The following is a 57,671-nucleotide window of genomic DNA, read 5'->3' on the forward strand; positions in this document are numbered from 1 at the left end:
ATAATGGTCTGGAAAATTTCGATTTTGTCGACAGTACCACTAATGCCACCGGCGTCGATAAAATCGCCCGACTTAAATGGCCGAAACAGAATAATAAGAATGCCCGAGGCGAAGTTTGCCAAAGAACCCTGTAAGGCCAAGCCTACCGCTAAACCGGCAGCACCCAGAATGGCAATAAACGAGGTGGTTTGTACGCCCATTTGTGACAGCGCCATCAGCACAGTGGCGATCATGGTAATCGCGTACACTATACCGGCCACAAAAGACACCACCGCCTTATCGACAGAGCGGCTTAGCAGCGCCTTTTCCAGAAAGCGTTTTACCGCGCCGGCCACCATGCGGCCAAGATAAAAGATAACGATAGCGGCGATAAACTGTAACAAATAGCCGAGTAACACATCATGGTTTTGCTGAAACAACTGTTCAATTTGTTCCATTAAATTCCCCTTAGGTAGTTGCTGAGCAGAAAAACGGCGTCTAGCATAACACAGACACCACCGCGCTGGTATGAAAACGGCTACAACACATTAACCTGGCTAGCGTAGTAGAAAAAGGCTTGGTTGGCGGCAGATTTTTCGGTAAAATGCACGTCCACTATGGTGACTGTAGCTCAGTTGGTAGAGCCCCGGATTGTGATTCCGGTTGTCGTGGGTTCGAGCCCCATCAGTCACCCCAATTTTTTCCTCAGCTGCTAAGCTTTAACCATCTCTAACAACACCTGCCAGTGCACGATGGACCTATCCCGACTGCAACAACAGTTACAACAACCTAATCTGGCCCCGGTAGAACGCTGGAATCCGCCGTTTTGTGGTGACTTGCCCATTGTTATTGATAGCGATGCAAACTGGCATTATCAGGGCAGTATAATTAGCCGCCCAGCACTGGTAAAACTGTTTGCTTCTGTATTACTAAAACAAGGTGAAGACTACTTTTTGCAAACACCGACGGAAAAGGTGCGTATTAAGGTGGCCGATGCCGCGTTTTTGGTAACTGACTACCATTGGCAAGCAACAACTCGGGGCCCGGCGCTGCAGCTAACGACCAATATTGAGCAGACTGTGCTGGTTAGCCCACAGTATCCGCTTTTGCTTAAAGCGTCGCCGCAACAACAGCTGCTGCCTTATTTACAACTCTGGCGCGGCCTTAGCGCAAAGCTTAGCCGCACGGTGTATTACCAGCTAGCGGAGCAGGCAAAGCCGGTGTTTTGTAACGGCAAGCAGCATTATCAGCTAAAAAGTGCCGGTTATCCGTTTACCTTTGCCATAATCTAAACTGGTCGGTGAAAACCGGTTGTTGGTCTCAAGCCAGTTGCCTCTGCCTAAGTAGCGGCTAACACTGCATCATTACCCTTCACCACAAAAGGCACTACAACTATGAATAAAACGTCGCTTGCTGTGTTAATAGGCGGTCTGCTGGTTTCGCTATCTAGCCAGGCTGCTACGCTGATTTACGCAGGTAACCTGATTACTGCAGAAGACAACAAGATGTTGTCGCAGCAAACCATTGTTATTGAGCAGGACAAGATTGTTGCCCTGCAAGCTGGTTTTACCCCGGCGGGCGAAAACGACACCGTGATTGATTTACGCCAGCACACCGTAATGCCCGGGCTGATGGATATGCACACCCACTTTTACACCCAGTTCAGCCCAACGGTATACAGTGAGGGCTTTACTATGAATGAGGCGGACTATGCCCTGCGTGGTGCAGCCTTTGCCGAGAAAACGCTGCAGGCCGGCTTTACCACAGTGCGTGAGCTGGGCGATAACCACCAGATCAGCACAGCACTGAAAAAAGCCATTGCCAAAGGCTATGTTAACGGGCCGCGTATCTACGCTGCCGGTAAATCTATTGCCACCACTGGCGGCCATGCCGACCCTACCAATGGCGTTGCGGCAGCGCTGATGGCCGATCCCGGCCCGAAAGAGGGCGTGATTAACGGTGCCGATGAGGCGCGTAAAGCGGTACGGCAACGTTATAAAGAAGGCTCAGATCTGATTAAAATCACCGCCACAGGCGGCGTGCTCAGTGTAGCGAAAAGTGGTAGCAACCCACAGTTTACTGACGACGAGCTGGCAGCGATTGTCAGTACTGCTAAAGACTACGGCATGAAGGTGGCCGTGCATGCCCATGGCAAAGAAGGCATGGAGCGGGCGATAAAAGCCGGCGTGAACTCGATTGAGCATGGCACCTACATGGACAAAGCCACCATGGCGATGATGCGTAAGCAAGGCACTTACTTTGTGCCGACCATTAGTGCCGGTAAATGGGCAGAAGAAAAATCTCGTATTGCCGGTTTCTTTCCCGAACTGGTCAGGCCCAAAGCCGCCACTATTGGCGGCAAAATTCAGCAAACCTTTGCCGAAGCTTATAAAGCCGGGGTAAAAATTGCCTTTGGTACCGATGCCGGTGTATTTGAACACGGCAATAACTGGCGGGAGTTTGTCTATATGACGGAAGCCGGTATGCCGGCTATGGCAGCAATACAAAGTGCCACTATTGAAGGCGCCCGTTTACTGGGGGTAGAAGACGAGCTGGGCAGTATCAAAGCCGGTAAGCTGGCCGACATTATTGCCGTAGAGGGCAACCCTCTGCAGGACATCAATGCCATGGGCCAAGTACGCTTTGTGATGAAAGGCGGCCAGATCTACAAGCAATAGCCACTGAAGTTGTTTCGACTACGCCTTGCTACTGCGGTTGAAAACGCTGTAGCAAGGCTGCCACGTCGGTCAAAATAGGTTGCTTAAAGTCTTGCTCGGCTTGCAAACGCACCTTGTCCTGCTGCCGGGTCAGGCTTTTGGCCTGATCTTTACGCGCCTGATGCGTCGGCATATCTTTGACGACTTGATACATCTGGAATAAGCCGGGATAGGTGGTTTCCGGGTCTGGTGTCCGCTCTGGCACAAGATGATCTAATAACACCCATAACCTCAGCGCACCTTCTGACAGCTCGCATTGCTCTTCACGCATCGCTTTGCAAATCAAGATAATGCTGTCACGCAGGTATAGCGCTTTTTCTGCTTGTTGCTGTTGCAGCTGAGCAGCTTGTTTAAGCTGCTGCCGGCGCTGTTGCTGCAAGCGCATCAACAAGGTTCCGGCATAAAATGCCAAACCGGCAATAATCAGGGCACCAGCTGCAATAGCCAGCCAAACAGCAGTCGTCACGGTTAATCCTCGTCGCCTAACAGGTCTTTACGCCAATCTTTACTTTCAAACGCCGCCAGTGGATCAGCCTCATCGTCATCATCGTTCAAGCCTAACTCGGCCATCAACTGCTCCATACGGGCAATTTTCGCGTTAAAGTACTTAGCATCTTTGCCAGTAAGAATTTCATCACGCTCAACCCGCTCCAACAGTGTCTGCAGCTGCGTGTCGTTTTCAATCAGCGCCAGCTCCTGCTCCGGGCTGAGTGTTTGCGGCTTGGCCTTGGCCAGGCTGGCCTTAGGTTCAACCACCGGCATCACGCTTTGTACTGCTTCGGCTTGCGGCAGCAAGGCGATCGGCTTTTTACTGCCCAGCCGCTTATCTTTTGGCGCAGATTCACGCTTTGCCTCTGGGGTTTGGGCCAGCATACTATTGCGGCTGCCTGATTTTAAGCCGGCGCCCTTTTTCTTGGTCTCTTCTTTTGGTTGCCGGGTTTTACGAATATCTTCAGCCGACAAATGCCGCTGGCCATTAGTGCCGGCCGAGCGTGTTTTTTTCTTGCGAGTCATGGTTGCTACCTGTAAAAAAGGGCGCACATTTTAACCAGTTTTACCGCTAAACACTAATGCTTTATGCGCTGTAACAATACCACATCATTCGCAGCTACCTCCAAGCGATAGCCATCTCGCCCAGCCAAATAATGAAAGGTGTTCAGGTGGAAAAAGCTGACATGGGTCGGGTCCAGCTTGTAGTGCCAGTTGGCAAAAGCTTCTGCGGTGGTGTAGCGCTTGGTCATAATGGCCAGCGTGCCACCGGGGCTTAACAGCTGTTGCCATAGCGCCCACTCTTGTGCCGGGTTAACAAAATGCTCTATCGCTTCACTGCAGCTGATAAAGTCATACTGCCGCTCCAATGCTGTGCTGTCGGGCGCAAAAAACGGATCCCAGACCGCCATATGCTGGCCAGCCTCAGTCAGCATTTTTGCCAACAGCGGGCCGGGACCACAGCCAAAATCCAGCCCCTGCAGACCGCTACGGCCTAAAGCTGCAAGCAAAGGCGTAGCCAGGCGCTGCAAAAACCTGCGGTAGCCGTTGTCATTAACATCATTATTGTGTAACTGATACTGGGCGTGTTCAGCAGCTGCTGACAGCAAGCTGGCGCGGTCAGCAAACACCAGCTCACACTGTGGGCAGCGCCAGTAGCAGCGCTGCTTATCCTGGTGAAAAAAAACACATGAGGTGGCAAAGCACAGCGGACAGGTTGGTTTGGGCATACTATTTAACTACAACGGCTAAAAAGAAAAAGGCGATAAGATCATCTTATCGCCCTGGATATACTTGTGTCAGGTGGACACTTCTCTCATTCGCTGTCATCTTCCTGATGTTGCTGCAACACCCTGTTTTCTGATTCCTTGTTTTATATCGCCTTCCTGGCTGAATTTTTATTCTTTACGATCTTCCTGATACTTTGGTAACCATCCCTGAGCGTGAATTCACGCGGCACATCATCCTGATGTGTATTAACAAAAGGCACCGCGCACTGTCGTACTGGTACTGACACTTCCCTGCCGCTAGTCCTTGTTATTAGGTGTTACTAAACGTAACAGAAGACAATTTACTCCAATCTGACCAGATGGCAAGCATCTGCATAAAAAAAAAGCGCGAACAACCAGGGTAAATTTAATTTATCCTTTAAAAACAGATAAATATGCAAAAAATGCACTTATAAAAAAGTTCAATAAAAATCGCCATATAGCAGTTTTCTTACAGCAAATGTGAGAGATCTCTTACAAAACTGAACCGGCAGCAATAAAAAAACCGGCGATAAACGCCGGCTTTTTCACGATGAACAGCCCGATTCAGCCTAGTGCAGGCCACCCAGATACTGTGACAGTACTTCAATGTCTTCGTCAGTCAGCTTTTTCGCAATGTCTTGCATCATGCCGTTTAAGTCGTTAGCACGCTGGCCACTGCGGAACTCCTGCAGCGTAGTTTTCAGATAATTCGCATGCTGATAAGAAATTTTCGGGAAGCCACCTAAACTGGTGCCGTTACCACGCGGGCCATGACAAGCGATACAAGCCGCAATACCGCGATCGGCATCACCGCCACGATACAGCTGCTCACCTTTGCTGATAACATTCTCTGGTGTGGTGCCGGCTTTCATTTTCTGTGAGGCAAAGTAGGCAGCCAGGTCTTTCATATCCTGGTCGGATAACGCGGCTACCATACCAAACATAATGCTGTTGTTACGGCCTTGCTTACCGGCAGTTTCCATCCCGGTTTTATAGTCACGCAGTTGCTTGTACAAATACGGCGCATGCTGGCCTGCCAGCTTAGGATACATGTCAACTGCGCTGTTACCGTCAGCACTGTGGCACGCTGCACATACCGCTGACTTTGCTTTACCTGCCTCAGCATCACCGTCAAACGCCTGGGCTGTTCCGATAAGACCGAATAACAGCGTCAGTGGAAATAGCATTTTTTTCATTTTTTATCCGTCTCTGTCCGCATTAAACCGCCAGCATACTGGCAACCAAGTGAAATAACCTTAATTTTTATGCCTATTTTACACGAAACTGCTCAAAGTAAAATCCCATCAATGCGGCAAAAGCTTCTGCCGATCGACCAGATCCGCTACAATAGCGCCAAATTAGTTGCCGGAGAAGGCAGTGTACAAGTCGAAAATCAATTATCAACGTGCTAGTTTTTTAACCAGTGCCCCCGATATCAACGCCTTACCTGCAGATAGTGGTATAGAAGTCGCCTTTGCCGGCCGTTCGAACGCCGGAAAGTCCAGCGCACTTAATACGCTGACCCGACAAAATAGTTTAGCCCGCACCAGTAAAACACCGGGGCGCACTCAGCTGATCAATACCTTTAGCCTTGATAGCCAGCGCCGGCTGATTGATTTACCCGGCTATGGCTTTGCCAAAGTGCCACTGGCCATTAAAGAGAAATGGCAAAAGTCACTGGCCGAATACCTGATGAAACGCGACAGCTTAAAAGGGCTGGTGGTGCTGATGGATATCCGCCATCCACTGAAAGATCTGGATCAGGATTTAGTGCACTGGGCGGTACAAAGTGAGCTACCGGTGCTTATTCTGTTAACCAAGGCCGACAAACTTGGCCCAGGTGCCCGTAAAAAAACCTTGTTAGAAGTGCGCGAAGCCAGCATGGCTTTTATGGGCGATGTTACCGTTCATACCTTCAGCTCATTAAACAAACAAGGTTTAACGGAATTAGAGCAGGTGTTAGACCTATGGTTTGGCGCTGCTGACGATACCGCAATTACCGAATAACAGACATAAAAAAACCGACACCCTTGGGTGTCGGCCATAGCAAACGGGGAGAAGCTATAATTTCAAATCAACAGGGTGTCTTATCGCTAAGACAGCCGCATTATAGCGCAAATTTTCTCAGTTTGAAGTATTTACTCTAAAAAATCTCACAAATTTTCAGTTTTGCTCCGTCGTATTCAACCGGCGCACGTCGTTTTATTCACCCGCTGCAGCGACACTGACAGCGTTTAGCAAAAAGAAATAAAAAAAACGCCCCACTGCAAGCAGTGGGGCGGCTAAATAAGCCTACTTTCGTCTGTGCTGGCTATCGCCTGACACTGAAAGATAGAACATCTTACCTCTGTACCCTACCCGACAAATTTTAATCAGCTGGCAAAAAAACGCAAGCTATTTATGTAATAAAACTACATAAATAGCTTAAAATTGCGACGTGACACTGATTTAAGTAATAAAATTACCAAAAAAAATCCCGCCATTTACGGCGGGATACGAAATGAAACAGGAGAGAGGGATAATGTAACTGCTGAGTCAGACTCACCGTTTACACATAAGTTCAACTTTAATGCGCCTGATCCCAGTTATCACCAAAACCGGCCTCTGCCAGCAGCGGCACATCCAGTATTGCCGCCTGTGCCATCAGTTTTACCAGTTCAGGTATCACCTGCTCAACGGCCGCTTCATCTACCTCGAATACCAATTCATCGTGCACCTGCATGATCATCGCAACGGTGTCGGCGCTATGCCGCTGGATCCAATTGTCCACCACTATCATGGCTTTTTTAATAATATCAGCCGCGGTGCCCTGCATCGGTGCATTAATGGCCGCACGTTCAGCCCCTTTGCGCCGCGCCATATTTTGCGCATTGATCTCTGGTAAATAGAGCCGCCGGCCAAACAGCGTTTCGACATAACCCAGCTCATGTGCTTGCTTGCGGGTGCGCTCCATGTAATCGAGCACACCGGGGAAGCGCTCAAAGTAACGATCGACATACTGCTGCGCATCATTACGGCTTACACCCAACTGCTTGGCCAAACCAAATGCCGACATACCGTAAATCAGGCCAAAGTTAACGGCTTTGGCACTGCGGCGCTGCTCTGAGCTAACCTGTTCCAGACTGACACCAAATACTTCAGCGGCCGTAGCGCGGTGAATATCCAGCCCGTTGGCAAAAGCCTGTAACAAAGCCTTATCCTGCGAAAGGTGCGCCATTATACGCAGCTCAATTTGCGAGTAGTCGACGGCGACGATCTTCTTGCCCGGCGGCGCGATGAAGGCCTGGCGAATACGCCGCCCCTCTTCAGTACGAATAGGAATATTCTGCAGGTTAGGATCGGTAGAACTTAACCGACCGGTCGCCGCCACCGCCTGATGGTAAGAGGTATGCACCCGCCCGGTTGCAGCTTGCCGCATTTTGGGCAGCTTATCGGTGTAGGTCGATTTTAACTTCGATAAGCCGCGGTGTTCAGTGATTAGCTTAGGAAACTCATACTCCAATGCCAACTCAGCTAACACCTCTTCTGCGGTAGACGGCGCACCGGTTGGCGTCTTTTTCAGCACCGGTAACTGCATCTGGTCAAATAAAATTTCCTGCAGCTGTTTCGGTGAGGCTAAATTAAATGGCTTACCCGCCTGCTGATAGGCCAGTTGCTCTAACTCGCTGATCCTGCTCGCTAACTGCTCACTTTGCTGCGCCAGCAGCTTGCAGTCTATCAGCACACCGTGGCGCTCTATGCGCGATAAAATATCCACCAACGGCATTTCAATTTCGGTCAGCACTTTGCTAAGCCCGGCTTGCTGCTGCAGTTGGGGCCACAATGTCTGGTGTAACCTTAGGGTAATATCCGCATCTTCGGCGGCATAATGGGCGGCTTTCTCCAACTCAATCTGGTTAAAAGTCAGCTGCTTAGAACCCTTACCTGCGATCTCTTCAAAACTGACGGTTTTGTGGCCCAGATATTTTAATGCCAGGCTGTCCATGTCGTGCCTTGCCGCAACAGAGTTCAACACATAAGACTCTAGCATAGTGTCAAATTGCACACCGCGCAGCACAATGCCATAACGTGCCAGCACGCTTTGATCGTATTTAAGATTCTGCCCCACTTTGGCTTTGCTGCTATCTTCCAGCCAGGGTTTCAGCTCGGCAAGTACCCAATCACACGTCAGCTGCGCCGGCGCACCAACATAATCGTGCGCCACAGGCACATACCAGGCTCGGCCCGGGCTTACGGCAAAGGATAACCCCACCAGATCGGCTTGCATGTAGTCCAGACTCGTGGTTTCAGTATCCAGCGCTGTTAGCTGAGCGTGTTGTATTTCAGCTAACATTTGCGTAAAAGCGGCCTTATCCAAAACCGTCTGATAGGACGTTGCTGGTAAGGTATTCGCCTGCTCTGGCGGGCTTTCGGCCAGTAAATCGCCTTGCTCGGGTGTGCTGCTTTTTGCGGCGGTTTGCCCGCTTGACAGCACTTCACTTAACCAACGGCGGAATTCACACTCGCGGTATAAGTCGGCCAGAGCAGCATTATCAGGGGTTTTGATGTTTAAGTCGTCAAGCTGATACGGCAGTTCAACATCGGTTTTGATGGTAGCCAGCTGATAAGACAACTGCAGCTGTTGCCGAAATTCAGTAAGTTTTGCCGCCATGGTCTTGGCACCGCGAAAACTCAGTTCAGCGACGTGATCCAGTTGCTGATAGATCTGCTCGATAGAGCCCAGCCCCTGCAGTAAGGCTGCAGCCGTCTTTTCGCCAACGCCTGGCAAGCCCGGAATATTGTCGACTTTGTCACCCATCAGCGCCAGATAATCGATAATGAGTTCCGGGCCTATACCGAACTTATCCCGCACACCCTGCACATCGAGCAAGGTATTGGTCATAGTATTAATTAACGTAACATGCTCATCTACCAGCTGAGCCATGTCCTTGTCGCCGGTAGAGATCAGTGTGTGGCGCCCCTGAGCGCTGGCCTGACGCGCCAAAGTGCCAATCACATCGTCCGCTTCTACACCGGATACGCATAATAGTGGCAACCCCATCGCTTCAATAATGCGATGCAGCGGCGCTATCTGGCTGCGCAAGTCGTCTGGCATGGGTGGGCGATGAGCCTTGTACTCACTGTACATGTCATTACGAAAAGTGGGCCCTTTGGCATCGAATACCACCGCCATTTGTGTTGGCTGGTATTGTTTCAGCAGGCTTTTCAGCATGTTGACCACGCCATAAATGGCACCGGTAGCTTCGCCGCGCGAGTTTGTCAGATGTGGTGGCGCATGATAAGCGCGAAATAAATAAGAAGAGCCGTCCACCAGGATCAGCGGTGTATCACAGACTGTAGCCATCTAAGGTATATCCTGCAGCGATAAAGCTATAGCATGCCACAGCGCCGCCAGAGCCGCTAGTCAACGCTGCGTAACGTTCAGCCTAACAAGCTGTGGATAACTTTGTGTAAAACGCAGCCGAACAACCCGACTTCTCGACGAAAAGTCAGGTGAAAACATTTCATAACAATATGTTTTTAAAGATAAAATATGGGGTGTACCGCAAAACCCATTTTATTATTGTTATACTTCCATTTATGTGGAAAACACTTAGCAGTGCTTTCTTATTTCCGGATCTGAACTATGGTGTTCAGCTCTACCGGCCAAACAGACTACCATATTGGCATCAGATGCAAAGCAAAACCGTTAAATAATTTTGCTTTAAAAAAGCCAGCAAACCTCATCTAAAAGCATATAACAGCTATGGCGCTGCCTTGCGGTGAATTTACCCAATTCAACCACATGCTAGCAGCGATCGGGATGGTCTTTATTCACGTAATAGACCAGCTGGCAGCGCCAAGTCAGGCATGATGCACGGGGCTTCCCCTGAACGCAGCTTGGGGGCTATAATGGCGCAAACTTTGTGCGGAAATGACCACAGGACTACTTACTATGAACAAACTTACTCTTGCATTTGCCTTGCTGTTAACCACTTTTGGCATACATGCCAGTGCCGATGCTGATAAAGAAGCGTTGGCAAAACGGTTAGCACCTATAGGCCAGGTGCATGTTGCTGGAGCGGCGGCTGCAGCGGATGCCGCACCCTCGGGCCCGCGTAGCGGCGAGAAAGTATATCAAACGGCCTGTTTTGCCTGTCATGGCACTGGCGCCCTGGATGCGCCGAAGAAAGGTGACGTAGCGTGGAAGTCCAGAATCGATCAAGGTTTTGATGTTATGTTAAAGCACGCTATCGAAGGTATTCGTAATATGCCTGCCCGTGGTACCTGTGGCGACTGCAGTGACGAAGAAATTGCTGCCGCTATCAAGTTTATGACTGAAGGCGTTTAATCCCTCTGCTTTCGTCCGTTTAAGGCCGCCGCAGTGCGGCCTTAAATTTTTTTATTATGAGACCTTATAAACTGGTTTAAGCCTGCGGCTATCATTTGGCCGCAAGCCTCTTCCAACTGCTTAAACTTTGTGCATAATGGGCACAATTATAAAGTGTCGACCCAGGTGGTACGACCAAAGAATAAAGAGTCAGGGTTGAAGGGATCAACAGAGGCAGGCAAACAGCTTAAGCAGGCACAAACCAAGCTTCGACGGCTGGATATATTAACCCGCCGTTACAAGCAGGCCTATATTACGCAGGGCGCCTTACTAACATTATCTGAGCTTGCCAGCACCATCAGCGATATGCGGGAGTTTTACCCAGCAATCCACAAAATGGTGTCAGAGCTGCTGCATGCCGAAAATTTCTATGTGGTATTTTACGACAGCCAGACTGACCATTACACGCCGCAATATTTTTCCGATGAAAAAGATCAGCAACTGATTGCCGAAGTCTCCTCAAGCGCCTTTTCCAGTGGCCTAACCGGCTATGTCGCCCGCACCGGACAGCCTTTACTTTGCGATAGCGAACAGTTTGAACAGCTTATTAAAAGTGGTGCCATAGAACCACAAGGCTCTCCCTGTGCCCACTGGCTGGGTATACCGCTGTGCCGCGGCGAGCAGGTTATCGGCGTAATGGCCATTCAATCTTATAATTCCAAACAGCTATACACTGAAAGCGACCTGACGCTGTTCAGCAGCATTGGCGGCCATACCATTACCGCGCTGGATCGGGTGAAAAGCCGCGAGCTGCTGGAAGAAACCGTACGGTTACGTACCCGTGAACTGCGTCAGATTAACAGCTCGTTGCAAAAAGAAATTACGGAACGGATCAACGCCGAGAAACTGCAGTCTGCGTTATACCGAATCTCTGAGCTGACGGCCAGCAGCCGCGATATGAACAGTTTTTATCGTGCTGTGCACCAGGTGCTGGGTGAATTAATGGCGGCGGATAACTGTTATATCGCGCTTCTCGACGCCGAACGCAGCAAACTGACGTTTCCGTTTTACCTGGATCAGTTCTCACCACCGGCACGAGAGCGGCCGTTAAGCCGTGGTTTTACCGAATATGTGATCCGCTGTGGTGACGCCAAGCTGATTACCACTGATATTGCCGATCAATTGGTAGAGGCCGGTGAGATCCGCCGCGGTATGGCTGATCCGCTGAAAGCTGCCCGCCATTCAACCAGTTGGTTGGGGGCACCTTTGTTGATTGAGCAGCAGGTGATTGGCGTTATCGCGCTGCAATCTTATGACGAGCGCTATCATTACTCAGAAAACGAGCTGAATATTCTGCGTTTTGTCTCGCAACATATTGCCGTGGCGATTCAACGTAAGCTGGCCACAGAGCAACAAAAACAGCATCAGGAAGAACTGGAACGTAAAGTATTTGAAAGTACCCGTGAGCTACGCCAAACCAACTTGTTTTTGCGCTTGCAGGTAGAAGAGCGGAAAAAGGCCGAGCAGAAGCTGTTTTATGAAGCGAATCATGATGCTCTGACCGGGCTGGCCAACCGTCAAATGTTTTTACAGCAATTAAAACAGCAGTTCGCCCTGAGTAAACGCCAGCCACAACAAGGCTTGGCCCTGCTATTTATTGATTTAGACCGCTTTAAACAAATTAACGACAGCTTAGGCCATCATGTCGGCGATGCCTTTTTAGTGGAAGTCAGTAAACGCTTACTCAGTACCGTACGTGATCATGATATGGTCGCGAGGCTGGGTGGCGATGAGTTTGTTGTGCTGCTGACCAGCCTGCCAGATGCAGAAGATGCTGAGGACATTGCTGAGCGCATTATTGAAAAAATACGCCAGCCTTTTTATCTGCAGGGACAGCAGGTGCATTCCGGCGCCAGCATTGGTATTGCCCATTTTGACGCTGAACACAGCAAGCCGGAGGCCATGCTGCGCGATGCCGATGCCGCTATGTATCAGGCCAAGTCGATGGGACGCAACCGCTTCGTCATCTTCAACCACACCATGCGCGAGCAATTGCTGCAGGCGATGACGCTGGAGCAGGTAATGCAACAGGCACTGGCGCAGCAGCAGTTTACCCCGGTGTACGAGCCGGTATTGTGCGGACCTGGCCGCAGCTTACTGGGCTACGAGGTACACAGTCAGTGGCAGCACCCACTGCTTGGTACGCAGTACGATTTCGGCCAGTTTAGTGCTGATGCGACCATGACGGTACAAATTGAACAGTTGATCCTGCAGCAAGCCTGCCGCCAGCTCGCCGCCAGCTCCGATGATAGCGGCTTAGTTACTCTGCGTTTGAGTGTGGCGCATCTGCAGCAGCATGAATTACTGCAACAATTAAAACAGCAACTTAGCACCTTACCGCAGCCACAGCGCCTATGTTTAGCCTTTACCGAACGCGAATTGCTGCAGGCCGGCAATGGTATTCACGCTTCGTTGCATCAGCTGAAGCAAAATGGTGTCCGCCTGGCGATCCATCAATTTGCAGCCGACAGCGCCCCCATGGGCTTGCTACTGCTGCAACTGTTTGAGTTTGTTAAATTAGACGCCAGCTTCTGCCGTCAGCTGCCACGCCAGACACATAAACGGCAGCTGCTGCAAATGTTACAGCAACTGGCACATAGCTATAAATTCCGCTTACTGGCCGACGGTGTCGACAACGCCGAATTGCTCAACTTGCTATTAGACGAAGGTTGCTGCTTTATGCAGGGTAAATATGTTACCGAGCTATTAGGCGCGCAAGCACTGGCCGATACGCCGTCAGTTATTTTTCAGCAGCTGGCGTAACCGCTCTATGTGTGCCTGACCACTTAGCTGGCGTTGCTCAGCCGTTTTCACCGGCGCGGCTTGCTGCCAGTCTAAGTCGTCTTGTGGTAATTCATACAAAAACCGGCTGGGCTCGGGGCGGATAACCTCGCCAAACTGGCGCCGCTCTTTGGCATAAGTAAAAAACAGCTCGCGCTGGGCACGGGTAATACCCACATAGGCCAACCGGCGCTCTTCCTCGACGTTGTCCTCATCAATACTGCTCTGGTGTGGCAAGATGCCCTCTTCCATGCCCACCATAAACACATAAGGGAACTCCAAGCCCTTGGAAGCATGCAGCGTTAACAGCTGCACCTGATCGGCATTATCTTCCTGCTCCTGGCGCTCCATCATATCGCGGAGTGTCAGCCGGGTGACCACTTCGGGCAGCGTCATTGGCTCTTCGTCATCTTTGCCTGCCAGCATTTCGCTGATCCAGCGATACAGCTCATTGACGTTTTTCAGCGCCATTTCAGCCGCTTTCGGGCTGCTGCTGGTTTCAAACAACCAGGCTTCATAATGACTTTGGCGAATAAGATCACGTATCGCTTCGGCCGGCTCAGCCCGCTGCACATTATCGGCAATGCCCACTATCCAATCGGCAAATTGCTTAACGGCATTGTGCGCACGCGCCGACAAATGCATCGACAACTCACTGTCGCAGCAGGCGGCAAATAAACTGATGTGCTTTTCATTGGCCAGATTGCCAATCTGCTGCAAGGTAGCGGCGCCAATTTCACGCCGTGGCACATTAATAATGCGTAGTAAGGCGTTGTCGTCATCCTGGTTTACCACCAGACGCAGATAGGCCATCACGTCCTTTATTTCAGTACGGGAAAAAAACGAGGTGCCGCCGGAAATTTTGTACGGAATACGGTTGGTCATCAGCGCTTTTTCAAATAAGCGCGACTGATGGTTACCACGATACAGCAGGGCATAATCACGATACTGACTACGGTTAATAAAGCGGTGCGAGATGATCTCGGCCACCACTTTCTCTGCTTCGTCTTCCTCATGTTTACATGGGATCACCTTCAGCGGCACACCATAGCCATTTTCACTAAACAGCTGCTTATCAAACTCGTGCGGGTTGTTGGCAATTAAGATATTTGCTGCTTTTAAAATGCGCTCGGCCGAGCGGTAGTTTTGCTCCAGCTTGATCACATTTAAATTAGGAAAATCGGTCTTCAGCAGCGCCAGGTTCTGTGGCCGAGCCCCCCGCCAAGAGTAAATTGACTGATCATCGTCGCCCACCACAGTAAAGCGCTGGCGCTCACCTACCAGCCACTTTACCAGCTGATACTGGCTGGTGTTGGTATCCTGATATTCGTCGACCAGCAAATATTGAATTTTCTGCTGCCACTTGGCGCGCACCTCAGTGTTGTGTTGAAACAGCAAGGTAGGCAGTAAAATAAGGTCGTCAAAGTCCAGTGCGTTATACGCCGTTAACTGCTGGCTGTACTGCTGGTAATAATTAGCAAAGCTGATGCTTTGTGCATCTTTCGCCTCTTGTATCGCCTTAGCCGGCAGCGTTAATTCGTTTTTCCAGTTGCTGATTTTACTTTGCAGCGCCCGCAGTAAGTCTTTGTCGCCCTGAATATCATTTTCGCTGAGCTCTTTTAGCAGCGCCAGGCTGTCCTGATCGTCAAACAGGGTAAAGTTGGCCTTGTAACCAATATGGCGATATTCCTTTTTCAGGATCTCCAGCCCCAGCGTATGAAAGGTCGAAATGGTCAGGCCACGTGTGGCGGCTTTTGGCAGTTGCTGGTTAATGCGCTCGCGCATTTCGCGCGCCGCTTTGTTGGTAAAGGTTACGGCGGCAATATGCCGCGCCGGCAGCTCGCATTGCTGAATTAAGTAGGCAATTTTATTAATAATCACCCGGGTTTTGCCACTGCCGGCACCGGCCAGCACCAGACAAGGCCCGGAAATATATTTAACTGCAGCGTTTTGTTGCGGATTTAACTTCATTGACGCACCCTTATAACCAGGGCGGCATTGTAACGAAATTTGCCGTTAAATAGCATTCGCTATCCGGCTTTTGCTCTGTAGAATAACGCCAACGCTTGAATACTCGCTGCAAGTACCTGATGCAGCAAAGGAGATAACCATGATCGATGCGAAAAAAATTGAAGATATTGCCAAACAAATCGGCAATGCTATTCCGCCTCAGGTGCGTCAGTTTGCCGACGACGTTGAAGCCAAAGTAAAACAGGTATTGCAAAGTAAGCTGGCTGAGCTGGATTTTGTCAGCCGCGAAGAGTTTGACGTGCAGCGCCAGGTGCTACTGCGCACCCGCGAAAAACTGGAAAAGTTAGAACAGCAACTGGCGGCCTTAATGGCTGAGAAGACTGAGGATTTAAAAAGCCAGCCACTGCCCAGCTCAGATCAGGAGTAACTTATGCGCCGGCTTCTTGCCCTGACACTCACCGCCAGCGTCATGTCGGTTGCTAGTTTTATGCCTGTTACTGCCGTAGCCGCACCAGATAAACTGATCCTGACCGGTCAGCTGTTAGATGTGCAAAGCGGCAAACTGCGCGCCAACCAGGCTATTCTGCTAGAGCAAGACCGCATTCACGACATCGTGCCTATCGCATCACTGACAGCTGAGCAAAAGGCCCTACCAAGCACCGATTTAACCGGCTACACCGTGCTGCCGGGGCTTATCGATATGCATGTGCATTTAACCGCTAACCCGGCGCAGCATGGCTACCGCCGGTTGCAACAAACGCCTGCGCGCCAGGCGCTGTTTGGCGTCACAGCGGCCAAAGCCACTTTAGAGGCTGGTTTTACTACAGTGCGCAATTTAGGCGCGGCCGGCTTTGCCGACGTTGACCTGCGCGATGCGATAAACGCCGGCGAAATGCCCGGCCCGCGTATGCGGGTGTCTGGCCCCAGTTTGTGTATGACCGGCGGCCACTGCGACAATAACCTGTTGCCGCACACTTATCAGGCCAGTGGCGATGGCGTGGCGAACGGCGCCGATGCCATACGGGCTAAGGTGCGTAGCAATATGAAGTACGGCGCTGATGTGATTAAATTTACCGCCACCGGCGGCGTGCTGTCGCGCAACACCGACGTTAACGCCAGCCAGTACAGCCTGGCTGAAATGCAGGCTCTTGTCGCCGAGGCGAAAGATCGCGGCGCTATTGTTGCCGCCCACGCCCACGGTTTGCGCGGTATTAAACGGGCACTGGAAGCCGGCGTAGACTCGATTGAGCATGCCAGCTTTATCGACGATGACGCCATTAAACTGGCCAAACGCAACGGCACCTACCTGGTGATGGATATTTACGTCAGCGACTACATATTGCAAGAAGGCGAAGCCGCCGGCATTTTGCCTGAATCATTAGCCAAAGAGCGTACTGTTGGCCAGCTGCAGCGGCAAAACTTTAGCAAAGCCGTTAAAGCCGGGCTGAATATCGCCTACGGCACCGACGCCGGTGTGTACACCCATGGCTTAAACGCGCGCCAGTTCAATTACATGGTGCAATGGGGCATGACACCGCTGCAGGCGATTCAAAGCGCCACCGTTAACGCAGCGACCTTACTTAACTGGCGAAACGAGCAAGGCCAGCTTAATGTCGGCGTACTGCAAGCCGGCGCCTATGCCGATATGATCGCCCTAAAGGGCAACCCGCTTGAGCACATTACGCTGCTGGAAAATATCTCTGTGGTGGTTAAAGGTGGTGACATAGTAAAACAGCTTGATTGAGGTAGGAACCAAACACTAAGCCAGCACAGGGCCGGCTTAGTGTGAGCAAAAACGATAGTGCTTACTTCGCCTTTGGCTGGGCCACTTTTAGGATTTCGGTTAAACCGGCGACCGCACCGCCGATATTCGCCAGTTCGGCGGGTACTATCATGGTGTTGTTGGTTTTGGCCAGGTTGCCGAATTCTTTTACATATTGCTCGGCTACACGCAGGCTTACCGCTTCTGAGCCACCCGGCTGGTTTATCGCTTCAGCAATTTTACGAATACCTTCGGCCGTGGCCACTGCAATCAGCTCTATTTCACGGGCGCGGCCTTCGGCTTCGTTAATCTGGCGCATCTTATCGCCCTCTGACAGATTAATGACTTCCTGCTTTTGGCCTTCTGACACGTTGATCATCGCCTGGCGCTCACCTTCCGATTTGGCAATAGCGGCGCGGCGCTCACGCTCGGCTCGCATTTGCTGCTCTAAGGCATCTTTAATACTGATCGGTAGCTCAATATCGGCAATTTCGTAGCGCAGCACTTTTACACCCCAGGGCGCAGCCGCTTCGTCCAATGCTTTTACCACCTCTTCGTTAATTTTGGCGCGCTCTTCAAAGGTTTTGTCTAGGTCGGTTTGGCCAATGACCGAGCGCATGGTGGTTTGTGCTAACTGGGCAGACGCGTAGCGGTAATCATTAATACCGTAGCTGGCTTTGTGCGGGTCAATTACCTGCAAGTATAAAATACCGTCAATACCGACCTGAATATTATCGCGGGTAACACAGGTTTGGCGCTGCACATCGATCACTTCTTCTTTTAAGCTATGCACGTAAGCCACTTTATCAATAAAAGGGATCAGAATATGAAACCCCGAGTCCAGCGTGCGCGAGTATTTACCCAACCGCTCAATGACATAGTTGCTCTTTTGCGGCACGACCCGCGCCGTTTTAACAATGGTAATCACCACGGCCAGCGCGAAGCCGGCCATTAAAATGGTATTAATATCTATTGGCACTTGTTGTTACTCCTTAACAAAAAAATCAGCTGTGTGGCTTTGTTGCTGTGACCGTTAATTTAATGCCGTGGTTAGCCACTACCCAAGCGATATCACCGGCTTTTAACCCATCACTTGATTCGGCGTCCCATTGCACGCCATTTAATACAACCCGGCCAGCGCCATGGACAAAATCGCTGTGCACTGTGACCCGACTGCCAATATCTTCGCTAAAACGCGAAGGTTGCTCATTACTGTCGGCGGTGTAGCCAACAAACCAACGCTTAAAATGGCCACGCACACTAAACAGCAGCACCAATGACAACACACCGAACAGTAAGAACTGTATGCTGTAGCTTTCAATCACACCCATATGCAGTAACAAACCAACTACAATGGCAGCGATACCAAAGAACACTGCAACGACACTGGTCGCCAGCAACTCAGATAAAATCAGCACGATGCCGATGACGATCCACAAGGTAGCAATATTCACTTAATTTGCTCCGTAACAATTGTTATGCTGCACATTAACGTAAGGCATACAAAGTGGTCAAATGAAACCCTCTACCACTTTGTAACAACCCTTTGCTGTGTTGAGGCTGATATGCGATTTCTCTGGCGTGCGCTCTGTTATACCCTGTTGTTGTTTGCCGCTTACCATTGGCTGCTGCCACTACTGAGCAAAGACAAACCGGCCGCCCAATTGCTGCAGCACTACGCCGATAAAGCGCTACAACAGTATTTGTGCCAAGCGCCGGTGCTGTGGCGCATCGGCAAACTGGACCCGGCCTTTAACTTAACGCTGGAGCAAGCCGAACAAGCGGCGCACAACGCTGCCAGCCAGTGGAATAAAGCGCTGGGTAAAGCGCTGTTTCGCTATGACAGCCTTGATGGTTTTGCCATTGATTTTGTTTATGACGCCCGCCAGCAGCAACTGTTAGAGCAGGCGCGGCTGACACGAAACCTGGCCCGCTATGATGCCACTATCGACCAACGACTACAGCACCTGCAACAGCAGGCAGCCAGCCTAAAAGCAAGGCAGCAGCAGTTCGAGCAAGCTAATCAGCAGTTCGCGGCCGATGCTGCGGCCTTTGAACAGCAAGCACGCCAGGCCACCAGCAATGAGCGCAGCCGCTTGCTGGCGCAACAACAACAGCTGCAACAACGACAACAGCAATTACAGCAGCAGGCAGAGCAATTAAATGACGAGCAGCAACGCTTGCTGCGCCAGCAACGCTACCTGAATGATACGGTGGCTGACCGTAATGCGCTGCTGCCACAACAGGTAGAGCCGCTGGCGGCGGCCGAAGTCGGCGTAATGCAGATCGCCGGCCGGCAGCGGCAGATGACCATTTTTGCTTACACTTCAATCGAGGCGCTGGAACTCACCTTGTTACACGAGTTTGGCCATGCGCTCGGACTGGGCCACACCGCAGGGCCCACATCGGTGATGTATTATGCGCTAAGTGCCCAGCAGCAGGGCCTTAGTAGCGAAGATATTCAGGCGCTACAGCAGCAATGTGGCTTTTAACGCCAACTCTGTTTGAGCAGTAACGCTACGAAACACTAAATAGCTTTTGCTCCAGCGTCTGGCCTTTAATCAGGTTACGGTAGCGATAACCGTGCGCGGCCAGGCATTGCAGCAATTCAAGATCAAACTGCGGCTGCTGATCGCTGTTATAGCTAAGTAACAGCTGGTTCTTTTGCCCCGGCCGCACACTAATAAGCCCAGGCAGCTGTTGCAACACAGCCAGCAGCGGCTGGTCAGCCGCTTGTTCTAATAACAGCGTTAAATACTGCTCGGCGCTATCACTGCCTTTGTTATCAGCCGGGTTGCTTAACTGGCCGTGCTGTAAATACAGCACCTTGTTACACAACTGCTCCAGCTCAAAAATATTATGCGAGCTAATCATAAAGCTGACCTGGCTGCCTAACTGACCGCTTAGCTGGCTAATCAGCTGACGTATTTGCAGCGCATGCGCCGGATCCAACCCGGCTGTGGGCTCATCCAGTAGCACCAGCTGGGGCGAGCCGATAAAGGCCTGCGCTATGGCAGCTCGTTTACGCATACCGTGACTAAGCGCCGCCGCTTTCTGTTTTCGCTGCGCTGATAGTTCCACCAGTGCCAGTACCCTATCGGTTTCCTGTTTAGCCGCTTTGTGGCTTAAGCCCTGTAAGCGACCATAAAAGTCCAGCTGCTCGCCAACGCTAAAGGCCGGGTCAAACTGGGCATCTTGCGGCAGCGCGGCCAACTGGCCACAGAGTGCCGTGCTGCCGGGTTTATGGCCTAACAGCGTAACACTGCCGCTATCGGCACGCAGGTAGCCACATAAAATACTGAACAAGGTGGTTTTACCGGCGCCATTGGGGCCAATCAGCGCCGCCACATCGCCTTGCTGCAGGCTAAAACTCACATTCGCCAGCGCCGTCTTGTTGCCAAAGCGTTTACTTAGGTTGTCGCAGTGTATCAGGGTGCTCATAGCGCTTTCCTTTTTAACAGCAGGCAGGCCAGGCCGAGTAATAATGCCGTTTGCCAAAGCGGCAACATGGCGAATTTAAAGGTTTGCCAGCCGTGCAGTGGTAATAGCTGTATCACCTGGGCACCTGGGATATAACTGAATAAAAACAAAAAGTCAGGAAAGTAAAAAACAAACCAGCTAAGTAGCGCAAAGCCTAGCCCCAGGCTGACAATGGCCAGGCTCACAGCCAGTTTTGCACTGCGTACCAAGGCGGAAAACACTGCCATAATGGCGGTAAAAGGTGCCACCACCAGCAACAAGTTTAGCAAGATCACCAGCGCGGCACTAAGCATAGCCGGCGAGATGCCACCGGCGCGCCAGCTGGCCAATATCAGGGTCGCCAGCAAGGTGAGTAAAATTAAACAGCCCTGTACTACTAACTGGCCGGCAAAACGGCCCAGCACCAGGCTGCTGCGGCTGCTACGCAGCGTTAAAAACCGCACCGTGCCACGCTCTATGTCCGGGCACAGCTGGTTGGCGGTAAAAAACAGACTAAGCAGCGGCAACAACCACAGGCTGAAAAACCAGTACACGGCCAACTCTGGCGCGGGCCAGCTGCGCAGTTGGCTAATGCCGTTGTTGCCAAACAGGCCGCTGATAAAATCGGTAAAACCGCGCGAGGCAATAAGGTCCGCCGCCGGCACTATGGCATAACGAAACAACAGGCCCCAGATAACCAAGGTCGCGGCCAGTGTCATCAGGCCAGAGCGGGTTTGCCACAAACGGCGTAGTTCAAAACCGGCGTATAAGCCGGTGTGTCTTAATAGGGTGACAAGATGAGGCATAGCAGCGTCCTGTGCGATGTTAACCAGCAATGTTGCTGAAGTGCGAAAGAATAGCAGTTATAGTGCCAAAATTATTTTCAATTAAATCATTAAGATAAAAAAGCAGCCTGAACGGCTGCTTGCTGATTACACGAAAATATCGTCAATTTGGCTATTACCTATGACACCGCAGCAACAATTTTTATCTCAATTCTCCAGTGTGGATCGGCCAGCTTTGCCTGCACCGTGGCGCGGGCAGGTGCTTGCCCGGGCGCAACCCAGTTGTCCCAAGCCAGGTTCATCGCGGCATAGTCGGCCATATCGGCTAAATAGATGGTAGCGTCAACCAGTTTGGTTTTATCACTGCCACAACGCGCCAGCAGGGCATCAATTTGTGCCAATACATCTTCCGTTTGCAAGGTCGCGTCATTGCTGCGGGTGTCGGGCACCATGCCAGCGCAAAAAATCAGACCGTTGACAATAACCGCTTCAGAATAACGTGCCGCCGGCAAAATACGTTGTATGCTCATCAGGTACTCCTTGTTAGTGATTACCTAGCCTACCCTGTGCTGATGCCCTCAGTAGTCTGATCAGTTACACCGCAGTGGCAGTAAACGCCTGCAGCAGCAGGTTTAATTGCGGGTGTAACAGCTGGCGCTGGGTGGTAATTATGTAGAAGTTTTCATAAACCTGCGGCAGGGTAAGGTATTTTTGTAACCGGCCGGCTTTTAACTCGTCCTTTACCACAACCTCGGGCATCACACTTAAGGCGCCGCTATCGCGGGCCAATAAGCGTAACATTGCCATATCGTCGGCTTCCGCCACTATATCAGGTGCCAGTTGATACTGCGCGGCCAGGGCATCAAAGGCAGTACGAATGGGACTTTGCACCGGCGGCAGCACCCAGCGCTGTTGGCGGTAGGCTTTGAGGCTAGCGGCCGGATCACGCCCTGGCGGCCCAATAACTGCCACAGGCTGGCGCGCTAATAAGCGACACTGCCATAACTGGCTGTCATTACCCTGCACGGCCACATTCGTTAAGGCCAAATCTAACTGATGGCTGGCAAGGGCGTTTAATAACGCCGTTTGGTTCATCGATAACAGGCTGTAGCGGGCTTGCGGGGTAGCCAACAGCGGCGCGATAAAACTTTCAACAAAGTTACGTGACATCGTTGCCAGGGCGCCAATGCGGACGGGGCTGCGCTGCGGTTGCATGCCCTGCTGCAGTAACTGTTCAAGCTCAGCGCCCCGGCTAAAAATATCTTCGGCGTATTTTAACGTCTGATAACCGCTGTCCGTCAGCACCAGCTTGCGGCCTTCGCGACGAAATAACTGCACCTGCATGCTTTGCTCTAACTGCTTGATTTGCGCCGACAACGCCGATTGCGACACATGCAGCCGCTGCGCGGTTTCCGTTAGGTTGCCGCCTTTGGCTACCTGCCAGAAATAATATAAATGATGGTAATTTAGCCGGCTCATAGTTCTTTTTTAGTGAACGTTTATAAATTAATTATGTATTTTACTTATGTTAGTCAGCTGAGCACAATACCGCCAGTGTCGAATGACCCAAGGTAGGCGAACCATGTTTTTTAGTCTGAGTCTGTTTAAACTGGTCCTGCTGGCCCTGATTGCCCTGCTCGCGGTGGTGATTTGGCGCTACAGTGCCACCGCGCTGGCCGGAGAAGCCGACAAAGGCCGTTTTATGCGAGCACTGGCGGCAACGCTGGCTGCGGTTGTATTTACCCTTCTAAGTAATCATCTAGTGCTGTTTTGGCTGGGCTGGGTGGCGATAAGCCTGGCGCTGCAGCAATTGCTGCTGTTTTACCCCGAGCGGCCACGCGCTCAGCTGGCTGCGCACAAAAAAGCACTCAGCGCCCGCTTAAGTGAGGCCTTGTTGGCTCTGGCCTTCACCTTACTGTATCTGCAGTTTGATACTGCCAATATCAGCGAAATGACGACTATGGTGTCGACAACTGAAGCCGGAAACTGGCTGCTACATGGCGCTGCGCTGCTGCTGGTGCTGGTGGCGCTGCTCAAATGTGCTCAGCTACCCTTACATGGCTGGTTAATACAAGTGGTTGAAGCGCCAACGCCGGTATCGGCGCTGCTGCATGCCGGCATTATCAACCTGGGCGGTATCTTGCTGCTGTTATTTGCACCTGTGCTGGCGTACAGCAGCCTGGCCAGCAGTTTACTGTTGGCGGCGGCACTTTGCAGCACCTTGCTGGCAGCACTGATTATGACCACCCGCATCAGCATTAAAGTGCGCCTGGCCTGGTCTACGGTAGCGCAGATGGGCCTGATGCTGGTGGAAATCGCGCTGGGGCTCTATACCCTGGCACTACTACACCTGTTAGCCCATTCCTGTTACAAAGCCTATGCTTTTTTACACAGCGGTAATGCGGTTAATCATTATCTGGCCGCGCAGCTGGCCGGCAAAACCAACCCAGCGGCCCGGCATTGGCTGTTGGCACTGCTGCTATCGACCGGCCTGGTCTATCTGGTACAGCTGGTATTACCACTGACGAGCTTAAGCAGCGCTGTGTTACTGGTGCTGGCAATAAGCGTGCTGCTGGTACCATCACTTTGCCGGGCCGACAGCCGCAGGCCAGCGCGGCTTTTATTAGCACTGGCTTATGCCCTGGGTTTACTGGCACTGTACTTCAGCCTGAAGACCCTACTGCGCAATGTCATGCCCACACCGGTCGCTGTTAACAACCTGGCAGATATCATTGCCAGCACCGCCTTTGCCGGCTTATTTGTCCTGGCAATACTACTGCGCTATCAAAGTCACCAAAAGCAACTGAACAAGCTGTTTATCTGGCTCAATGCCGGTGGCTATCTGGACGAATGGGCCACCCGTATTACGCTGCAAATCTGGCCCTATCAGCAAAAGCAAGCCGTCGTATCCGAGCAAGACACGCTGCAGGAGGTAAAATGAGCGCCTTATCTCAACATCACGTACCACAGCACAACCTGAGCGCACTGATTGAACGCGCCGCCAGCCAGATAGCGCCGCAGTGGCCGCTGGATCAGCTGATTGCCGTCAACCCCTGGTGGCCAAAGCGGCAGCAGCCGTTTGCCGCAGTGTGTGCCGAACAGCAACTATTGGCGGGAACCGACTGTTTAATGAGCGCGCAGTGGTACTTAAGCCAATGGCAGCAACAAATTCAACCAACGCACTTACAACAGGCACTGAGCGAGCATGGCCTAACAATGAGTACCGATGAGGCTGTAGCCGCACTGTCGCAACCGGTTACACTAACGCGCTGGCAGCGGCTGGCAGAGCGGATGGCAGCACAGCAAGGTAAAACACGGACCCTACCCTGGCCGCAATTGATCGTGCAGCAGCTAAGCCAGTTTCTGGCGCTGTATCATCAGTACCCGGAACGCTTTAGTGTCGACGCCGACAGTGAACACCATGCTTATCATAGCTGGCTGAGCGTGGTACGGCATGATAAGGGCTTACAGGTACTGACCGGTACCGGCTTAACGCCGCTGTTTGCCACCTTGCCAGAAGACCCGGATGCGTTGTTAGCCGAGTTGTCTCCCTGGCTTAACAGCTGGTGTAGCGATGCGCCAAGCCAACTGGCTTATTTTGAAGCCCTGCTGCAAAGCCTGTCTGGCTGGGCCGGCTGGCAAGCCTGGCTCGACTGGCAGCAACAGTTACAGGGCATAGGCCAGCCACAGCAGGCAGTAAGCCAACTACTTTACATGCTACTGGGCTGGGATTGGGTGTTGTGGCAGCACAGCCTTTCGCACAATAAAAAGCATGACGCCCTGTTACACCAGTTAAAACAGCAAGCGCAGCAGGTCAATGGCCAGCTGACAACACTGCAGCAGCAATTGGCCCTGCGCCAGTGCTGGCAGCGGGCACTGGAGCTGAGTGTGCAGCAGCCACTGCTGGCAAAATTAAGCGCCGCGCAAAAGGCGCAGCAACAAGACGCGCCCAAACGGCCGGCATTGCAAGCGGCGTTTTGTATTGACGTGCGATCAGAGCCGATGCGCCGGGCCCTGGAGCGGCAGCACGACGATATTCAAACGCTCGGGTTTGCCGGTTTCTTTGGTTTACCTATTGCCTATAAAACGGCCGGCAGTAGCTTGCAGCGGCCGCAACTGCCTGGATTATTAGCCCCCAGCCTTACTGTTAGCCAGATTAAACCCGAAGAAGCGCCGCTATCACGCCAGCCAGATCTGGGTTGGAAACAAAGCTTCGATTTAGCCTCGTCCAGCCTGGGCATGGTAGAAGCCGCTGGCCCGACTAAACTGCTTAGCTTGCTTAAACGGGCCTTTTTCCGCCCGCAAGCACCCCATGCGTTAAACAAACATCTGGATAACAGCCAATGGCAAATCAGTAACGGCCAGCAAGTGCTGAGCAGCGCAGAGCAGGCACAGCTAGCCGCCGCCATTTTAACCGCCATGGGGCTCAAAGAGCGGCTGGCACCGGTTGTTATCTTATTTGGCCACGGCAGTGACACCTGCAATAACCCACACGCGGCCGGGCTTGACTGCGGCGCCTGTGGCGGCCAAACCGGCGAGGTCAACGTTAAGGTGCTGGCGCAGCTATTAAATGATGCGGCAGTACGCGCCTCGCTGGCGCAGCAGCACAATATTACTATTAGCGATGACACCCGCTTCTATGCCGGCTTACACCACACCACCACAGACGAGCTGGAGGTGTATCAGGCGCCAACAGATGCGTCCTGGCGAGACTGGTTAACAGCCGCAGCAGCGCAGGCACGTCAGGCCAGAGTAACCCAGTTTGCCGGGCCACAGCCGGCCGCTGGCGCCCTGGAGAAGTTCTTCAATCTGCGCAGTAAAGACTGGGCCCAGCTCAGGCCAGAGTGGGGCTTAACCAATAACGCTGCTTTTATTGTGGCGCCGCGCCAGCTGACGAAAGAGCTCGACCTGCAAGGCCGCTGCTTCTTACATGATTACGATGCCAACCAGGACGCCGGCTTTAGCCTGCTGCACACCATTATGACGGCGCCGATGGTGGTAACCAACTGGATTAACCTGCAGTACTATGCCTCAGTAGTCGCGCCCGAAAAATATGGCAGCGGCAATAAGCTGCTGCACAATGTAGTCGCTGGCCACATTGGCGTGTTTGAAGGCAACGGCGGTGACTTACGTACCGGTTTAGCCTGGCAGTCGGTGCATGATGGCAGTAAATTGATGCATCAACCGGTGCGTTTATCCGTGGTGATTGCGGCGCCCGCTGAGGCCATTGCCGGGGTGATCCAAAGCGCTGCCGATGTTGCTGCTCTGGTGAATAACCAATGGCTGTATCTGTACCAGCTGAATGACGATGGCAGTATGCAGCAGTGGCGTCAGCAGCGTTGGCAGCCGGTGGCGCTATGAGCCAAACTGCAGCCGTACTCAGCCGGCATCAAAAAGCGGCCCTCATAGCCCCGGCGGTTGAGGCGCTGGGCTGGCAGCTGATAGAGCTAGACAGCTTTGACACCGACAGCCTGGGCAGTTTTGCCGGCGAGCGGCCGCGTTTTATGTCGCCCCATGAGTGCGCACTGCGCAAAGCGGCGCTGGCCGCAGAGCTGTCCGGCCTGGATATTGGCATAGGCAGTGAAGGCAGCTTTTCTGCCGGGCCTTATGGCCTTGGCACTTATAATCTGGAGTTAATCTGCTGCGTGCACCTCAGCCAGGGCTGGGCGGTAACCGGTCGCTTTTATGGCCCATCGCAGGCGCAGCAATGGCAGATCCAGACACTTAGCCAGTTAGATACCGCCCTGGCCAGTGTGCCCGCCGGCCAACATTTGCTGCTGCAACAGGGTAAGTACCTGCAAAAAGCCCTTGATGTCAGCACCTGCCGCATTCTTGCCCGCGAACAGCTAGCGCAGGGCGAGCTGCAACTGAGTTACGATTTACGCGCCCATTTAAGCCCAGAGCGGCGACAGCATATAGCTCTGGCGGCGCAAAATTTAGCAGAGCGTCTGCAAAGCTGCTGTCCAGTGTGTACCACGCCTGGCTTCTGGCCCGACACGGCTATTGCCGGTTTACCCTGTGAAGACTGTGGCGCACCCAGCACCCTGACCAAAGCACGGCAGGCATGCTGTCAGCGCTGTGGACATCAACACACCTTTGCAGTAGAACAGCACTTTGCCAAAGCACAATATTGTCAGTGGTGTAATCCATGAAAACCTTAGTACTTAAAGCACAGCAGCAAACCGATATTGCGCTGGCCGCACAGCTCTTGCAGCAGGGGAAATTAGTCGCCGTGCCAACAGAGACGGTATACGGCTTAGCTGCAGATGCCACTAATCCAACCGCCGTTCGGGCAATTTTTACCGCCAAAGGCCGCCCGGCCGATCATCCCCTTATTGTGCATCTACCCAGTGTCGACGCTATCAGCGATTGGGCTTGCGATATACCACAGACCGCCTGGGTGCTGGCCAAGGCGTTCTGGCCAGGCCCATTAACCTTGCTGCTTAAAAAAGCCCCCCATGTTAATGCAGTGGTCACCGGCGGTTTAGATACCATAGGTTTGCGTATGCCGGCCCACCCGGCATTATTAACGCTGCTACAACAACATCAGCTGGCGGTGGCGGCGCCTTCAGCAAACCGTTATAAAAAACTTAGCCCAACCAGTTGTGAGCAGGTACTCAGCGGTTTAACTGGCAAAATCGATGCCGTGCTCGATGGCGGCTTTTGTCAGCATGGGGTGGAATCGACTATTGTCGATTTAACCACTGAACGCATCCAAATTGTTCGCGCAGGGCCCATCACGGCATCAGATCTAGTAAAGGTGTTACACGCACCTGTGTATCAGCCCGAGCAACATCAGGTGAAAGTGGCGGGCAATGTGGACGCCCATTATCAGCCCAACACACCGCTTAAGTGTTTTACCAGCGCCGAGCTGCAACAGTTAGCTGAAACGGCCTCGGCAGATGTCGCCATCTTGCACTACACTGCATTACCCTCCGCATGCACAGCGCTAAGCATTGCGATGCCCGGCGAGGCTGCCGCCTATGCCAGTGTCTTGTATCAGCGGTTATATCAAGCTGATAACGCCGGTGCCGGCAGTATTTGGTGTGAACTGCCCCCTGAGGGTGAAGCCTGGCTTGCTGTGCATGACAGACTGCGCCGGGCCAGCTTTAGTCGGCGCGACTAACATAACCGCCGTCAGCCTATCGAGACTTACACTGTGAAAAAAGCCTATCAAGTGTTATTTGAAGAAGATGACGGCAGGGCCTGTAAAGATATACCCGATGCCGCTTGCAGCGCCTTGCCCGCTAACTTTTTTTTGTTACTGATCGCGCAAAGCCTGACCGCACTGGCTGACCTGATTAGCAATCCCAAAACGGTATTAAGCTGGCTAGGTGCCACTCTGGGCGTGCCCGCTGGTTTTATTGCCTGGTTGGTGCCGCTGCGTGAAGCCGGCTCGATGCTGCCGCAGCTGCTGATTGGCGCCTGGGTCAGGCAATTTGCCATCAGAAAACGTTTTCTGCTTGGCGGCAGTGCGCTGCAGGCTGTCGCATTGGCAGGCATGGCACTCTGTGCGCTGACATTACAGGGTTATATCGCAGGGATCGCAATCCTTAGCCTGCTGTTGTTATTTAGCCTTGCACGCGGTTTTAATTCGGTCGCCATGAAAGACGTCGTGGGCAAAACCATCCCTAAGGGCCGTCGCGGGCGCCTGGGCGGCATTGCAACAGCCATAGCCGGTATCATGACCGCCATCTGTGCACTAACGCTTTACCAGCTAGATACCGCTTCTGTGGTGACCTACAGCGTATTGCTGTTTATAGCGGCAGCCTTATGGTTACTGGCTGCGCTGCTGTTCACAGGTATTCACGAGCATGCCGGTGCGACAGACGGTGGTGTGAATGCCTGGCACCAGACGCTGAGCAACATTGGCTTACTGAAACAGGATAACACTCTGCGTAATTTTGTACTGTGCCGCGCCATGCTCAGTAGCTCGGCACTGGCATTGCCTTTTGTCGTAGTAATGACACAGCAATACAGCGCAGACGGTAAAATGTTGGCCGTGCTGCTGGTGGCGAGTAGTCTGGCGACTGCACTGACCGGCCCCTTGTGGGGTAAGCTCGCCGATCGCAACAGTAAAACCGTGCTGTTTTACGCCGGTCTGCTAAGTGCCGCAGGTTGCGCCGCCACGCTGTTGTTACCCGTACAAAACCTGATTGCGCCACTGTGGGCGTTGCCGGTTTTATTTATTGTGCTTAGCATCGCCCATGGTGGCGTACGCTTAGCCAGAAAAACCTATCTATTGGATATTGCTACTGGTAACACCCGTACAGACTATGTCTCTGTCAGTAATAGTGTTATTGGCTTATTTCTGCTAATCATGGGTGGCGTTGCCGCCCTGTTCGCCAGCTACTCAGTGAACGCCGTGATCGGATTATTTTGTTTGTTTAACGTAATAGGCGCTCTAATTACCTGCAGCATGACGGCCAGTAAATAAGCCTGAAGTAAAAAAAGACGCGCTGTCAGGATGAACACAGCGCGCCAAAGTGAAGCCAGGGAGGCAAAATAAACAAATACATCACGACGTGGCTAAAGCAACATAACGACCCAAGCGGTTAGTCAACCAGGTTGAACGCTGCCGTGTTGTAACTTACGTCAAATAAATCATAATCTTGCATCTGTGGCAGTGCCTGTTGGATTTGCCCTTCCAGCAGATCCAGTTGCTGCAGGTTCGCGCACATACTGTCACCACGTTGCTCCAGTGCCTGCGCCTGAATGTCCATGCGCGCTTCTAAGTCTTCACCAAAGCGCTCCATACGCTCGCCAAAAGCTTCCATCCGCTGTTCGAAGGTGCCCTCGCCGCTGGCCATGGCCTTTCCGATAATCATAAAAACACTGCCCATCGAACTGGTTACTGCCTGTTCAATCGCTTGTTCAAACTCCGGGCCAAACGCCTGGTCGATACTGTCAAAACGGCTACCGTAAACATTAATGGTATCGCCACTGCGCTCCACCACGCCGGCGGTGGTGCTGCGGATCTTATCCAACGCCTGCTGCAATGCCGGGTGGCTATCCAGTGTATCGCCGGTTAATTCCGTCAGTACGGCATTTACGGCATCGGCTGCCAGCACGAGTGCATCCTCTACCAGCGCCACGGTTTCCAGGGTTTGTGCACGGATACCGGCCTGATAATCACGCAGCAAGCCTTGGGTATGGGCATCAGTGTCTACTGCCTTACCTTGCAACCACAGCTGACCATGGTCGCTGATGCGCCACAGCTCAGCGCCCTTGTCCTGCATGACCACCTGATGGCTACTAATGGTTAAGTCTTTATCAAAGTTGATATTACAGCTTTGGTTTTCATGGGCCATCACGGCAGTGCTCAAGCTGGTTAACACAACACCGCTGGCGATCATTAAGCTTTTCATCATCGTTGTCCTTTTAGCATGGGTCTGTTGATTACCGCATTAGCGTTACAAGCTTAATGCCAAAATTTAAGTCGATGTTATTTATGAAAAAGTTTAAACAAACATGAAAAAAATTTTTTTATGCTAGTCGATTTCACTACTTTTTAGTCATTTTAGTGGCTATCACTACAGACAGCGGCAGCGGTTAACTGCCGTTTTTAATTACTTATTGGAATAAAGAAGAGATTTCCATTCTTTTACCGGCATACATATAGATGGCTAAAATGCCCACAATTCCAGTGTGGCAGGATCTATTATGCTTTTATCTTCGTTGGTGGCGCAGGCCAGTCCGTTATCTGAACAGCAGGTGCAGCAGCTGCAAGGCCTCGTTAGCCAGTTAAACCCTATTCAGCAAGCCTGGGTCAGTGGTTATCTGGCCGCCAGCGCCCAGCTGGCCGGCCAGGTTGCAGGCCAGGCGGCACCGGCACAAGCCGCTGCAACTGCCAGCCTGACCATTTTATTTGGTTCGCAAACCGGCAATGCCCGTCATGTTGCCGAAGCGCTGGCCAAGCAAGCGCAGGCCAAGGGTATCGCCGCTAAAGTAATAGATATGGCTGAATACAAAACCACTCAGCTAAAGAGCGAGCAGTATCTGGTGATTGTAACGTCTACCTATGGTGAGGGCGAGCCGCCGGAAAATGCCATTGGTTTGCACAATTTCTTATTCAGTAAAAAAGCGCCCAAACTTAACGGCTTAAAATATGCGGTGCTGGGGCTGGGTGATACCAGCTATGAATTTTTCTGTAAAACGGCGCAGGATTTTGACCAACGCCTAGCCGAGCTGGGTGCTACACCGGTGCACGCACGAGCCGATTTAGATGTGGATTATCAGGCGCAGGCAGACAGCTGGAGTAACGAGGTTATTACTAAACTGGAGCCGGAGCTAAAAGCATCCGCCGCGCCTTCTGCCCAGGTTATTGCGTGGCCAGGTAGTGATACCGCTGTAGGCAGTGTCAGCCAGTACAATAAGCAAAACCCGTTTGCGGCAGAGCTGTACACTAACCAGAAAATCACCGGCCGTGATTCAACCAAAGATGTACGCCATATTGAAATTTCACTGGCCGGCTCTGGCTTAAGCTATCAGCCGGGTGATGCATTGGGCGTGTATTTTAGCAATGACGAAGCGCTGGTGCGTGAGCTACTGCTGTTAACGGCAATAGCACGTGATACGCCCGTGCAGCTGGCCGGCGACACGCTCACCATTGAACAGGCACTCACTGACCAGCTGGAACTGACACAGTCGTACCCGGCCTTTGTCGAAAAATATGCCGCGGCAACCCATAATGCCGCTTTAACCGAGCTGGCGGCAGACAAAGCCGCACTGCGAGCGTATTTAAGCGAACGGCAGATTATCGATATCGTGCGCGAGCACCCTGGTTTGTTAAGCGCGCAGCAGTTGGCTGACGCCCTGCGTAAACAGCAGCCAAGGCTGTATTCTATCGCCTCATCACAAGCCGAAGTGGAAGACGAGGTTCACTTAACCGTCGGTGTAGTGCGTTACGATGCTTACGGCCAGCCGCATTTGGGTGGCGCGTCCGGCTTTTTGGCCGAGCGGTTAGCCGAGGGCGATAAGGTAAAAGTCTTTGTTGAGCACAATAACAACTTCCGCCTGCCGCAAAGTGATGACACACCGGTGATTATGATTGGCCCCGGCACGGGTATAGCGCCGTTTCGCGCCTTTTTGCAGGAACGAGACGCCCGTGGCGCCAGCGGTAAAAACTGGCTGTTTTTCGGCAACCCGCACTTTACCCAGGATTTCCTCTACCAGCTGGAGCTGCAAAATTACTTAAAGCGCGGTGTATTAACTAAGCTTAATGTGGCCTTTAGCCGCGATCAGGCGCAAAAAGTCTATGTGCAGGACAAACTACGCGCGCACGGCAGCGAGCTGTGGCAATGGCTTGAGGACGGGGCCCATCTGTATATTTGTGGTGACGCCAACCGTATGGCCAAGGACGTACAACAGGCGCTTATCGACATCGTGCAACAACACGGCGGCAAAACAGCTGACCAAGCGCAAACCTATTTAGATGAATTACGTGTCGCCAAACGTTATCAGAAGGATGTGTATTAATGAGCCAGTATCCAATTAAGCCAGAGCTAGTCGCACCGGGCGCACTGTCTGATAACGAGCGGTTAAAGGCTGAAAGTGAGCATTTACGCGGCACTATCACGACCGATTTACAAGATGAAATCACCGGCGGCTTTAACGGTGATAATTTTATGCTGATCCGCTTTCACGGTATGTATCAACAGGACGACCGCGATATCCGCGCCGAGCGTACCGCGCAAAAACTGGAGCCGCTGCATAATGTGATGCTGCGCGCCCGGATGCCGGGCGGCATTATTACGCCGAAGCAATGGCTGGCAATTGATAAGTTTGCTGCCGACAGCACACTGTACGGCAGCATCCGCTTAACCACGCGCCAGACTTTTCAGTTTCACGGTGTGCTAAAGCCGAACATTAAACCGATGCACCAGTTTCTGCATCAAATTGGTATCGACTCTATCGCCACCGCCGGTGATGTAAACCGCAACGTGCTGTGTACCTCGAACCCTGTAGAGTCTGAGCTGCACCAACAGGCCTATCAGTGGGCGGCGAAAATCAGTGAGCATTTACTACCAAAAACCCGCGCCTATGCCGAAATCTGGCTGGATGAAGAAAAAATTGAGACCACCGAAGTGGAACCCATTTTAGGTGACACCTATCTGCCGCGTAAGTTTAAAACGGCCGTGGTGATACCGCCGCACAATGACATTGATGTGCATGCCAATGATTTAAGCTTTGTCGCGGTGGCCGAAAAGGGCCAGCTGGTTGGCTTTAACGTATTAGTGGGCGCCGGCCTGGCCATGACCTGGGGTGATACCGCCACTTACCCGCGCATGGCAGACGACTTAGGCTATATTCCGCTGGAACATGTGCTGAAAGTGGCCGAGCATGTGGTCACCGTGCAGCGTGATTACGGCAACCGCGCTAACCGGAAAAACGCCAAAACCAAATATACTATCGACCGTATCGGCCTTGATGCGTTTCGCGCTGAAGTGGAAGCACGCACCGGCGTGGCCTTTGAACCGGTGCGGCCTTACGGCTTTACCAGCCGCGGCGATCGTATCGGCTGGGTTGAGGGTATTGACGGTAAACAGCATTTAACGCTGTTTATTGAAAACGGCCGTATTCTGGATTTCCCCGGCAAGCCGTTAAAAACCGGTCTGGCGAAAATTGCCGCCATCCATCAGGGCGATTTGCGCATGACAGCCAATCAGAACCTGATCATTGCCGGCGTGCCGGCAGCACAAAAAGCCGAGATTGAAGCTATCGCCCGCGCCCATGGTTTAATTGATGATAGCCACAGTGAGCAGCGCAAAAACTCGATGGCCTGCGTGTCGTTCCCGACCTGCCCACTGGCGATGGCCGAAGCCGAGCGTTACCTGCCAGAGCTGGTAACCAAAACCGAAGCCCTGTTGGCTAAACATCAGCTACCCGACGAGCATATCGTATTGCGGGTTACCGGCTGCCCGAATGGTTGTGGCCGTGCCATGCTGGCCGAAGTAGGCTTAGTCGGCCGTGGGCCGGGTAAATACAACCTGTATTTAGGCGGTAATCGTGAGGGCACGCGTATTCCACGCCTGCTGCTGGATAACGTCGGTGAAGCCGACATTTTAGCTACCCTGGATGGCTTAATTGGCCGCTGGGCCACAGAGCGTAATGCCGATGAAGGTTTTGGTGATTTTGTTATAAGGGCCGGTGTGGTAAAACCGGTAGTGGTGCCAAAAGATGACTTCCACAGCTAAAATCGCCCACACCGATTATCGCAACATTCTGCAGCAGGATGCCGCCACCCAGCAGCGCTGGCTGGCTGAGATTAACCATATGCTGACACCGCTCAGCGCGGCTGAGCGCGTGCACTGGGCACTTAATAACCTGCCACAAAGCCCGATGCTAAGCTCCAGCTTTGGTATTCAGGCGGCGGTGATGCTGCATCTGGTGACACAGCAACAACCGGATATCCCGGTAGTGTTAACCGATACCGGTTATTTGTTCCCGGAAACCTATCAGTTTATTGATCAGTTAACCGAGCAGCTCAAGTTAAACCTGAAAGTGTACCGCGCAGCGGTTAGCCCGGCCTGGCAGGAAGCGCGTTTCGGTAAATTGTGGCAAAGCGCTGAGGGCATTAAACAATATAACCAGCTGAATAAAGTTGAGCCCATGCAGCGCGCTTTGCAGGAACTGAACGTCGGCAGCTGGTTTACCGGCCTGCGCCGCAGCCAAAGCAGTACCCGCGCCGATAAAGATATTGTCGAAATTAGCCGTGGCGTGGTGAAAATTCAGCCGATAATCGACTGGAGCAATAAGGACGTGTTTTATTACTTAAAAGAGCACGGCTTAAGTTACCACCCGCTGTGGGAGCAGGGCTATGTGTCGGTCGGTGATACGCATTCCACCCGCAAATTAGAGCTGGGCATGAGCGAAGAAGACACCCGCTTTAACGGCTTTGGCCGCGAATGCGGCCTGCATATGGACGGTGATGGTATTTAGCCCACTTTAATCGGTTAAAACCCTTGTCACTTTTGCTACGCCTCTGCCATAGTCTTTGTGAGTAGTGTGGCAGCAGGTGATGGCATGGTAAAAACTCTTTGCAGCTTAGTGTTGGCTAATTGCTGGCTGGTCTCGGCAGCGCTGGCGCAGCAGCTGAATCTGTATACCGAGCATTTTCCGCCCTACAGTTATGTGCAGGACGATACCATTACCGGCCTTAACACTGAGTTGGTGCGGTTAAGCTGCCAGCAAGCCGGGCTTAGCTGTGACTTTGCGCTGATGCCCTGGCTGCGCGCTTATGAAACCACGTTAAAGGACGCTAGCGGCGCGCTGTATTCTACTTCGCGCAATCCGCTGCGCGAGCCGCAGTTTAAGTGGGTTGGCCCGCTGGCACACTCCAAAGCCAATATGTATCGCTTAAAACGCCGGCCCGAGGTGAACCCCACCACCTTAGCAGAGGCCAAACGCTATGTGATTGCCGTCGCCCGGGGAGATGTGTACGAGCTATACCTACAAAGTCAGGGCTTTGAACATGGCGTGAACCTGCTGGGGCTGTCTGCAAAAGCCGACGCCGTTGGCCTGTTTTTGCAAGGCAAAGTCGACTTGCTGATAGGCTCAGAGCTGATTTTGCCCAGCTGGCTGGCGCAATACGACGAAACTATTGACAGCGTTGAGCCGGTATTGGATTTATCGGTTGTGGGCGCCAACTATCTGGCACTGAACCCAAGTGTACCGGACGATGTGGTAAACCGGCTGCAACAGGCGCTGGATACCTTATACGCCGATGGCACCTATCAGCAGTTGGCTGAGCGCTACCTGAGTAGCGCGAAAACCGATTAAGGCTGCGCGACGAAACGGTACTCAGTGTCATCTTTGCGCAATACCAACACCTTATCTTCCATGCTCAGCACCGGTTTACTTTGTAAAAACTGCATAAAGGCCTGCTCGCGCGCCATCGCCTGCTCGCTGCACGCCATCATGGTGCCGGCCAGTTGAGAAACCACTAACTCGCCCTTATCTACACTGAAGCCGCCCATAGCGCGGTTGCAGCCGGTAAAGCCGCTCAGCCTGTCTTGCTCGAAGTTCAGACTAAGGGCCTTGTCGCCTTCGGCCGGGTTAAGTTGTAAGTACTGGCCACTGGGCAGTGCTGCCGGCTGACAGGCCGCAAGGCTAAGGGTTGCGCCTAATAAGGTCGCGCGGCGGATTGAGGTGATCATAGACACTCCTGCTACGTAAAAAGGATGGATGATGATGCCAGAGTATAGTTAAGTACCGGCTGAACAACTGTGATAAAGTTTTAATCACAAAAATTGATTAAAGTAATTTGTTTTATTCGTTTTGACAAAGCATGCTGACGCGTTACACTGCTCAGCGTTGAAACATGAACTGTTAACTCACACAAAGGAGCAAGACTATGTCTTCTATTATCAATACTAAAGTTAAGCCATTTAAAGCTACTGCGTTCCATCAGGGTAAGTTTGTTCCTGTTTCAGATCAGGATTTACTGGGCAAATGGTCTGTCGTGTGTTTCTACCCAGCGGACTTCACTTTCGTATGTCCTACTGAACTGGGCGACCTGGCTGATTTCTACGCTAAGTTCCAGGAAATCGGTGTAGAAGTATACTCGGTATCGACTGACACCCACTTCACTCACAAAGCGTGGCACGATGCGTCAGACACTATCAAGAAAATCAACTACCCAATGATTGGCGACCCAACTGGCGCTATCACCCGTAACTTCGGTGTGATGATTGAAGAAGAAGGTTTAGCACTGCGTGGTACTTTCGTGATTAACCCAGAGGGTGAAATCAAAGTCGCTGAAATTCATGACCTGGGTATCGGCCGCAGCGCAGCTGAACTGTTCCGTAAAGTACAGGCAGCGCAATATGTTGCAAACCACGACGGCGAAGTATGCCCAGCTAAGTGGACACCAGGTGAGAAGACCCTAGCACCTTCACTGGACCTTGTAGGTAAGATCTAACTTTAATGCAAACTGCAGGCAACTGCAGTGCCGGAAGCGGCAAACAGCTCCTGTCTTAAGAAGCTGTTTCCAGCTTCCCCACTGCCATACATTGTGTTTGCACGGGCTGGCGTTACGCCAGCCCGCTCCCCTGCGCCTGATATTTTTTGCACTATCTGAATAACGTATTACGGAGTGATTATGTTAGATACTAACCTGAAGCAACAATTACACACTTATCTGCAGAACCTGAAAACGCAGGTTGAGCTGGTGGTATCTTTAGACGATAGCGCCAAGGCAGCAGAAGTAGACGCACTGGCTAACGATATTGCCAGCCTGTCAGATTTAGTTAGCGTACGCCGCGACGACAGCGCAGCCAAGCGTACCCCGGCGATGCTGGTTCGCTCGGTAGCGAAAGACACCCAAATTACCTTTGCTGGTGTACCGCTGGGGCATGAATTCACCTCGCTGGTACTGGCATTATTACACTCTGGTGGCCACCCGATTAAAGTGGATGCCGATATTATCGAGCAAATTCGCCAGTTACCCGGCAGCTTCGCCTTTGAGACCTATGTGTCATTAAGCTGCCAAACCTGCCCGGAAGTGGTGCAGGCGCTGAATATTATGTCAGCAATAAACCCAAACATTACTAACGTGATGATTGACGGTGCCATGTTCCAGGACGAAGTGGCGGCGAAAAACATCATGGCAGTACCATCGGTGTATTTAAACGGCGAGTTGTTCTCACAAGGCGCCATTACGCTAGAAAAAATCATCCAGAAAATCGACGTTAACGCCGAAAAACGCCAGGCCGAGGCACTGAAAAACAAAGCGGATTTCGACGTGCTGGTTGTTGGTGGTGGCCCGGCCGGTGCAGCTGCCTCTATTTACGCCGCCCGTAAAGGCTTAAACACCGGTATTGTCGCTGAACGCTTTGGCGGCCAGGTTGCCGACACCGTGGGTATTGAAAACTTTATTTCGGTGAAGTACACCGAAGGCCCAAAACTCGTAAACAGTTTAGAAGCCCATGTGCGTGAATACGACGTCGATATTATGAACAACCAGCGCGCCGTTAAACTAAGCAAAGGTGACAAAGTTGAGCTTGAACTGCAAAACGGTGCCGTGTTGAAAAGTAAAACGCTGATTTTAAGCCCGGGTGCCCGCTGGCGCGAAATGAACGTACCAGGCGAGCAGCAATACCGTGGTAAAGGTGTGGCCTACTGCCCGCACTGTGACGGCCCGCTGTTTAAAGGCAAAAAAGTGGCCGTTATCGGTGGTGGTAACTCAGGTATTGAAGCCGCGATTGACTTAGCCGGTATTGTTGAACACGTTACCGTGCTGGAGTTTGCTGCCGAGCTGCGCGCCGATGCCGTGCTGGTGAAAAAGGCCAACTCTATGGGCAATATCACCATCATCACTGAAGCGCAGACCACCGAAGTGACCGGCGATGGCAACAAAGTAACCGGCCTTAACTACACCGACCGAAAAACCGGTGAGGCCAAACATGTCGAACTGGCCGGTATCTTTGTACAGATTGGTTTGGTGCCCAACACTGAATGGTTGCGTGGCGCAGTAGAGCTGTCACCCCGCGGCGAGATCATCGTCGACGAGCGCGGCCAAACCTCAGTGCCCGGCGTATTTGCTGCCGGCGATGCCACCACAGCACCGTACAAGCAAATTATCATTGCCATGGGCTCTGGTGCTAACGCCGCTTTAGGTGCCTTTGACTATATGATCCGTAACTAACCGTCAGTTAAACAACGCTCGCGCAGTGATCGTTAACAGCGCGAGCTACGTTAACCCCTTTAGCTTCACTCTCTCTGTAGCTTTGACGGCAACTTCGGTTGCCGTTTTTTTATCTCTGATCTGTAGCCTCTTATTCCAAACTCGTCATTAATTCCTTTTAGTTATATCTGAGCGTAATTAACTATTTTATTAAAGCCATGCAGACGGCTATTCTGCCCGACATAAGCTAGAGTTAAGTCCCAGTATCTGTGGTGCCGGAGCCGTTGTGCAGTATTTACCCTTATTTGTAAAGTTAACCGATAAACCGGTGCTGATTGTTGGCGGCGGCTCGGTAGCGCTGCGTAAAGCGGGTACGCTGTTAAGTGCCGGCGCCAGGCTAACCGTGGTAGCACCGGATTTTGCCGAAGAGTTTATTCAATGGCAGCACGAAGGCAAAGCGCAGCTGATTAACGGCTATTTTGCGCCAGAGCTGCTGGATGGCAAATTGTTAGTGATTGCCGCTACCGATAACGATGCAGTTAACGCGGCTGTATATGACGCCGCCACAGCGCGTAATATGCTGGTGAACACGGTGGACGACCAGCCCAAGTGTGGCTTTATCTTCCCGTCGATTATCGATCGCAGCCCGATATTAATTGCCATTTCCAGCTTTGGCACTGCACCGGTATTAGCCCGCAGGTTGCGTGAAAAGCTCGAAGCCTTACTGCCACAGCATTTAGGCCCGCTGGCGCAATTGGTCGGCCGCTTTCGTGACCAGGTTAAGGCCAAAATACGCGGCTTTGCTGCCCGCCGGCAGTTTTGGGAGCAGGTATTCGACTCTGACGTAGTGCGCGATGTGCAGGCCAATCAGCTGCAAAGCGCCGAGCAGCGCCTGCACGCTATGTTAGAGCAGCCACAAAGCCAGGCTGGCGAAGTGTATGTAGTCGGTGCCGGCCCCGGCGATCCGGAGCTGTTAACACTAAAAGCACTGCAGCTGATGCAGCAAGCCGATGTGGTGGTATACGACTACTTAGTATCGCCGCAAATTATGGACTTGGTGCGCCGCGATGCCGAGCGTATTTGCGTCGGCAAAAAAGCCGGCGCGCACTCAGTGCCACAGCAGGATACGAACCAGCTATTAATTGACTTAGCCCTGGCCGGTAAAAAAGTTTGCCGCTTAAAGGGCGGTGACCCCTTTATTTTTGGCCGCGGCGGTGAAGAAATTCAGGCTCTGTTGCCGCATAACATTGCCTTTCAGGTAGTACCGGGTGTTACCGCGGCGGCTGGCTGTGCCGCCTATGCCGGTATACCACTGACGCACCGCGATTATGCACAGAGCGTGCAGTTTGTTACCGGCCATTGCCGGCCGGATGGCAGCGAACCCGACTGGCACAGCATGAGCAAAGCCAACCAAACGCTGGTGATTTATATGGGCCTGATGAAAGCGGCACATATTCAGCAGCAGTTGATTAACGCCGGGCGCAGCGCCAGCACGCCGGTAGCCATTATTGAAAACGGCAGCCGGCCCGAGCAGCGAATTGTGACCGGCACCTTGGCACAACTGGCCGGCTTAATTAATCAGCACCAGCTGGGCTCACCCGCTTTGCTCGTTATAGGCGAAGTGGTAAGCTTGCAGCAGGACTTACATTGGTTTGGCCAAAGGCCGCAAACAGCGGTATTTAGCCAGGCCATTACTCAGATGGAATGAGGATCACACTATGTCTGCATTAACAGGCACCTTGTCACACCTGCAGCAACTAGAAGCGGAAAGCATTCACATCTTCCGTGAAGTGGCGGCTGAATTTAAAAAGCCGGTCATGCTGTATTCAATCGGTAAAGACTCATCAGTACTGCTGCATTTGGCCCGTAAAGCCTTTGCACCGGGCAAAATTCCGTTCCCATTACTGCATGTCGATACCAACTGGAAGTTTCGCGAAATGATTCAATTTCGCGACCGCTTAGCCAAAGAGTACAACTTTGAACTGCTGGTGCACAAAAACCCGGAAGGGTTAGCGATGAACATTAACCCCTTTGTGCATGGCAGCGCCAAACACACCGATATCATGAAAACGCAAAGTTTAAAGCAGGCGCTGAATAAGTACGGCTTTGATGCGGCTTTTGGCGGTGCTCGCCGCGACGAGGAAAAGTCGCGCGCGAAAGAGCGGGTGTATTCGTTTCGTGATAAACACCACCGCTGGGATCCAAAAAACCAGCGGCCTGAGCTGTGGAATTTATACAACGGTGCCATTAACGAAGGCGAAAGTATCCGTGTGTTTCCGCTGTCGAATTGGACAGAGCTCGACATCTGGCTTTATATCCTGCAGGAAAACATCGATATAGTGCCACTTTATTTGGCCAAACCCCGGCCAGTGGTAGAGCGTAGCGGCACCCTGATCATGGTAGATGACGAGCGCATGCCGTTGGAGCCGGGCGAAGTGCCACAAATGAAATCGGTGCGCTTCAGAACGCTGGGTTGTTACCCACTGACCGGCGCTATTGAGTCGACCGCCGATACGCTGGAGGGCATCGTTGAAGAAATGCTGCGCGCCCGCACATCGGAGCGCCAGGGCCGGGTGATCGATCAGGATCAATCAGGTATGGAACTGAAGAAACGCGAGGGCTATTTCTAATGTCAGCAACTGTTACCTCGTTAAACGAGCAGCTAAACAACTTAGGTATCCGCGGCTATCTGCAGCAGCATCAGGATAAAGGCCTGCTGCGGGTACTAACCTGTGGCAGTGTCGACGACGGCAAAAGCACCCTAATTGGCCGCCTGCTGCACGACAGCCAACAGTTATACGACGATCAGCTGGATGCGCTTAAGCGCGACCATAAAGGCCGCAACAGCGATGGCGAGTTGGAACTGGCGATGCTGGTAGACGGCCTGCAGGCCGAACGCGAACAAGGTATTACCATAGATGTGGCTTACCGCTATTTTTCTACCACAGAGCGCAAATTTATTCTGGCCGACACACCGGGCCATGAGCAATACACGCGCAATATGGCCACTGGCGCTTCTACCGCCGATGTGGCGATATTGCTGATTGACGCCCGATATGGCGTACAAACACAAACCCGCCGCCACAGCTTTATTTGTTCCTTGCTGGGCATTAAGCATTTAGTTGTGGCGGTGAACAAAATGGATATCGTTGGCTACAGCGAAGCGACCTACAACACCATTAAGCAGGATGTGCAGGCGTTAATGGCCCAGCTGCAGGTATCCACTGTTGACGTGGTGCCGATTAGCGCCCTGAAAGGCGAGAACATTCTGAGTTTGTCGGCTAATATGCCCTGGTACAGCGGCACTGCCCTGCTACCGCTGCTGGAAACCTTACCGATACCGCAGCGTGGCGGCGCAGCGACCCGCTTTCCGGTGCAGTATGTTAACCGGCCAGATCTGAACTTCCGTGGTTTTGCCGGTAACTTAGTCAGCGGCCGCTTAGCGGTAGGCCAGACAGTCACCGCCTATCCATCAGGCAAAAAAAGCAGCATTAAACACATTGTCACTTTCGAGGGTGAGCAGCCCTCTGCCATTGCCGGCCAGGCCATCACAGTCACGCTGAATGATGAAATTGATGTCAGCCGTGGCGACTGGCTGGTGCCGTCAGATGAAAGCGTTAACCTGACTAACCGCGCACTGGCGTATCTGGTGTGGTTTAACGATCAACCGCTGCAAACCGGCCGGCTGTATGACTTAAAACTGGCGACACGCAAAAGCAGTGTCAGCATTAACCGACTAAACCACAAGGTAAACGTGAATACGCTGGCACAGGAGGCCGCTGAGCAGGTAGCAATGAATGACATTGCGCTGGTTGAGCTGGAACTGACTGAAACCCAGCCGCTGGACACCTTTAAAAACCAGCCCGGTACCGGTAATTTTATTCTGATTGACCGTCTGACCAATGCCACTGTAGCGGCCGGTATTATCCAGAACGTGCTGGCAGAAGAAAAACCGGTCGCGGCCGACATCAGCGCTTTTGAGCTGGAGTTAAATGCACTGATCCGCAAACACTTCCCGCACTGGGGAGCGCAGGATGTGCGTGAGCTACTGAAGGGCAAAGCCTGATGGCATATCAGCAGTATGGCGTGATCCTGCTGCTGCTGGCGCTGGTAGCGGCACTGATCTTCAGTAAACGCTCACCGGCGCTATGGTTTGGCGGCGCCCTGTTGCTTAGCTATTTGGTCGGCTGGTTACCACTGAACAAAGCACTGGAAAATTTCGCCAACCCATCACTAATTACGCTACTTTTGCTGCTATTAGTGTCTATTGGCATTGAAAAGTCGCAATTAGTCAGCTGGTTAAGTCGCGGTTTTGCCGGCAAGCGCCTGGCCAGTGTTATCGCCCGGCTTAGCTTATCCAGCGCCTTTATGTCGGCCTTTATTAACAACACCGCGGTGGTGTCTACCTTAATGTCGTCGCTTAGGCATCATAACCACTTTGCGGCGTCGAAGTTGCTGTTGCCGTTATCTTACAGCGCCATTTTAGGCGGCATGTTAACGCTAATCGGCACCTCCACTAACTTAATCGTTAACGGTTTTGTTGAACAAAGCGGCCAGCCTGCCCTGGGCTTTTTCGACTTTACCCTGCTCGGTGCCCTGGTGCTCGCCGCCGGTATTATTGTACTGGTGATAGGCAGTCACTGGCTGCCAGATAACAGTAAAAACGTTGAGCAAACCACACCCTACTACTTAACCGCGCATGTACGAGCCGACAGCCAATTAATTGGTAAAACCGTAGAGCAAAACCAGCTACGTGAGCTGCAAGCGTTGTTTTTGGCTGAAATTCAGCGCGGCCCGGAACGCCTGTGCCCCGTAACACCCGATACGATTATCGCTGCCGGCGATGAACTGCGCTTTGTCGGTGATTTAGACGCCGTATCACGTTTGCAACAATTTCCCGGCCTTGAGCTGCTGCGCCGCGACGAGCACCAGGGCGAGCTGCTCGAAGCCGTGCTGAGTTATAGCTCGCGCTTAGTCGGGAAAAGTTTAAAGCAAATTCGTTTTCGCCATGAATATGATGCCGTGGTGATAGCAGTGCGCCGCGGCCATGAGCGCTTACAGGGTGGGCTGGGCGATTTGGTGCTGCACGCCGGCGATGTACTTATTTTATCTGTCGGAAAACACTTCCCCGGCCAACATCAGTTAAATCAGGAATTTATCTACGTTAACGGACTATCTATTGCCACACCCTTACCGAAAAAGCGCAGCCATTGGGTGCTGGCCAGTTTTGCGCTGGCACTGACCCTGTCGGTGCTGGAGCTGGTACCATTAATTAAAAGCCTGCCGGTAATACTCATGCTTTATGTCGCTGGTGGCGCGGTTAGCATTAACGAGATAAAAAACCGTTTTCCGCTTGAGCTATGGGTGATTGTCGGCTCGGCTATCGGTTTGGCGCAGCTGATGATAGCTACTGGCGTGGCGGGCAGTGTTGCTAATGGTTTAATTAGCTTGGTACAGGGTTATGGCGCCTATGGTGCCCTGGTGGCGGTGTTTGTTGCCACCTGGATGTTTACCGAGCTGGTGACTAACAACGCCGCGGCCGCACTGACCTTCCCGATTGCCTATGCCATAGCACAGAACTTAGGCGTTGATCCGGTGCCGTTTTTTATGGCAGTGGCCTTTGGCGCCTCAGCCAGTTTTATCTCGCCTTTTGGCTATCAGACTAACCTGATGGTGTATTCGGCCGGTAACTATCAGCTAAAAGACTATATTCGTCTGGGCGTGCCGATGGCCCTGGCATACTCGTCGGTAGTGCTGATTTTTCTGCCGCTGATTTATCCGTTTTAAGTGAAGCAATTGCATGAACGCAAACAATATTAAATGGCAACAACACGACATTAATGCGCAAAGCCGCGAGGCGCTATTTGGCCATAAAAGCGCAGTGATCTGGTTTACCGGCCTATCCGGCTCGGGCAAATCGACTGTCGCCAATGCGCTGGAGCAGGCGTTAGCCGCACAAGGCAAGCACACCTATTTGCTCGATGGCGACAACGTGCGCCATGGCTTGTGTGCTGATTTAGGCTTTAGCGCACAGGACAGAACCGAAAACCTGCGCCGTGTCGGTGCTGTCGCCGGCTTAATGGTCGACGCTGGCTTACTGGTATTAAGTGCCTTTATATCGCCCTACCGTAATCAGCGCGCGCTGGTAAAAAGCTTTATTCCAGCGGGAAAGTTTATTGAAGTGCATATCGCCACGCCGCTGGAAGTGTGCGAGCAGCGCGATGTAAAAGGCCTGTATAAAAAAGCCCGTGCCGGTGAAATTAGCCACTTTACCGGCATTTCCGACCCGTACGAGGCGCCGGAAGTAGCCGATTTGGTGCTGGATACCTCAGTGACCTCGCTGCAAGATAGTGTGCAGCAATTGCTGGCATTGCTGAAAGAAAGGAACATTATCTGATGAATTATTTACCCGCCATTATCGATATCGCCGAACAAGCCGGTCAGGCGATCCTGGCGGTATATCAGCAAGATAACGCCGCCTTTAATATCACCGGCAAGGCTGATGACTCACCACTGACCGCAGCCGATTTAGCCGCACATCAGCTGATTGTTAAAGCGTTAACAGTACTAACGCCTGAGCTGCCGATATTGTCAGAAGAAGCAGCCGATATCAGCTGGGATATCCGAAAGACCTGGCAGCGCTACTGGCTGGTAGACCCGCTGGATGGCACCAAAGAGTTTATTAAACGCAACGGTGAGTTCACGGTAAATATTGCACTGATCGAAAACGGCGAGCCGGTACTGGGCGTTATTCATGCGCCGGTGCTGAATAAAACCTACTACGCCGCTAAAGGCCAGGGCGCGTTTTTAAAACAAGGCGCCACTAGCAAGGCCATTTCGGTAGCCACACCCGGCGATACCGTGCGGGTTGTGGGCAGCCGCAGCCACCCCAGCCCCGACTTAGCCGGTTATCTGCAGCAATTTGCCAAGCACGATATGGTGCCGGTGGGCAGTTCGTTAAAGTTTTGCCTGGTTGCTGAAGGCGCTGCCGATGTTTATCCGCGCTTTGGGCCAACCATGCAATGGGACACCGGCGCCGGCCATATTATTGCACGGGAGGCCGGCGCCAGCGTAACGTTTGACGGCATTGCAAGCCAGGTGTATCAACGGGAAAACCTGCGCAACCCGAACTTTATTGTCTCGGCGCTAACGCAGTAAAATAGCGACTGCTCGCCTTAAAATGGTTACACTACGCGCAACATAAATAGGTGATGTATGCGTTTAGACAAATTTATATGCGACTGCACCGGCCTGACCCGCAGCCAGGCCGGTAAAGTGATTAAGCAACAGCGAGTCAGCGTAAACCAGCAAATCGTAAAACAGCCGGCGCTGCAGTTAAAAGACACTGATGAAGTGTGCCTGGATGACGAACCACTAAAACTGCTGGGCCTGCGCTATTTTATGCTGCACAAGCCCGAGGGTTATGTCTGCTCGACTGACGATCCGGACCATAACACCGTATTCACCCTGCTCGACGAACCCTTAGTCGAGCGGCTGCACACCGTTGGCCGGCTTGATTTAGATACCACCGGCTTAGTGCTGATCACCGATGATGGCCAGTGGTCGCATCGTATCAGCAGCCCTAAGCATCATGTGGCGAAAACCTACCGCGTCTGGACGGCAGACCCTATCCCGGCAGAGGCGGTGCAGCAATTTGCTGCAGGCGTAATGCTACGCAACGAAAAAACCGCCACCCTACCCGCTGAACTTGAGATCGTTGCCGAAAATGAGGCGCTGCTGACTATTCATGAAGGCCGCTACCATCAGGTAAAACGTATGTTCGCTGCTATCGGTAATAAAGTGATGCGGCTACACCGCGAGAAAATTGGCGGCCTGCAGTTGCCGGATGATTTGGCCGAGGGGGAGTATCGCGCACTGAACGAGCAGGAACTAGAGCTGTTGCGTAGCTAAAAAGGCGGGGCTTAAGCCCCGCTATTTCAGTCTACCCGATGTTACTACTTTTTCTTTTCGCTAGGCACTGGCTGACCATATTTTGGCGACCTCGGGCCGTACAGTAAGCCGTTATGATCTTCGACATAAAGTAAACGGTTAGCGCTGATAGCCGCGATATCAAAACCGCGATCAGTAACGGTTTCAATAATCTGATTTAGTGCCGCTTCTACCAACATCCCTACTAAACCACCACCGCTGTTACCGCGCTGTTCCGCTGAAGAAGCGCGTGCTGTGTCTTGCCACAGCACCACACCAGAGCGCAAATCAACCAGAGTGGCAGAGACTTTCACCACCGTTTCACTCGACAGTACAACATAGCTGGTGCCATATTCCTCAATAGTCATGTACAGGCCAGTATCGGCGCCAAAAATCTCATGCACTTTTTGAAACGGCACTGCATGAATGTCTGAGGCTTCCGTCAGGCCATTACTGCGAAACGTCTGATTAACCAACGCGACAGGAAACACATAATAGCCCGACTCAGCGATCGGCTGATGCACCTGAGACATCAGGCTATACGGCGCAATCACCTCCACCGTATTGTTGATAGGCGGTAATATCAGCACAGAATGCGGATCAGCATTTCGAAATGCGGTGTAATCATGTGCTGGTGGCGCACTGACGCAGCCCGCCAGAACAACAACAGCCCCTGTCAGGCAAAATTTTAACCAGTTCATATCAGGCTCCTTGCCGCGACGTTAATAAAAAGTCTAGGTACTTAACTGATTCCGGGAACAGCACCTTTTCTTGCTCGAAATGCTGTTTACCTAAATCGGCATTACCAGTATCGAAATACAACAGCCCAAGATGAGCATGCACACCCGGTGCAACCGGTTTACCTGCGTTAGCAGCCGCCTGTATTGTTTGTTGCAGGATATTGATTTGCTCTTCCAGCGTGGTGTCTTCTGCTTTGAAATAAGCATACACCGCCTGGTTGTAAGCGCCGTGGTAGTACAACGGCTCTGTGGTTTTACACGCTGATACGGACAACGCCAGTATCGCTATACAAAATAGTTTTTTCATTTTTGTTCTCTATTCTGCTTGCCATTGACCAGATTCGAGGCCAGTCACCAGTTTATTCACAACTTCACGGATAGCTAAGTCTAATACTTTGCCGTTTAACGTGGCATCATAGCCTGCGGTACTGCCAAAACCGATTACTTCACGCTCTGACAAACTGTACTCGCCAGCACCTTGCACTGAATACACGACTTCAGACGTGGTGACGTCAACCACATTTAACGTCACTTTCGAGTAGGCAATTTGCGATTTACCTTTACCCAGTAAACCAAACAGCTGTTTGTCACCGATTGATTTGCGGCCAAATTCGGTGACATCACCAGTAACCACATAACGCGCACCTTTGATTGACTGTTGTACGCCAGACAAGCCAGCCTCACCAGACAACAACTGCATGTTATCGCGGTCCATCACACTAAAGCGATTGGTTTGCTGTAAGTGACTAATCAAGGTCGTTTTGGCCTGATTGCCCAGCATATCCACGCCATTTGAGAAAATACCGTTTTGAAAGTTAGAGCGGTTAACAAACTGGCCAATTACCAACTTACTTTTTGCACCACTGTAGCTGGTGCCATAGCTGGCAACAGTGGGCGTTTCAACCACTTTAGATGACGTTGTTGCACACCCGGTAATTAGAGACGCCGCAACACCAGCCATCAGAAAAGTTAAAGCTTTTTTGTCTAAATTCCAATTCATTTCAATTCCTTAGCATAAATAGTAGTTGTAACAGCTTCTGCTGAGTTTTCATATAACAACTCATTAGTACCCATTACCTTGTGCATCATATCTGCAAGGAAACAAACTTGAAATAAAATTTAATGGCAAAGCTGCTTTTTAAAATAGTGTTATTAAAAATAATATTAGGGTGTTGCAGACTACCTCACAGCGAAGTTATTGTGCTGGCAATTCTGCACATTATCGCTAGGCTTTAGCTAACCCGCTGTCTTGGGTTAACCAATAACAAAAGGGGAATGGCGATGAACTTTATTATGTTTTTAATTATCGGCGCTATCGCAGGCTGGCTGGCCGGCACCATTATGAAGGGCCGCGGTTTTGGCTTGCTGGGCAATATGGTGGTGGGTATTGTTGGCGCCTTTATTGGCGGCTTTTTATTTAGTGCGGTGGGGCTGGCCTCTTATGGTTTAGTCGGTTCGCTGATTACGGCAACCGTTGGCGCTGTGGTGCTGCTGTTTTTGATCGGTTTAATTAAAAAAGCCTAGCTTGGTTAAAACAGATCCAGTGACTCACCGCTTTGCGGTGCGTCATGCTCTTTTTTCGCTTTAGCATTAAGCCGCGCCCGGCGCTGTGCCAGCAGCTTTAGAATGTGGGCACGCTCTTCCACCGGTTTTTGGTGCCAGTTAAAGCGTTCATCGCGCGAGCGCAGGCAGCCAATGCAGTAACCTCGGCTGTTGCTTTGGCAGACACCGACACAAGGGTTGGGCAGGTCAAACAGCTCTAACTGATCCACAGGCCACCACGCAGGGTAACGAATAGCTTAAGTGTACGTTGCCTATCGTATCGGGTGCAAATTGACTATTTTTTAGCTAATGACAAAAATCTGTTGACTTCAGACTGATAGACGGCTATTTCTAATAGCAATTCGATCTGCATGACAGATCAACATAACTAAAACGATTTTTAACCAAGTAAATAAGTAAGAATCATAAAATGCGTTTAGCTGCTGTTCTGAACATTATTGTCCTCGTGGTCGTGGTGATTATTAATCTCCGCGGGGGCGGTGTTTTGGAACAAAAGTAGCGTAAAAAGCGAATTCCAACAAAACCCCCGCTCCGCAAGGACCGGGGGTTTTGTCGTTTCCGGGCCTTGAAAAAAGCGGTTTAGCATAACAAGGATACACAAAATGAAAGGCGCAGAATTGGTACTTAAGGTGCTGCAACAACACGGGGTCGATACCATTTTCGGCTACCCCGGCGGTGCCATTATGCCTATCTACGATGCCTTATACCAAAGCACGGTAAAACATTACCTGTGCCGGCATGAGCAAGGCGGCGCCTTTTCGGCTATCGGCTATGCCCGCGCATCCGGCAAGGTAGGCGTGTGCATGGCTACCTCTGGCCCGGGTGCCACTAATTTAATCACCTCGCTGGCTGATGCTATGCTGGACTCGGTGCCGGTAGTGGCCATTACCGGTCAGGTGTCACAGGCGGTGATGGGCACTGACGCCTTTCAGGAAATTGATGTATTAGGTTTAAGCCTGGCAGTTACCAAACACAGCTTTATGGTGCGCAGTGTGCAAGAGCTGGCCGCTACGCTAAACGAAGCCTTTGCCATCGCGCAAAGTGGCCGCCCTGGCCCGGTACTGGTGGATATTCCTAAAGATGTGCAGCTGGCTGACATCGAATATCAGCCTGAAGCTGTCATCAACACTAAGGCTTTGCCTGTCGCTACGTCGCTGGCGAATGCGGCCAAAGCCCGTGCGTTAATCGCTGCAGCAAAAAAGCCCATCGCTTATATCGGCGGCGGCGTGCATATGGCCGGCGCTATGCCCCAGCTGCAGCAATTTTTAGCCGCCAACCCGATGCCGTCTGTCACCACCTTAAAAGCCATGGGCTCGGTAGCAAAAGATAACCCGCATTATTTAGGTATGCTGGGCATGCACGGCACCCAAGCGGCCAATTTAGCCGTGCAACAGTGCGATTTATTAATCTGTTTAGGTGCCCGTTTTGATGACCGGGTAACCGGCAACCTGCAAAAGTTCGCCCCGCTGGCCAAAGTGATCCACGTTGATATCGACCCGGCCGAAATCAACAAAGTGCGCTTTGCCGATGCCGCCTTGCTGGGCGATATGCAGCAAATTTTGCCGGCTATCTCCGCTGCTACTGACTGCGCCGACTGGCTTAGCCATTGTGCGCAGTTAAAACAGCAATACGGCTGGCGCTATGACCACCCGGGCGAGCGCATTTACGCGCCTTTAATGCTTAAGCAATTAAGTGAACGCATGCCGGATAACAGCGTAGTGGCCTGCGATGTAGGCCAGCACCAGATGTGGGTGGCACAGCATATGCGCTTTAACAGCCCGCTTAATCATTTATCCAGCGGCGGTTTGGGCACCATGGGCTTTGGCCTGCCGGCCGCTATCGGCGCCAAATTAGCCCGGCCGCAAGATACTGTTATCACTGTTACCGGTGACGGCTCTTTTATGATGAATGTGCAGGAGCTGGCCACGATAAAACGCTTTCGGCTGCCAGTAAAAATTGTCGTAATCGACAACCAGCGCCTGGGCATGGTGAAACAGTGGCAACAGCTGTTTTTTAACGAGCGCTACAGCGAAACCGACTTGTCCGACAACCCGGACTTTGTCGCCCTGGCCGCCGCCTTTGCTATACCCGGCCACTGCATAACACGCAAAGATGAGGTAGAGAGCGCACTGGAGGCCATGTTTACCTGGCCAGGGCCTTATTTACTGCATGTTTGTATTGATGATAAAGACAACGTTTGGCCATTAGTACCGCCGGGCGCCGCTAATGAAGAGATGATCACGGAGGCAAAAGCATGAACCATACCCTGAATATCACCGCCAGCAATACCCCGGCCGTCGTTGAGCGCCTGTTACAGGTGACCCGCTATCGCGGTTATCAGCTGACCGGCCTGCAAATGACGCCACGTGCCGATAGCCGCAGTGTGACGATCAAATTAAGCGTCAGCGGTGACAAGCCGATCCAGTTGTTAACTAATCAGCTGAATAAGTTGTACGACATACAGCAACTGGAGCTGGCCGGCAGTGAGCTGGCAGTGCTAAGCGCATAACACCCAATATTGATACCAGCTAAACCTATACTTTTTATTTACCGACTACACGGAGTACCGCAATGCCAAAGTTAAGATCTGCCACCGTTACCGAAGGCCGCAATATGGCGGGCGCCCGCGCACTGTGGCGAGCCACCGGTGTTAAAGATACCGATTTTGGCAAGCCAATAGTGGCTGTTGTTAACTCTTTTGTTGAGTTTGTGCCCGGCCATGTGCACCTGCGCGATTTAGGCAAACTGGTAGCCAACAGCATTAATGAGGCTGGCGGTATAGCCAAAGAATTTAACACTATAGCGGTAGATGATGGCATTGCCATGGGCCACGGCGGTATGTTGTACAGCCTGCCATCACGCGAGTTAATTGCCGATTCGGTCGAATATATGATTAACGCCCACTGCGCCGATGCCATGGTGTGCATTTCTAACTGCGACAAGATCACACCGGGCATGTTAATGGCCGCCATGCGGTTAAATATTCCGGTGATCTTTGTCTCCGGCGGGCCAATGGAAGCGGGCAAAACCAAATTATCTGATCAAATTATCAAGCTGGATCTGGTCGATGCGATGGTGTCAGCCGCTGATCCCAAAGTCACCGACGCGCAAAGCGAACAAATTGAGCGCAGCGCCTGCCCCACCTGTGGTAGCTGCTCGGGCATGTTTACCGCCAACTCAATGAACTGCTTGGTTGAAGCTTTAGGTTTAGGCCAGCCTGGTAACGGCTCGCTATTGGCCACCCATGCCGATCGTAAACAGCTGTTTGTGCAGGCCGGTTTCAGAATTATGGAACTGTGCAACCGCTGGTATAAACAGGATGACGCCACAGCGTTGCCACGCAATATCGCCAACAAAACCGCGTTCGAAAACGCCATGATGCTGGACATCGCCATGGGTGGCTCAACCAATACGGTACTGCACTTATTGGCGGCAGCCATAGAAGCCGGCGTCGATTTTGGCATGGCCGATATCGACCGTTTATCGCGTATCGTGCCGCACCTGTGCAAGGTGGCGCCGTCGACGCAGAAATACCATATGGAAGATGTGCACCGCGCCGGTGGTGTTATCGGTATTCTGGCCGAATTAAACCGTGCCGGTTTATTAAACCCTAACGTGCCACATGTGGCCGGCCCCAGCTTAGCCGCTGTGCTGGAGCAGTGGGATATTAAAACCACCAGCAATGAAGACGCCAAACAAATGTATCTGGCCGGCCCAGCCGGTATCCGCACCACCCAGGCATTTTCACAAAATTGCCGTTACCCCACACTGGATGATGACCGAGAGCAGGGCTGTATCCGCAGTAAAGAACATGCCTATTCACAGGATGGTGGCTTAGCCGTGCTGTTTGGCAACCTGGCACCTAACGGCTGTATCGTAAAAACCGCCGGTGTTGATGAAGAGTGTTTAGTCTTTACCGGCCGCGCGCGCATTTTTGAAAGCCAGGACGACGCGGTAGAGGCCATCTTAAAAGGTAAAGTGGTGGCCGGCGATGCCGTCATTATCCGCTACGAGGGTCCTAAAGGCGGCCCGGGTATGCAAGAAATGTTGTATCCAACCAGTTATTTAAAATCGATGGGCTTGGGTAAAAGCTGCGCCCTAATCACCGACGGCCGTTTCTCTGGCGGTACTTCGGGGTTATCTATCGGCCATGTGTCGCCGGAAGCTGCCAGCGGCGGTGCTATCGCCTTGGTACAGGAAGGTGACACCATAGAAATTGATATCCCCCAGCGCAAAATTGGCATTGCTATCAGCGATGACGAATTGGCGGCACGGCGCGCCGCGATGGATGCCAAAGGCAAGCAAGGCTGGAAACCGCAGAATCGAGAGCGCGTTGTTAGCGCCGCATTAAAAGCCTACGCCCTGCTGGCCAGCAGTGCGGATAAAGGTGCGGTGCGCGATTTAAGTAAGCTGGAGGACTAATGAATAACCTGGCAACAGTACAAAGAGCACAGACAGATACCGAGTTAATGCAGCAGTATCTGCGTGAAATTCTGCTGTCGCCGGTATATCAGGCCGCGGTAGAGACCCCGCTGGATGCCATGGCAAAACTGAGCCAGCGGCTGGGCCATAATGTGTTGCTTAAACGCGAAGATAAGCAACCAGTGTACTCATTTAAACTGCGCGGCGCCTTTCACAAACTGCACAAAGTACAGCAGCAAAATCCCGACGCCAGCGTGGTGTGCGCCTCGGCCGGCAACCATGCCCAGGGTGTAGCCTTATCGGCCAGCAAGTTGGGCCTAAAGGCCACTATCGTGATGCCCATCACCACGCCAGAGATCAAAGTTGCGGCAGTAAAAGCGCTGGGTGGCAATGTAGTACTGCACGGCACCGCCTTCGATGAAGCCAACAGCTACGCGATTAACCTGGCCAATACCGAGGGCGCGGTGTATATCCCGCCGTTTGATGATAGCGACGTGATTGCAGGGCAAGGTACTGTAGCCAAAGAGCTGCTAAGCCAGCATAACCAGCTAAACGCCGTATTTATTCCGGTTGGCGGTGGCGGCTTAATGGCTGGTATGGCGGTATATATCAAAGCCATACAGCCGAACGTAAAGGTGATAGGCGTAGAGCCGGAAGACGCCGCCTGCTTAAAAGCCGCGCTGGAGGCCGGGCAGCCGGTTACGCTGGAACGGGTAGGTTTATTTGCCGATGGCGTGGCGGTAAAACGTATTGGTACAGAAAACTTTAACCTGGCCAAGCGCTTTTGCGATGAAGTGGTAACCGTTTCCAGCGATGAAATCTGCGCGGCAATTAAAGATATCTTTGATGACTTGCGCGCCGTAGCCGAGCCGGCCGGCGCGCTGGCATTGGCGGGCCTGAAAAAATACAGCCAGCAGCTGAAAAACAGTACCTTAGCTAAGCCGCAGCAACTGGCGGCCGTGTTAAGCGGCGCCAATTTAAACTTTGATACGCTGCGTTATGTGTCAGAGCGCTGTGAGCTGGGCGAGAAAAAAGAAGCGGTATTTGCGGTGACCATACCGGAAGAAAAAGGCAGCTTCCGCCGTTTTTGCCAAACCTTAGGCGGCCGGGCAATAACTGAATTTAACTACCGCTATGCCAGCGATAACAAAGCGCATATCTTTGTTGGCATTAAGCTGCGCCACGGCCAGCAGGAACTGAATACCGTAAAAGAATTGCTCAGCAACGCCGGTTATGCATTTCAGGATCTATCGGATGACGAGCTGGCCAAACTGCATGTGCGGCATATGGTCGGCGGTATGCCGCCACGGCAACTCCAGGAGCAGGTGTATCAGTTTAACTTTCCGGAATACCCCGGCGCGCTGATGAATTTCTTAAACACCCTCGGGGAACACTGCAATATCACGCTGTTTCACTACCGCAACCACGGTGCTGCCACCGGCGATGTACTGGCCGGCTTTGAAGTGGCTAACCATAGCGATATTGCTGCTTATCTGGATAAGTTGGGTTATCAGTATCAGCAAGTCAGTAACAACCGTAGTTACCAAACCTTTCTCACGGCTGGGTAACCCCAACAGATGACAGTCATAGTAGTGCGATAGGTGAATTAAATTCACTTATCGCATTTTTTTTTATCGTTTGTCAGTTCTAGTGCTTTTGCTCAAACTTACACCTGCAGACCGACAACGGCTGCCTGGATGGGAAATTGGGAGCGACACACTATGAAAGCGAGATCAGTTAAATTAGGCAGTACTTTGGCGTTGATGCTAATGGCCTCAGGTTCATTTCTCGCATCAGCCAACACCAACGGCTATAAAATGGTCCTTATTGAAGATACCCCTGGCGTTACCGCGCTACAGGCCGGTCAGTTTGATCAGGGTATCAGCGAAACACTCAACAGCAGCGTTGAAGTAGATAACTTCTCACGCCAAATGAGCCTGTGCGTGGGCTTTACGAAAAGCGCCCAGCTGGATAAAGCCGCCACCGCCTGCGACAACGCAGTATCAGCCGCCCAGCAGCTGCACCTGGTTAGCAGCAGCGACAAGCGCGAAATGCGCGCTTATGCCTTAACTAACCGCGGCGTACTGCGCCTGTTACAAAACAACAACCTGGCAGCGCTGGCCGATTTTAGCCGCGCAGCGGAACTAAGTCGCAGCGACGTTAGCCTGCATAACCTGCAGCGACTGGAGCTGGCGTTAAACAAAGCCAACAACGGCTTAGACCTTGCCATGGTATCGGCTGACTAGCCAACCCAATTCTGCTACCTGCAGATAGTGGCCCGGAGTAAGCGCCCGTGCCACGCTTCAGCTAACAGAGTAAGCGCCTGTTAACTGTTGTTTTAACTACACTCCCCCGTGTGTATGCAGCGTTATCTCCCCGGATAACGCTGTTTTTTTATGTCGCTATACATCAACCAAACTGCTGCAATGCACCGGCGGCGATATCGGCCTGGTTATACACGCCTGTGTCCAACACCCAGCCGGTGACCAGTGCTGCCGGAGTGACATCAAAGGCCGGGTTAAATACCGGTGCCTCTTGCGGTGCCCAAATGGCTTGGCCAAAGCCGCCGCTGACACCGCGCACTTCATCACCGTGACGCTGTTCAATCGGAATCGCGCTGCCATCGGCGCAGGCTAAATCGACCGTAGTGTGCGGCGCCACCACATAAAACGGCACTTTGTGATAGTGCGCCAGCACCGCTAAGGAGTAAGTGCCGACTTTATTGGCAAAATCGCCGTTGGCGGCAATGCGATCTGAGCCGACAAAGATACGGTCTACCTGGCCGCGTGCCATTAACATGGCGGCCATATTGTCGCAAATCAGCTGATACGGAATGCCCAGCTGCTGGCACTCCCAGGCCGTTAAACGCCCGCCTTGTAACAGTGGCCGGGTTTCATCTACCCAAAGGCGGATATTTTTGCCCTGCTGATGCGCCAGGTTAATTACCCCCAGCGCGGTGCCGACGCCGGCGGTGGCCAAACCGCCGGTATTACAATGGGTAAGTAATTGCTCACCCTGTTGCACCAGGGCTGCGCCGTGTTCGGCCATGCGCTGGCACAGCGCGACATCTTCAGCAAACAGCTGCTCGGCGCAGGCAATGGCCGCGGCTTTATAATCCGGCTGTTGCAGCGCGACCAGCATGCTATCAAGGTTATTCATCAGGTTTACAGCGGTAGGGCGGGCGGCGCGCAGCACTTCAGCATCCAGCAATAGCTGCTCGCGGCTGTCGCCGACACTGGCACGATATGCCAGCAATAAACAGGCGCCAATGCCAATGGCCGGCGCACCGCGCAGTTGCAGTGCTTTAATCATAACCACCATCTCGGCCACCGTACGGCACGCCAGCCAGCGCTGCTGCTGGGGCAGTAAGGTTTGGTCCAGCACATAAAGCAGGCCTTGTTCGGTTTTCAGGCTAAGGGCGGTCAGGTTTTTCATAGCTTATTCCTGTTTGGCGTTGCAGACGTCTATCAGGTTTGCGATTATGCAGGCCGGCGTTTATCAACACAAGTAAGAGACTGTAATGGCTGAGTACCATACTTTTAGCACTGAAGATGCTATGCGTTTTGCCGATGAACACAGTGGTTTATTCGGCGATCACAGCAAATTAAGCTGTGAGGAATTTGGCGACGGCAACCTGAACCTGGTGTTTCGGGTAAGCAATGACAAGGGCACCAGCCTGATTGTGAAACAAGCGCTGCCTTACGCCCGTTGTGTTGGCGAAAGCTGGCCATTGACGATTGACCGAGCCCGTATTGAAGCACAAGTGCTGCTAAAACACCGCAAACTCTGCCCCGAGCACACAGTAGAAGTGCTGCACTATGATGCAGA

General features: G+C 52.2%; 53 protein-coding genes and 1 tRNA gene (2 of these 54 running past the window's edge). 34 read left to right on the forward strand and 20 right to left on the reverse strand.

Annotation, left to right across the window (positions count from 1 at the left end; translation table 11 throughout):
• A protein-coding gene (locus tag ABGI61_RS13550; RefSeq protein ID WP_347601951.1) for a mechanosensitive ion channel domain-containing protein crosses the window boundary here: on the reverse strand, positions 1-437 show its 5' portion. The gene continues 388 nt to the left of window position 1, outside the view; the window shows 437 of its 825 coding nt (coding positions 1-437); it begins with the start codon at positions 435-437; its stop codon lies beyond the left edge, outside the window.
• Positions 438-599: 162 nt separating this feature from the next.
• Here ABGI61_RS13550 and ABGI61_RS13555 point away from each other — a divergent pair.
• The 3 genes from ABGI61_RS13555 (at position 600) to ABGI61_RS13565 (ending at position 2,657) form a co-directional block, all read left to right on the forward strand.
• Positions 600-675, forward strand: a tRNA-His gene (locus ABGI61_RS13555).
• A 56-nt stretch (positions 676-731) separates the two neighbouring features.
• The gene (locus ABGI61_RS13560; protein WP_347601953.1) at positions 732-1,271 is read left to right on the forward strand and encodes a DUF1285 domain-containing protein; all 540 of its coding nucleotides are present in this window, start codon (positions 732-734) and stop codon (positions 1,269-1,271) included.
• Between the two features lie 102 nt (positions 1,272-1,373).
• Positions 1,374-2,657: a metal-dependent hydrolase family protein gene (locus tag ABGI61_RS13565; protein WP_347601955.1), complete on the forward strand. Its 1,284-nt coding sequence runs from the start codon at positions 1,374-1,376 to the stop codon at positions 2,655-2,657.
• A 28-nt stretch (positions 2,658-2,685) separates the two neighbouring features.
• On the opposite strand, the gene ABGI61_RS13570 is transcribed toward ABGI61_RS13565, so the two are convergent.
• The 4 genes from ABGI61_RS13570 to ABGI61_RS13585 all read right to left on the reverse strand — a co-directional run bounded on the left by ABGI61_RS13570 (position 2,686) and on the right by ABGI61_RS13585 (position 5,631).
• Entirely contained in the window at positions 2,686-3,162 is a 477-nt protein-coding gene (locus tag ABGI61_RS13570) for a DUF2489 domain-containing protein (protein ID WP_347601957.1), read from the reverse strand.
• A 2-nt stretch (positions 3,163-3,164) separates the two neighbouring features.
• Entirely contained in the window at positions 3,165-3,710 is a 546-nt protein-coding gene (gene yihI / locus ABGI61_RS13575) for a Der GTPase-activating protein YihI (RefSeq protein ID WP_347601959.1), read from the reverse strand.
• 53 nt (positions 3,711-3,763) lie between these two features.
• The gene (locus ABGI61_RS13580) at positions 3,764-4,414 is read right to left on the reverse strand and encodes a class I SAM-dependent methyltransferase (protein WP_347601961.1); all 651 of its coding nucleotides are present in this window, start codon (positions 4,412-4,414) and stop codon (positions 3,764-3,766) included.
• Positions 4,415-5,004: 590 nt separating this feature from the next.
• The gene (locus ABGI61_RS13585) at positions 5,005-5,631 is read right to left on the reverse strand and encodes a c-type cytochrome (protein WP_347601963.1); all 627 of its coding nucleotides are present in this window, start codon (positions 5,629-5,631) and stop codon (positions 5,005-5,007) included.
• Between the two features lie 181 nt (positions 5,632-5,812).
• Here ABGI61_RS13585 and yihA point away from each other — a divergent pair, with 181 nt between their 5' ends.
• Complete coding sequence (gene yihA / locus ABGI61_RS13590; RefSeq protein WP_347601965.1) at positions 5,813-6,442, forward strand: ribosome biogenesis GTP-binding protein YihA/YsxC; 630 nt, start codon at positions 5,813-5,815, stop codon at positions 6,440-6,442.
• Positions 6,443-7,001: 559 nt separating this feature from the next.
• On the opposite strand, the gene polA is transcribed toward yihA, so the two are convergent.
• Entirely contained in the window at positions 7,002-9,779 is a 2,778-nt protein-coding gene (gene polA, locus ABGI61_RS13595; RefSeq protein ID WP_347601967.1) for a DNA polymerase I, read from the reverse strand.
• A gap of 591 nt (positions 9,780-10,370) precedes the next feature.
• On the opposite strand from polA, the gene ABGI61_RS13600 reads away from it, so the two are divergent.
• Positions 10,371-10,766, forward strand: a complete 396-nt coding sequence (locus ABGI61_RS13600) for a c-type cytochrome (RefSeq protein ID WP_347601969.1) — start codon at positions 10,371-10,373, stop codon at positions 10,764-10,766.
• Between the two features lie 195 nt (positions 10,767-10,961).
• Positions 10,962-13,568: a sensor domain-containing phosphodiesterase gene (locus ABGI61_RS13605; protein WP_347601971.1), complete on the forward strand. Its 2,607-nt coding sequence runs from the start codon at positions 10,962-10,964 to the stop codon at positions 13,566-13,568.
• On the opposite strand, the gene rep is transcribed toward ABGI61_RS13605, so the two are convergent.
• On the reverse strand, positions 13,542-15,557 hold the full coding sequence (gene rep, locus ABGI61_RS13610) for a DNA helicase Rep (RefSeq protein ID WP_347601973.1): 2,016 nt from the start codon (positions 15,555-15,557) through the stop codon (positions 13,542-13,544). The genes ABGI61_RS13605 and rep overlap by 27 nt on opposite strands.
• A 139-nt stretch (positions 15,558-15,696) precedes the next feature.
• On the opposite strand from rep, the gene ubiK reads away from it, so the two are divergent.
• Together ubiK and ABGI61_RS13620 are read left to right on the forward strand one after the other, a co-directional pair.
• On the forward strand, positions 15,697-15,984 hold the full coding sequence (gene ubiK, locus ABGI61_RS13615; RefSeq protein WP_347601975.1) for a ubiquinone biosynthesis accessory factor UbiK: 288 nt from the start codon (positions 15,697-15,699) through the stop codon (positions 15,982-15,984).
• 3 nt (positions 15,985-15,987) lie between these two features.
• On the forward strand, positions 15,988-17,301 hold the full coding sequence (locus ABGI61_RS13620) for a Xaa-Pro dipeptidase (protein WP_347601977.1): 1,314 nt from the start codon (positions 15,988-15,990) through the stop codon (positions 17,299-17,301).
• Positions 17,302-17,362: 61 nt separating this feature from the next.
• Here the strand turns inward: ABGI61_RS13620 and ABGI61_RS13625 are convergent, their stop codons facing one another.
• Complete coding sequence (locus ABGI61_RS13625; RefSeq protein WP_440590610.1) at positions 17,363-18,298, reverse strand: SPFH domain-containing protein; 936 nt, start codon at positions 18,296-18,298, stop codon at positions 17,363-17,365.
• A gap of 25 nt (positions 18,299-18,323) precedes the next feature.
• The gene (locus ABGI61_RS13630; protein ID WP_347601979.1) at positions 18,324-18,773 is read right to left on the reverse strand and encodes an NfeD family protein; all 450 of its coding nucleotides are present in this window, start codon (positions 18,771-18,773) and stop codon (positions 18,324-18,326) included.
• 111 nt (positions 18,774-18,884) lie between these two features.
• Here ABGI61_RS13630 and ABGI61_RS13635 point away from each other — a divergent pair, with 111 nt between their 5' ends.
• Positions 18,885-19,811 (forward strand): matrixin family metalloprotease, encoded by a 927-nt coding sequence (locus tag ABGI61_RS13635; protein ID WP_347601981.1) that lies wholly within the window; start codon positions 18,885-18,887, stop codon positions 19,809-19,811.
• Positions 19,812-19,836: 25 nt separating this feature from the next.
• Here the strand turns inward: ABGI61_RS13635 and ABGI61_RS13640 are convergent, their stop codons facing one another.
• From ABGI61_RS13640 to ABGI61_RS13655, 4 genes are all read right to left on the reverse strand, one after another.
• The gene (locus ABGI61_RS13640) at positions 19,837-20,760 is read right to left on the reverse strand and encodes an ABC transporter ATP-binding protein (RefSeq protein ID WP_347601983.1); all 924 of its coding nucleotides are present in this window, start codon (positions 20,758-20,760) and stop codon (positions 19,837-19,839) included.
• Positions 20,757-21,584, reverse strand: coding sequence for an ABC transporter permease subunit (locus tag ABGI61_RS13645; RefSeq protein ID WP_347601985.1), 828 nt, complete (start codon positions 21,582-21,584; stop codon positions 20,757-20,759). Before ABGI61_RS13645 ends, ABGI61_RS13640 begins: the two co-directional genes overlap by 4 nt.
• 158 nt (positions 21,585-21,742) lie before the next feature.
• Positions 21,743-22,093, reverse strand: coding sequence for a RidA family protein (locus ABGI61_RS13650; RefSeq protein WP_347601987.1), 351 nt, complete (start codon positions 22,091-22,093; stop codon positions 21,743-21,745).
• A gap of 64 nt (positions 22,094-22,157) precedes the next feature.
• The gene (locus tag ABGI61_RS13655) at positions 22,158-23,042 is read right to left on the reverse strand and encodes a LysR family transcriptional regulator (protein WP_347601989.1); all 885 of its coding nucleotides are present in this window, start codon (positions 23,040-23,042) and stop codon (positions 22,158-22,160) included.
• Positions 23,043-23,145: 103 nt separating this feature from the next.
• Here ABGI61_RS13655 and ABGI61_RS13660 point away from each other — a divergent pair, with 103 nt between their 5' ends.
• From ABGI61_RS13660 to ABGI61_RS13680, 5 genes are read left to right on the forward strand one after another with little or no spacing between them, the layout of a single operon-like run.
• Complete coding sequence (locus ABGI61_RS13660; protein WP_347601991.1) at positions 23,146-24,504, forward strand: NADH-quinone oxidoreductase subunit L; 1,359 nt, start codon at positions 23,146-23,148, stop codon at positions 24,502-24,504.
• The gene (locus tag ABGI61_RS13665; protein WP_347601993.1) at positions 24,501-26,924 is read left to right on the forward strand and encodes a putative inorganic carbon transporter subunit DabA; all 2,424 of its coding nucleotides are present in this window, start codon (positions 24,501-24,503) and stop codon (positions 26,922-26,924) included. Before ABGI61_RS13660 ends, ABGI61_RS13665 begins: the two co-directional genes overlap by 4 nt.
• Positions 26,921-27,715, forward strand: a complete 795-nt coding sequence (locus ABGI61_RS13670; RefSeq protein WP_347601994.1) for a DUF6671 family protein — start codon at positions 26,921-26,923, stop codon at positions 27,713-27,715. The genes ABGI61_RS13665 and ABGI61_RS13670 overlap by 4 nt, the downstream gene beginning before the upstream one ends.
• A complete protein-coding gene (locus ABGI61_RS13675) occupies positions 27,712-28,689 on the forward strand; it encodes an L-threonylcarbamoyladenylate synthase (RefSeq protein WP_347601996.1) in 978 nt (325 codons plus the stop codon). Before ABGI61_RS13670 ends, ABGI61_RS13675 begins: the two co-directional genes overlap by 4 nt.
• A gap of 33 nt (positions 28,690-28,722) precedes the next feature.
• Positions 28,723-30,000 (forward strand): MFS transporter, encoded by a 1,278-nt coding sequence (locus ABGI61_RS13680; protein WP_347601997.1) that lies wholly within the window; start codon positions 28,723-28,725, stop codon positions 29,998-30,000.
• Between the two features lie 118 nt (positions 30,001-30,118).
• On the opposite strand, the gene ABGI61_RS13685 is transcribed toward ABGI61_RS13680, so the two are convergent.
• Positions 30,119-30,934: a DUF2884 family protein gene (locus ABGI61_RS13685; RefSeq protein WP_347601999.1), complete on the reverse strand. Its 816-nt coding sequence runs from the start codon at positions 30,932-30,934 to the stop codon at positions 30,119-30,121.
• A 292-nt stretch (positions 30,935-31,226) separates the two neighbouring features.
• On the opposite strand from ABGI61_RS13685, the gene ABGI61_RS13690 reads away from it, so the two are divergent.
• From ABGI61_RS13690 to ABGI61_RS13705, 4 genes are all read left to right on the forward strand, one after another.
• Positions 31,227-33,041, forward strand: a complete 1,815-nt coding sequence (locus ABGI61_RS13690; RefSeq protein ID WP_347602001.1) for an assimilatory sulfite reductase (NADPH) flavoprotein subunit — start codon at positions 31,227-31,229, stop codon at positions 33,039-33,041.
• Complete coding sequence (gene cysI / locus ABGI61_RS13695; protein ID WP_347602003.1) at positions 33,041-34,759, forward strand: assimilatory sulfite reductase (NADPH) hemoprotein subunit; 1,719 nt, start codon at positions 33,041-33,043, stop codon at positions 34,757-34,759. The genes ABGI61_RS13690 and cysI overlap by 1 nt, the downstream gene beginning before the upstream one ends.
• On the forward strand, positions 34,743-35,504 hold the full coding sequence (locus ABGI61_RS13700; protein ID WP_347602005.1) for a phosphoadenylyl-sulfate reductase: 762 nt from the start codon (positions 34,743-34,745) through the stop codon (positions 35,502-35,504). The genes cysI and ABGI61_RS13700 overlap by 17 nt, the downstream gene beginning before the upstream one ends.
• 84 nt (positions 35,505-35,588) lie before the next feature.
• The gene (locus ABGI61_RS13705; protein WP_347602007.1) at positions 35,589-36,344 is read left to right on the forward strand and encodes a substrate-binding periplasmic protein; all 756 of its coding nucleotides are present in this window, start codon (positions 35,589-35,591) and stop codon (positions 36,342-36,344) included.
• Here the strand turns inward: ABGI61_RS13705 and ABGI61_RS13710 are convergent.
• Positions 36,341-36,721, reverse strand: a complete 381-nt coding sequence (locus tag ABGI61_RS13710) for an META domain-containing protein (protein WP_347602009.1) — start codon at positions 36,719-36,721, stop codon at positions 36,341-36,343. The genes ABGI61_RS13705 and ABGI61_RS13710 overlap by 4 nt on opposite strands.
• Before the next feature lie 197 nt (positions 36,722-36,918).
• On the opposite strand from ABGI61_RS13710, the gene ahpC reads away from it, so the two are divergent.
• The 9 genes from ahpC to rsuA all read left to right on the forward strand — a co-directional run bounded on the left by ahpC (position 36,919) and on the right by rsuA (position 47,100).
• Positions 36,919-37,485, forward strand: coding sequence for an alkyl hydroperoxide reductase subunit C (gene ahpC / locus ABGI61_RS13715; RefSeq protein ID WP_347602011.1), 567 nt, complete (start codon positions 36,919-36,921; stop codon positions 37,483-37,485).
• A gap of 180 nt (positions 37,486-37,665) precedes the next feature.
• Complete coding sequence (gene ahpF / locus ABGI61_RS13720) at positions 37,666-39,210, forward strand: alkyl hydroperoxide reductase subunit F (RefSeq protein ID WP_347602013.1); 1,545 nt, start codon at positions 37,666-37,668, stop codon at positions 39,208-39,210.
• Between the two features lie 265 nt (positions 39,211-39,475).
• Positions 39,476-40,897 (forward strand): siroheme synthase CysG, encoded by a 1,422-nt coding sequence (gene cysG, locus ABGI61_RS13725; RefSeq protein WP_347602015.1) that lies wholly within the window; start codon positions 39,476-39,478, stop codon positions 40,895-40,897.
• Positions 40,898-40,907: 10 nt separating this feature from the next.
• Entirely contained in the window at positions 40,908-41,819 is a 912-nt protein-coding gene (gene cysD, locus ABGI61_RS13730) for a sulfate adenylyltransferase subunit CysD (RefSeq protein ID WP_347602017.1), read from the forward strand.
• Positions 41,819-43,255, forward strand: coding sequence for a sulfate adenylyltransferase subunit CysN (cysN, locus tag ABGI61_RS13735; protein WP_347602019.1), 1,437 nt, complete (start codon positions 41,819-41,821; stop codon positions 43,253-43,255). The genes cysD and cysN overlap by 1 nt, the downstream gene beginning before the upstream one ends.
• On the forward strand, positions 43,255-44,976 hold the full coding sequence (locus ABGI61_RS13740) for an SLC13 family permease (protein ID WP_347602021.1): 1,722 nt from the start codon (positions 43,255-43,257) through the stop codon (positions 44,974-44,976). Before cysN ends, ABGI61_RS13740 begins: the two co-directional genes overlap by 1 nt.
• A 13-nt stretch (positions 44,977-44,989) precedes the next feature.
• Positions 44,990-45,586, forward strand: a complete 597-nt coding sequence (cysC, locus tag ABGI61_RS13745) for an adenylyl-sulfate kinase (RefSeq protein WP_347602023.1) — start codon at positions 44,990-44,992, stop codon at positions 45,584-45,586.
• The gene (cysQ, locus tag ABGI61_RS13750) at positions 45,586-46,347 is read left to right on the forward strand and encodes a 3'(2'),5'-bisphosphate nucleotidase CysQ (protein WP_347602025.1); all 762 of its coding nucleotides are present in this window, start codon (positions 45,586-45,588) and stop codon (positions 46,345-46,347) included. Before cysC ends, cysQ begins: the two co-directional genes overlap by 1 nt.
• Positions 46,348-46,404: 57 nt before the next feature.
• Positions 46,405-47,100, forward strand: coding sequence for a 16S rRNA pseudouridine(516) synthase RsuA (gene rsuA, locus ABGI61_RS13755; protein ID WP_347602026.1), 696 nt, complete (start codon positions 46,405-46,407; stop codon positions 47,098-47,100).
• 44 nt (positions 47,101-47,144) lie between these two features.
• Here the strand turns inward: rsuA and ABGI61_RS13760 are convergent, their stop codons facing one another.
• Genes ABGI61_RS13760 through ABGI61_RS13770 form a run of 3 tightly spaced genes read right to left on the reverse strand, consistent with a single transcriptional unit; the run spans position 47,145 to position 48,858 of the window.
• Positions 47,145-47,819, reverse strand: coding sequence for a DUF799 domain-containing protein (locus ABGI61_RS13760; RefSeq protein WP_347602028.1), 675 nt, complete (start codon positions 47,817-47,819; stop codon positions 47,145-47,147).
• Between the two features lies 1 nt (position 47,820).
• Entirely contained in the window at positions 47,821-48,165 is a 345-nt protein-coding gene (locus ABGI61_RS13765) for a DUF4810 domain-containing protein (RefSeq protein WP_347602030.1), read from the reverse strand.
• Between the two features lie 9 nt (positions 48,166-48,174).
• On the reverse strand, positions 48,175-48,858 hold the full coding sequence (locus ABGI61_RS13770) for a CsgG/HfaB family protein (RefSeq protein WP_347602032.1): 684 nt from the start codon (positions 48,856-48,858) through the stop codon (positions 48,175-48,177).
• 281 nt (positions 48,859-49,139) lie between these two features.
• On the opposite strand from ABGI61_RS13770, the gene ABGI61_RS13775 reads away from it, so the two are divergent.
• Positions 49,140-49,382 carry a GlsB/YeaQ/YmgE family stress response membrane protein gene (locus ABGI61_RS13775; protein ID WP_347602033.1) on the forward strand — a complete coding sequence of 81 codons (243 nt, stop codon included), beginning with the start codon at positions 49,140-49,142 and terminating at the stop codon, positions 49,380-49,382.
• A 5-nt stretch (positions 49,383-49,387) separates the two neighbouring features.
• Here ABGI61_RS13775 and ABGI61_RS13780 read toward each other — a convergent pair whose 3' ends face one another.
• Positions 49,388-49,630 carry a DUF1289 domain-containing protein gene (locus ABGI61_RS13780; RefSeq protein ID WP_347602035.1) on the reverse strand — a complete coding sequence of 81 codons (243 nt, stop codon included), beginning with the start codon at positions 49,628-49,630 and terminating at the stop codon, positions 49,388-49,390.
• A gap of 393 nt (positions 49,631-50,023) precedes the next feature.
• On the opposite strand from ABGI61_RS13780, the gene ilvG reads away from it, so the two are divergent.
• The 5 genes from ilvG to ABGI61_RS13805 all read left to right on the forward strand — a co-directional run bounded on the left by ilvG (position 50,024) and on the right by ABGI61_RS13805 (position 56,089).
• Positions 50,024-51,679, forward strand: a complete 1,656-nt coding sequence (ilvG, locus tag ABGI61_RS13785) for an acetolactate synthase 2 catalytic subunit (RefSeq protein WP_347602037.1) — start codon at positions 50,024-50,026, stop codon at positions 51,677-51,679.
• Positions 51,676-51,930 (forward strand): acetolactate synthase 2 small subunit, encoded by a 255-nt coding sequence (gene ilvM, locus ABGI61_RS13790; RefSeq protein WP_347602039.1) that lies wholly within the window; start codon positions 51,676-51,678, stop codon positions 51,928-51,930. Before ilvG ends, ilvM begins: the two co-directional genes overlap by 4 nt.
• Before the next feature lie 62 nt (positions 51,931-51,992).
• On the forward strand, positions 51,993-53,843 hold the full coding sequence (gene ilvD, locus ABGI61_RS13795; RefSeq protein WP_347602040.1) for a dihydroxy-acid dehydratase: 1,851 nt from the start codon (positions 51,993-51,995) through the stop codon (positions 53,841-53,843).
• Positions 53,843-55,411, forward strand: coding sequence for a threonine ammonia-lyase, biosynthetic (gene ilvA, locus ABGI61_RS13800; RefSeq protein WP_347602042.1), 1,569 nt, complete (start codon positions 53,843-53,845; stop codon positions 55,409-55,411). The genes ilvD and ilvA overlap by 1 nt, the downstream gene beginning before the upstream one ends.
• 153 nt (positions 55,412-55,564) lie before the next feature.
• Positions 55,565-56,089, forward strand: a complete 525-nt coding sequence (locus ABGI61_RS13805) for a tetratricopeptide repeat protein (protein ID WP_347602044.1) — start codon at positions 55,565-55,567, stop codon at positions 56,087-56,089.
• Positions 56,090-56,252: 163 nt separating this feature from the next.
• Here the strand turns inward: ABGI61_RS13805 and mtnA are convergent, their stop codons facing one another.
• On the reverse strand, positions 56,253-57,278 hold the full coding sequence (mtnA, locus tag ABGI61_RS13810) for an S-methyl-5-thioribose-1-phosphate isomerase (RefSeq protein ID WP_347602046.1): 1,026 nt from the start codon (positions 57,276-57,278) through the stop codon (positions 56,253-56,255).
• Between the two features lie 85 nt (positions 57,279-57,363).
• Between mtnA and mtnK the strand changes: the two genes are divergently transcribed.
• Positions 57,364-57,671, forward strand: partial view of an S-methyl-5-thioribose kinase gene (mtnK, locus tag ABGI61_RS13815; RefSeq protein WP_347602048.1) — the start only. It continues 898 nt past the right edge of the window; only the first 308 of its 1,206 coding nucleotides appear in the window; the start codon lies at positions 57,364-57,366; its stop codon lies beyond the right edge, outside the window.

It is taken from the genome of Rheinheimera fenheensis, assembly GCF_039871805.1.
In the GTDB taxonomy this organism is placed as follows: Bacteria; Pseudomonadota; Gammaproteobacteria; order Enterobacterales; family Alteromonadaceae; genus Alishewanella; species Alishewanella fenheensis.

Bases quoted from the DNA above. Each gene is read 5' to 3' on its own strand.
- ABGI61_RS13710 (WP_347602009.1), bottom strand. From the start codon at position 36,721: ATGATCACCTCAATCCGCCGCGCGACCTTATTAGGCGCAACCCTTAGC.
- ABGI61_RS13580 (WP_347601961.1), bottom strand. From the start codon at position 4,414: ATGCCCAAACCAACCTGTCCGCTGTGCTTTGCCACCTCATGTGTTTTT.
- ABGI61_RS13765 (WP_347602030.1), bottom strand. From the start codon at position 48,165: ATGAAAAAACTATTTTGTATAGCGATACTGGCGTTGTCCGTATCAGCG.
- ABGI61_RS13805 (WP_347602044.1), top strand. From the start codon at position 55,565: ATGAAAGCGAGATCAGTTAAATTAGGCAGTACTTTGGCGTTGATGCTA.
- ABGI61_RS13600 (WP_347601969.1), top strand. From the start codon at position 10,371: ATGAACAAACTTACTCTTGCATTTGCCTTGCTGTTAACCACTTTTGGC.
- cysN (WP_347602019.1), top strand. From the start codon at position 41,819: ATGTCAGCAACTGTTACCTCGTTAAACGAGCAGCTAAACAACTTAGGT.
- ABGI61_RS13770 (WP_347602032.1), bottom strand. From the start codon at position 48,858: ATGAATTGGAATTTAGACAAAAAAGCTTTAACTTTTCTGATGGCTGGT.
- ABGI61_RS13760 (WP_347602028.1), bottom strand. From the start codon at position 47,819: ATGAACTGGTTAAAATTTTGCCTGACAGGGGCTGTTGTTGTTCTGGCG.
- ABGI61_RS13585 (WP_347601963.1), bottom strand. From the start codon at position 5,631: ATGAAAAAAATGCTATTTCCACTGACGCTGTTATTCGGTCTTATCGGA.
- ahpF (WP_347602013.1), top strand. From the start codon at position 37,666: ATGTTAGATACTAACCTGAAGCAACAATTACACACTTATCTGCAGAAC.
- polA (WP_347601967.1), bottom strand. From the start codon at position 9,779: ATGGCTACAGTCTGTGATACACCGCTGATCCTGGTGGACGGCTCTTCT.
- ilvA (WP_347602042.1), top strand. From the start codon at position 53,843: ATGAATAACCTGGCAACAGTACAAAGAGCACAGACAGATACCGAGTTA.
- ABGI61_RS13740 (WP_347602021.1), top strand. From the start codon at position 43,255: ATGGCATATCAGCAGTATGGCGTGATCCTGCTGCTGCTGGCGCTGGTA.
- ABGI61_RS13705 (WP_347602007.1), top strand. From the start codon at position 35,589: ATGGTAAAAACTCTTTGCAGCTTAGTGTTGGCTAATTGCTGGCTGGTC.
- ahpC (WP_347602011.1), top strand. From the start codon at position 36,919: ATGTCTTCTATTATCAATACTAAAGTTAAGCCATTTAAAGCTACTGCG.
- ilvM (WP_347602039.1), top strand. From the start codon at position 51,676: ATGAACCATACCCTGAATATCACCGCCAGCAATACCCCGGCCGTCGTT.
- ABGI61_RS13645 (WP_347601985.1), bottom strand. From the start codon at position 21,584: ATGCCTCATCTTGTCACCCTATTAAGACACACCGGCTTATACGCCGGT.
- ABGI61_RS13775 (WP_347602033.1), top strand. From the start codon at position 49,140: ATGAACTTTATTATGTTTTTAATTATCGGCGCTATCGCAGGCTGGCTG.
- ABGI61_RS13700 (WP_347602005.1), top strand. From the start codon at position 34,743: ATGACTTCCACAGCTAAAATCGCCCACACCGATTATCGCAACATTCTG.
- ABGI61_RS13620 (WP_347601977.1), top strand. From the start codon at position 15,988: ATGCGCCGGCTTCTTGCCCTGACACTCACCGCCAGCGTCATGTCGGTT.
- ilvG (WP_347602037.1), top strand. From the start codon at position 50,024: ATGAAAGGCGCAGAATTGGTACTTAAGGTGCTGCAACAACACGGGGTC.
- ubiK (WP_347601975.1), top strand. From the start codon at position 15,697: ATGATCGATGCGAAAAAAATTGAAGATATTGCCAAACAAATCGGCAAT.
- ABGI61_RS13675 (WP_347601996.1), top strand. From the start codon at position 27,712: ATGAAAACCTTAGTACTTAAAGCACAGCAGCAAACCGATATTGCGCTG.
- ABGI61_RS13660 (WP_347601991.1), top strand. From the start codon at position 23,146: ATGTTTTTTAGTCTGAGTCTGTTTAAACTGGTCCTGCTGGCCCTGATT.
- ABGI61_RS13565 (WP_347601955.1), top strand. From the start codon at position 1,374: ATGAATAAAACGTCGCTTGCTGTGTTAATAGGCGGTCTGCTGGTTTCG.
- ABGI61_RS13640 (WP_347601983.1), bottom strand. From the start codon at position 20,760: ATGAGCACCCTGATACACTGCGACAACCTAAGTAAACGCTTTGGCAAC.
- rsuA (WP_347602026.1), top strand. From the start codon at position 46,405: ATGCGTTTAGACAAATTTATATGCGACTGCACCGGCCTGACCCGCAGC.
- ABGI61_RS13685 (WP_347601999.1), bottom strand. From the start codon at position 30,934: ATGATGAAAAGCTTAATGATCGCCAGCGGTGTTGTGTTAACCAGCTTG.
- ABGI61_RS13560 (WP_347601953.1), top strand. From the start codon at position 732: ATGGACCTATCCCGACTGCAACAACAGTTACAACAACCTAATCTGGCC.
- rep (WP_347601973.1), bottom strand. From the start codon at position 15,557: ATGAAGTTAAATCCGCAACAAAACGCTGCAGTTAAATATATTTCCGGG.
- cysC (WP_347602023.1), top strand. From the start codon at position 44,990: ATGAACGCAAACAATATTAAATGGCAACAACACGACATTAATGCGCAA.
- ABGI61_RS13665 (WP_347601993.1), top strand. From the start codon at position 24,501: ATGAGCGCCTTATCTCAACATCACGTACCACAGCACAACCTGAGCGCA.
- cysD (WP_347602017.1), top strand. From the start codon at position 40,908: ATGTCTGCATTAACAGGCACCTTGTCACACCTGCAGCAACTAGAAGCG.
- mtnA (WP_347602046.1), bottom strand. From the start codon at position 57,278: ATGAAAAACCTGACCGCCCTTAGCCTGAAAACCGAACAAGGCCTGCTT.
- ABGI61_RS13670 (WP_347601994.1), top strand. From the start codon at position 26,921: ATGAGCCAAACTGCAGCCGTACTCAGCCGGCATCAAAAAGCGGCCCTC.
- ABGI61_RS13690 (WP_347602001.1), top strand. From the start codon at position 31,227: ATGCTTTTATCTTCGTTGGTGGCGCAGGCCAGTCCGTTATCTGAACAG.
- cysI (WP_347602003.1), top strand. From the start codon at position 33,041: ATGAGCCAGTATCCAATTAAGCCAGAGCTAGTCGCACCGGGCGCACTG.
- yihI (WP_347601959.1), bottom strand. From the start codon at position 3,710: ATGACTCGCAAGAAAAAAACACGCTCGGCCGGCACTAATGGCCAGCGG.
- ABGI61_RS13635 (WP_347601981.1), top strand. From the start codon at position 18,885: ATGCGATTTCTCTGGCGTGCGCTCTGTTATACCCTGTTGTTGTTTGCC.
- ABGI61_RS13655 (WP_347601989.1), bottom strand. From the start codon at position 23,042: ATGAGCCGGCTAAATTACCATCATTTATATTATTTCTGGCAGGTAGCC.
- ilvD (WP_347602040.1), top strand. From the start codon at position 51,993: ATGCCAAAGTTAAGATCTGCCACCGTTACCGAAGGCCGCAATATGGCG.
- cysQ (WP_347602025.1), top strand. From the start codon at position 45,586: ATGAATTATTTACCCGCCATTATCGATATCGCCGAACAAGCCGGTCAG.
- ABGI61_RS13650 (WP_347601987.1), bottom strand. From the start codon at position 22,093: ATGAGCATACAACGTATTTTGCCGGCGGCACGTTATTCTGAAGCGGTT.